Origin of the sequence: Cupriavidus sp. CuC1, assembly GCF_044627735.1 — a bacterium.
GTDB lineage: Bacteria > Pseudomonadota > Gammaproteobacteria > Burkholderiales > Burkholderiaceae > Cupriavidus > Cupriavidus ulmosensis.
In genome coordinates this window covers 1-56,277 of the sequence record NZ_JBIUHC010000034.1, presented here as the reverse complement: position 1 = coordinate 56,277, position 56,277 = coordinate 1, and the positions used below count along the sequence as shown (strand labels likewise).

General features: G+C 62.1%; 60 protein-coding genes (1 of these 60 only partly in view). 31 read left to right on the top strand and 29 right to left on the bottom strand.

All coding sequences use genetic code 11. The features are described from left to right. The 14 genes from ACGLHR_RS16875 to ACGLHR_RS16810 form a co-directional block, all read right to left on the bottom strand. A protein-coding gene (locus ACGLHR_RS16875) for an ATP-dependent helicase (RefSeq protein ID WP_400095338.1) crosses the window boundary here: on the bottom strand, positions 1-1,163 show its 5' portion. 547 nt of this gene lie to the left of the window's left edge; the window shows 1,163 of its 1,710 coding nt (coding positions 1-1,163); it begins with the start codon at positions 1,161-1,163; its stop codon lies beyond the left edge, outside the window. After that, on the bottom strand, positions 1,153-1,344 hold the full coding sequence (locus tag ACGLHR_RS16870; RefSeq protein ID WP_400095336.1) for a hypothetical protein: 192 nt from the start codon (positions 1,342-1,344) through the stop codon (positions 1,153-1,155). Before ACGLHR_RS16870 ends, ACGLHR_RS16875 begins: the two co-directional genes overlap by 11 nt. 73 nt (positions 1,345-1,417) lie before the next feature. After that, the gene (locus tag ACGLHR_RS16865) at positions 1,418-2,305 is read right to left on the bottom strand and encodes an ATPase (protein ID WP_400095334.1); all 888 of its coding nucleotides are present in this window, start codon (positions 2,303-2,305) and stop codon (positions 1,418-1,420) included. A gap of 77 nt (positions 2,306-2,382) precedes the next feature. Continuing rightward, positions 2,383-3,000 carry a DUF4400 domain-containing protein gene (locus ACGLHR_RS16860; protein ID WP_400095332.1) on the bottom strand — a complete coding sequence of 206 codons (618 nt, stop codon included), beginning with the start codon at positions 2,998-3,000 and terminating at the stop codon, positions 2,383-2,385. A gap of 1 nt (position 3,001) precedes the next feature. Then, the gene (locus ACGLHR_RS16855) at positions 3,002-3,247 is read right to left on the bottom strand and encodes a hypothetical protein (RefSeq protein WP_400095330.1); all 246 of its coding nucleotides are present in this window, start codon (positions 3,245-3,247) and stop codon (positions 3,002-3,004) included. Then, on the bottom strand, positions 3,219-3,725 hold the full coding sequence (locus tag ACGLHR_RS16850) for a hypothetical protein (protein WP_400095329.1): 507 nt from the start codon (positions 3,723-3,725) through the stop codon (positions 3,219-3,221). The genes ACGLHR_RS16855 and ACGLHR_RS16850 overlap by 29 nt, the downstream gene beginning before the upstream one ends. 8 nt (positions 3,726-3,733) lie before the next feature. Then, positions 3,734-5,590: a conjugative transfer system coupling protein TraD gene (gene traD / locus ACGLHR_RS16845; protein WP_400095327.1), complete on the bottom strand. Its 1,857-nt coding sequence runs from the start codon at positions 5,588-5,590 to the stop codon at positions 3,734-3,736. A gap of 4 nt (positions 5,591-5,594) precedes the next feature. Continuing rightward, positions 5,595-6,878, bottom strand: a complete 1,284-nt coding sequence (locus ACGLHR_RS16840) for a TraI domain-containing protein (RefSeq protein WP_400095326.1) — start codon at positions 6,876-6,878, stop codon at positions 5,595-5,597. Beyond that, positions 6,875-7,936, bottom strand: a complete 1,062-nt coding sequence (locus tag ACGLHR_RS16835) for a type IV secretion system protein (protein WP_400095324.1) — start codon at positions 7,934-7,936, stop codon at positions 6,875-6,877. The genes ACGLHR_RS16840 and ACGLHR_RS16835 overlap by 4 nt, the downstream gene beginning before the upstream one ends. Positions 7,937-7,943: 7 nt before the next feature. Beyond that, on the bottom strand, positions 7,944-8,708 hold the full coding sequence (locus ACGLHR_RS16830; protein WP_400095322.1) for a conjugal transfer protein TrbJ: 765 nt from the start codon (positions 8,706-8,708) through the stop codon (positions 7,944-7,946). A gap of 31 nt (positions 8,709-8,739) precedes the next feature. Then, the gene (locus ACGLHR_RS16825; protein WP_400095320.1) at positions 8,740-11,187 is read right to left on the bottom strand and encodes a VirB4 family type IV secretion system protein; all 2,448 of its coding nucleotides are present in this window, start codon (positions 11,185-11,187) and stop codon (positions 8,740-8,742) included. Next, a complete protein-coding gene (locus ACGLHR_RS16820) occupies positions 11,181-11,510 on the bottom strand; it encodes a conjugal transfer protein (RefSeq protein ID WP_267601183.1) in 330 nt (109 codons plus the stop codon). Before ACGLHR_RS16820 ends, ACGLHR_RS16825 begins: the two co-directional genes overlap by 7 nt. Positions 11,511-11,512: 2 nt before the next feature. Further along, positions 11,513-11,863 carry a TrbC/VirB2 family protein gene (locus tag ACGLHR_RS16815; RefSeq protein ID WP_400095318.1) on the bottom strand — a complete coding sequence of 117 codons (351 nt, stop codon included), beginning with the start codon at positions 11,861-11,863 and terminating at the stop codon, positions 11,513-11,515. 18 nt (positions 11,864-11,881) lie between these two features. Beyond that, positions 11,882-12,931, bottom strand: a complete 1,050-nt coding sequence (locus tag ACGLHR_RS16810; protein ID WP_400095355.1) for a CpaF family protein — start codon at positions 12,929-12,931, stop codon at positions 11,882-11,884. A gap of 383 nt (positions 12,932-13,314) precedes the next feature. On the opposite strand from ACGLHR_RS16810, the gene ACGLHR_RS16805 reads away from it, so the two are divergent. From ACGLHR_RS16805 to ACGLHR_RS16740, 14 genes are all read left to right on the top strand, one after another. Further along, positions 13,315-14,022 (top strand): type IV secretion system protein, encoded by a 708-nt coding sequence (locus ACGLHR_RS16805; protein WP_400095317.1) that lies wholly within the window; start codon positions 13,315-13,317, stop codon positions 14,020-14,022. A gap of 3 nt (positions 14,023-14,025) precedes the next feature. Further along, positions 14,026-14,916, top strand: coding sequence for a TrbG/VirB9 family P-type conjugative transfer protein (locus tag ACGLHR_RS16800; RefSeq protein ID WP_400095316.1), 891 nt, complete (start codon positions 14,026-14,028; stop codon positions 14,914-14,916). Between the two features lie 26 nt (positions 14,917-14,942). After that, positions 14,943-16,163, top strand: coding sequence for a TrbI/VirB10 family protein (locus ACGLHR_RS16795; RefSeq protein ID WP_400095315.1), 1,221 nt, complete (start codon positions 14,943-14,945; stop codon positions 16,161-16,163). Beyond that, a complete protein-coding gene (locus tag ACGLHR_RS16790; RefSeq protein ID WP_400095313.1) occupies positions 16,156-16,953 on the top strand; it encodes a lytic transglycosylase in 798 nt (265 codons plus the stop codon). Before ACGLHR_RS16795 ends, ACGLHR_RS16790 begins: the two co-directional genes overlap by 8 nt. Next, positions 16,950-18,212, top strand: a complete 1,263-nt coding sequence (locus ACGLHR_RS16785; RefSeq protein WP_400095311.1) for a TrbG/VirB9 family P-type conjugative transfer protein — start codon at positions 16,950-16,952, stop codon at positions 18,210-18,212. The genes ACGLHR_RS16790 and ACGLHR_RS16785 overlap by 4 nt, the downstream gene beginning before the upstream one ends. A gap of 68 nt (positions 18,213-18,280) precedes the next feature. After that, entirely contained in the window at positions 18,281-18,667 is a 387-nt protein-coding gene (locus ACGLHR_RS16780) for a lytic transglycosylase domain-containing protein (protein ID WP_400095309.1), read from the top strand. Positions 18,668-18,683: 16 nt separating this feature from the next. Next, a complete protein-coding gene (locus tag ACGLHR_RS16775) occupies positions 18,684-19,289 on the top strand; it encodes a toxin co-regulated pilus biosynthesis Q family protein (protein WP_400095308.1) in 606 nt (201 codons plus the stop codon). A gap of 8 nt (positions 19,290-19,297) precedes the next feature. Then, complete coding sequence (locus ACGLHR_RS16770) at positions 19,298-21,097, top strand: protein PilN (protein ID WP_400095306.1); 1,800 nt, start codon at positions 19,298-19,300, stop codon at positions 21,095-21,097. Further along, positions 21,094-22,437 (top strand): ATPase, encoded by a 1,344-nt coding sequence (locus ACGLHR_RS16765; protein WP_400095305.1) that lies wholly within the window; start codon positions 21,094-21,096, stop codon positions 22,435-22,437. The genes ACGLHR_RS16770 and ACGLHR_RS16765 overlap by 4 nt, the downstream gene beginning before the upstream one ends. Positions 22,438-22,493: 56 nt before the next feature. Beyond that, positions 22,494-23,090 (top strand): hypothetical protein, encoded by a 597-nt coding sequence (locus ACGLHR_RS16760; protein WP_400095353.1) that lies wholly within the window; start codon positions 22,494-22,496, stop codon positions 23,088-23,090. Positions 23,091-23,158: 68 nt separating this feature from the next. Next, complete coding sequence (locus ACGLHR_RS16755) at positions 23,159-24,913, top strand: ATPase, T2SS/T4P/T4SS family (protein ID WP_400095304.1); 1,755 nt, start codon at positions 23,159-23,161, stop codon at positions 24,911-24,913. Then, positions 24,879-26,147, top strand: coding sequence for a pilus assembly protein TadE (locus ACGLHR_RS16750; RefSeq protein WP_400095303.1), 1,269 nt, complete (start codon positions 24,879-24,881; stop codon positions 26,145-26,147). Before ACGLHR_RS16755 ends, ACGLHR_RS16750 begins: the two co-directional genes overlap by 35 nt. Positions 26,148-26,166: 19 nt before the next feature. After that, on the top strand, positions 26,167-26,802 hold the full coding sequence (locus ACGLHR_RS16745) for a type 4 pilus major pilin (protein ID WP_400095301.1): 636 nt from the start codon (positions 26,167-26,169) through the stop codon (positions 26,800-26,802). A gap of 126 nt (positions 26,803-26,928) precedes the next feature. Beyond that, positions 26,929-28,206, top strand: a complete 1,278-nt coding sequence (locus ACGLHR_RS16740) for an adhesin (RefSeq protein ID WP_400095300.1) — start codon at positions 26,929-26,931, stop codon at positions 28,204-28,206. 51 nt (positions 28,207-28,257) lie between these two features. Here the strand turns inward: ACGLHR_RS16740 and ACGLHR_RS16735 are convergent, their stop codons facing one another. The 4 genes from ACGLHR_RS16735 to ACGLHR_RS16720 form a co-directional block, all read right to left on the bottom strand. Further along, positions 28,258-29,091 carry a hypothetical protein gene (locus ACGLHR_RS16735; protein ID WP_400095299.1) on the bottom strand — a complete coding sequence of 278 codons (834 nt, stop codon included), beginning with the start codon at positions 29,089-29,091 and terminating at the stop codon, positions 28,258-28,260. 97 nt (positions 29,092-29,188) lie between these two features. Then, entirely contained in the window at positions 29,189-29,383 is a 195-nt protein-coding gene (locus ACGLHR_RS16730; RefSeq protein WP_400095297.1) for a YqaE/Pmp3 family membrane protein, read from the bottom strand. Between the two features lie 590 nt (positions 29,384-29,973). Then, positions 29,974-31,158, bottom strand: a complete 1,185-nt coding sequence (locus ACGLHR_RS16725; RefSeq protein ID WP_400095295.1) for a FlhC family transcriptional regulator — start codon at positions 31,156-31,158, stop codon at positions 29,974-29,976. Between the two features lie 13 nt (positions 31,159-31,171). Next, on the bottom strand, positions 31,172-32,341 hold the full coding sequence (locus tag ACGLHR_RS16720) for a hypothetical protein (RefSeq protein ID WP_400095293.1): 1,170 nt from the start codon (positions 32,339-32,341) through the stop codon (positions 31,172-31,174). Positions 32,342-33,076: 735 nt separating this feature from the next. Between ACGLHR_RS16720 and ACGLHR_RS16715 the strand changes: the two genes are divergently transcribed. From ACGLHR_RS16715 to ACGLHR_RS16690, 6 genes are all read left to right on the top strand, one after another. Beyond that, positions 33,077-33,382 carry a hypothetical protein gene (locus tag ACGLHR_RS16715; RefSeq protein WP_400095291.1) on the top strand — a complete coding sequence of 102 codons (306 nt, stop codon included), beginning with the start codon at positions 33,077-33,079 and terminating at the stop codon, positions 33,380-33,382. 98 nt (positions 33,383-33,480) lie between these two features. Further along, positions 33,481-33,909 (top strand): hypothetical protein, encoded by a 429-nt coding sequence (locus tag ACGLHR_RS16710; protein ID WP_400095289.1) that lies wholly within the window; start codon positions 33,481-33,483, stop codon positions 33,907-33,909. Positions 33,910-33,917: 8 nt separating this feature from the next. Further along, positions 33,918-34,682 carry a hypothetical protein gene (locus ACGLHR_RS16705; RefSeq protein ID WP_400095287.1) on the top strand — a complete coding sequence of 255 codons (765 nt, stop codon included), beginning with the start codon at positions 33,918-33,920 and terminating at the stop codon, positions 34,680-34,682. A gap of 18 nt (positions 34,683-34,700) precedes the next feature. Next, positions 34,701-35,276, top strand: coding sequence for a single-stranded DNA-binding protein (gene ssb, locus ACGLHR_RS16700; RefSeq protein WP_400095286.1), 576 nt, complete (start codon positions 34,701-34,703; stop codon positions 35,274-35,276). A gap of 238 nt (positions 35,277-35,514) precedes the next feature. Further along, entirely contained in the window at positions 35,515-36,567 is a 1,053-nt protein-coding gene (locus ACGLHR_RS16695) for a primase-helicase zinc-binding domain-containing protein (protein WP_400095284.1), read from the top strand. Positions 36,568-36,677: 110 nt separating this feature from the next. Then, positions 36,678-36,896 carry a hypothetical protein gene (locus tag ACGLHR_RS16690; protein ID WP_400095283.1) on the top strand — a complete coding sequence of 73 codons (219 nt, stop codon included), beginning with the start codon at positions 36,678-36,680 and terminating at the stop codon, positions 36,894-36,896. A 314-nt stretch (positions 36,897-37,210) separates the two neighbouring features. On the opposite strand, the gene ACGLHR_RS16685 is transcribed toward ACGLHR_RS16690, so the two are convergent. Together ACGLHR_RS16685 and ACGLHR_RS16680 are read right to left on the bottom strand one after the other, a co-directional pair. Continuing rightward, positions 37,211-37,612, bottom strand: coding sequence for a hypothetical protein (locus ACGLHR_RS16685; RefSeq protein ID WP_400095281.1), 402 nt, complete (start codon positions 37,610-37,612; stop codon positions 37,211-37,213). A gap of 11 nt (positions 37,613-37,623) precedes the next feature. Beyond that, positions 37,624-38,625, bottom strand: a complete 1,002-nt coding sequence (locus ACGLHR_RS16680; RefSeq protein WP_400095279.1) for a PRTRC system protein D — start codon at positions 38,623-38,625, stop codon at positions 37,624-37,626. Between the two features lie 1,080 nt (positions 38,626-39,705). Between ACGLHR_RS16680 and ACGLHR_RS16675 the strand changes: the two genes are divergently transcribed. Then, positions 39,706-40,893, top strand: coding sequence for an integrase domain-containing protein (locus ACGLHR_RS16675; protein ID WP_400095278.1), 1,188 nt, complete (start codon positions 39,706-39,708; stop codon positions 40,891-40,893). Between the two features lie 5 nt (positions 40,894-40,898). Here ACGLHR_RS16675 and ACGLHR_RS16670 read toward each other — a convergent pair whose 3' ends face one another. From ACGLHR_RS16670 to ACGLHR_RS16635, 8 genes are all read right to left on the bottom strand, one after another. Continuing rightward, the gene (locus tag ACGLHR_RS16670; protein ID WP_400095277.1) at positions 40,899-42,881 is read right to left on the bottom strand and encodes a Helicase associated domain protein; all 1,983 of its coding nucleotides are present in this window, start codon (positions 42,879-42,881) and stop codon (positions 40,899-40,901) included. Then, positions 42,866-43,507 (bottom strand): DEAD/DEAH box helicase family protein, encoded by a 642-nt coding sequence (locus ACGLHR_RS16665; RefSeq protein WP_400095275.1) that lies wholly within the window; start codon positions 43,505-43,507, stop codon positions 42,866-42,868. Before ACGLHR_RS16665 ends, ACGLHR_RS16670 begins: the two co-directional genes overlap by 16 nt. A 382-nt stretch (positions 43,508-43,889) precedes the next feature. After that, positions 43,890-44,045 carry a hypothetical protein gene (locus ACGLHR_RS16660; RefSeq protein ID WP_400095273.1) on the bottom strand — a complete coding sequence of 52 codons (156 nt, stop codon included), beginning with the start codon at positions 44,043-44,045 and terminating at the stop codon, positions 43,890-43,892. 17 nt (positions 44,046-44,062) lie between these two features. After that, complete coding sequence (locus ACGLHR_RS16655; protein WP_400095272.1) at positions 44,063-44,986, bottom strand: DNA/RNA non-specific endonuclease; 924 nt, start codon at positions 44,984-44,986, stop codon at positions 44,063-44,065. A gap of 51 nt (positions 44,987-45,037) precedes the next feature. Continuing rightward, a complete protein-coding gene (locus ACGLHR_RS16650; protein ID WP_400095270.1) occupies positions 45,038-45,703 on the bottom strand; it encodes a hypothetical protein in 666 nt (221 codons plus the stop codon). A gap of 14 nt (positions 45,704-45,717) precedes the next feature. Next, a complete protein-coding gene (locus tag ACGLHR_RS16645; RefSeq protein ID WP_400095269.1) occupies positions 45,718-45,840 on the bottom strand; it encodes a hypothetical protein in 123 nt (40 codons plus the stop codon). Then, complete coding sequence (locus ACGLHR_RS16640) at positions 45,833-46,156, bottom strand: hypothetical protein (protein ID WP_400095267.1); 324 nt, start codon at positions 46,154-46,156, stop codon at positions 45,833-45,835. The genes ACGLHR_RS16645 and ACGLHR_RS16640 overlap by 8 nt, the downstream gene beginning before the upstream one ends. 302 nt (positions 46,157-46,458) lie before the next feature. Continuing rightward, complete coding sequence (locus tag ACGLHR_RS16635; RefSeq protein ID WP_400095265.1) at positions 46,459-46,857, bottom strand: DNA translocase FtsK; 399 nt, start codon at positions 46,855-46,857, stop codon at positions 46,459-46,461. Between the two features lie 105 nt (positions 46,858-46,962). On the opposite strand from ACGLHR_RS16635, the gene ACGLHR_RS16630 reads away from it, so the two are divergent. From ACGLHR_RS16630 to ACGLHR_RS16585, 10 genes are all read left to right on the top strand, one after another. Then, entirely contained in the window at positions 46,963-47,094 is a 132-nt protein-coding gene (locus tag ACGLHR_RS16630; RefSeq protein WP_400095357.1) for a hypothetical protein, read from the top strand. A 220-nt stretch (positions 47,095-47,314) separates the two neighbouring features. Then, on the top strand, positions 47,315-47,794 hold the full coding sequence (locus tag ACGLHR_RS16625) for a hypothetical protein (RefSeq protein WP_400095263.1): 480 nt from the start codon (positions 47,315-47,317) through the stop codon (positions 47,792-47,794). A gap of 653 nt (positions 47,795-48,447) precedes the next feature. Next, entirely contained in the window at positions 48,448-48,690 is a 243-nt protein-coding gene (locus ACGLHR_RS16620) for a hypothetical protein (protein WP_400095262.1), read from the top strand. Between the two features lie 606 nt (positions 48,691-49,296). Then, the gene (locus ACGLHR_RS16615; RefSeq protein ID WP_400095260.1) at positions 49,297-50,964 is read left to right on the top strand and encodes a PRTRC system ParB family protein; all 1,668 of its coding nucleotides are present in this window, start codon (positions 49,297-49,299) and stop codon (positions 50,962-50,964) included. Between the two features lie 56 nt (positions 50,965-51,020). After that, positions 51,021-51,488, top strand: a complete 468-nt coding sequence (locus ACGLHR_RS16610) for a PRTRC system protein E (protein ID WP_400095258.1) — start codon at positions 51,021-51,023, stop codon at positions 51,486-51,488. Between the two features lie 17 nt (positions 51,489-51,505). Further along, positions 51,506-51,724: a PRTRC system protein C gene (locus tag ACGLHR_RS16605; protein ID WP_400095256.1), complete on the top strand. Its 219-nt coding sequence runs from the start codon at positions 51,506-51,508 to the stop codon at positions 51,722-51,724. Positions 51,725-51,823: 99 nt separating this feature from the next. Beyond that, entirely contained in the window at positions 51,824-52,954 is a 1,131-nt protein-coding gene (locus ACGLHR_RS16600) for a PRTRC system protein F (RefSeq protein WP_400095254.1), read from the top strand. Between the two features lie 8 nt (positions 52,955-52,962). After that, entirely contained in the window at positions 52,963-53,685 is a 723-nt protein-coding gene (locus ACGLHR_RS16595) for a PRTRC system protein B (protein WP_400095253.1), read from the top strand. A gap of 2 nt (positions 53,686-53,687) precedes the next feature. After that, the gene (locus ACGLHR_RS16590) at positions 53,688-54,329 is read left to right on the top strand and encodes a PRTRC system protein A (protein WP_400095252.1); all 642 of its coding nucleotides are present in this window, start codon (positions 53,688-53,690) and stop codon (positions 54,327-54,329) included. Continuing rightward, a complete protein-coding gene (locus tag ACGLHR_RS16585; protein ID WP_400095250.1) occupies positions 54,329-55,123 on the top strand; it encodes a PRTRC system ThiF family protein in 795 nt (264 codons plus the stop codon). The genes ACGLHR_RS16590 and ACGLHR_RS16585 overlap by 1 nt, the downstream gene beginning before the upstream one ends. 859 nt (positions 55,124-55,982) lie before the next feature. On the opposite strand, the gene ACGLHR_RS16580 is transcribed toward ACGLHR_RS16585, so the two are convergent. Next, positions 55,983-56,277 (bottom strand): hypothetical protein (locus tag ACGLHR_RS16580; RefSeq protein WP_400095248.1); only part of this gene is annotated, 295 nt, incomplete at its 5' end.

Here is a 56,277-nt window from a genome sequence, read left to right as displayed (position 1 = left end):
TCCTGGGCACCTACGCCAGCGAAGCCCAGCAACGCATCCAGCCCGTTGGCCTTCACCTTTTGGATGATTTCCAGCAGGTTGCCCATCAGCGCCGCCTCGGGGCGGTTCAGGATCGACTTGCCGGAGGCGCGGTAGTATTTCACGCCATGCGAGCGGCACACGGCTTCTACCGGGTCGAGGATGCGATTTGTGCGCGCCAGGATGGCGGCAGATTTCCCCTCACGCAGGGTCGGAGCGAGCGCTTCGATGGCGGCAACGGACTCGGCATACTCATCGTCGTAGCGGTTGAACTGAACGGTTCCGCCCGGACCTTTCTGTGCCACCAGTGTCTTGGGGATGCGGTCGCGATTGTTCTGGATAACCTTGTCGGCGGCGGCTAGGATCTCGGCCTTGCACCGGTAATTGCTGCCAAGCACCACGGGCTGGGCGTCGAACTGGCGGATGAACGATTCCATGCCCCTAAAGCCCAACGCGCTCCGAAATCCGTAAATCGACTGGTCGTCGTCGCCCACCACCGTCACGATCGAGCCTGCTTGTGCGTGCAGGGCGACCCATTGGTATTGCAGCGGGTCGGTGTCCTGGAACTCGTCGACCAGCAGATAGGTGAAGGGGTAGGGCTTGAGGGCGCCACGCTGCAAGCCTTCCACCGCTAGCCGCAGCATGTCCTGGAAGTCGATTTTGGCGTTGCGCTCCAAGGCGTGCTGGTAGGCCCGGTAGAGGCGCGCCTCGTGGGTGCCGTCCTGGACGTTGCCGAAATTGGTCTTGATGACCTCGATGGCGGCAATCGCATCCTCGATCTTCCAGTCCAACTCGGCTTCTTCCAGTGCGTGGGCCACCAGCACCATCCGGTCGCCGTCTGTGGCGATATCCGGGCGCTCACCGCCAGCGCCGCCCAATTGCTTGTACGACAACGAATGGAAGGTGCCGGCCACCAGGCGCCGCTTGGCTCCTGCGCCCGCGAGCGCCAGAATGCGGTCACGCAACTCCACCGCGGCATCCTTGCTGAACGTCACCGCGCCGACCGTGGCATTGGGCTCGGCCAGCAGAATCGCGGCCTTGGTCGCGATGGTCTTGGTTTTGCCGGCACCAGGGCAGGCGACGGCGACACAATGCCGGCGCAACTCCACCACTTCGCGCTGGGCTGGATTCAGTTCATCCAGCATGGGCAGATCGTTCCGAGGGGAGGTAGATCACTTCAATATGATTCTCGCCGCAGCGCCAGTGAATACCGTCGTCGTCGCGGATCACGAGCCGGCCGTTGCTGCTGTCATGTGCGATGACGACCCCTTCCCCAAACGAATTGAAGTCGGTCTGGAATTCCACCCTGGCGTTCGTCAAGTCCATATGGTTTAGCCTGTCAATCGGTCGGTGTTTCGGGAGGTTGCCGCCCGCCAAGAAGAGGGGCGGCACGTAACGTTCAGACGTCGCGCACTGTGGTCATCAGTTTCAGGTGGGTCGTGTAGCCGCGCAGGCCGAGCGGGTGGAAGCTGCGCAGGAAGCGCGCCACCTCGTCGTTGATGTCGGTCTGGTCGCGAATGCCATTCCAGACCATGAAGTCGAACTGATCCATCGTGCGGTCGAACTTGGCCAGCACGCCCAGCACGCGCATCGAGAAGCGAGAATAGGCTTCGACCGTGAGGCTCAATGATGGCAGCGTGACCGACGGCTCAAACACAATGTCGTTCTTCGCTCGCATCTCTGCTTCACGCTGCGTGCGCAGCGCTTCGGCGACGCGCAACTGCTCGTCGACGTAGTCCTCCATGCGGGACAGGGCGCGCTCGAAGTACTCTTCCACGGCGGCCAGCTCGGTCTTGGCATAGGTGGCGCTGCCAAAGCGCTGCAGGTTGATGCTCATGCGGTTCATGAACGGCCACCATTGTTCAAACAGCGGGCGCAGGCGAGTGTGGTTGAGCTTGATGGCGACCGGCACGACCGCGGCGCCGGCCAGTTGACGGGTCAGGATCTGGACGCCGATTTCGCGACGACGGCGAATGATCGCGACGCGGTCCTCCGGCTTCAGTTCGCGAAATCGCTTGCGGGTGTTGTCGACCTCAACTTTCTTCTCCGCGGCCTCCTCCAACGAGATCAAGCCCTCTTTGCGCAGCGTCTCGGCCGCCGAATCCATTTCTTGCAGCTCGCGCTCGAGCGAGCCGTCGTCCGCGCCGTCCGTGATGCCCGCGCCGGTGCCGGGAGCCATGTCGGCCAGCTCGATGGCCGGGCCGCTTGCGGCCGGGCTATCGGTTGCTGCGGCGAGTGGCGCATCGTCCAGTGCGGCGACAACGGCGGTGTCAGTGTTGGTGGTCATGCTGTTCTCTCCTGAATGGACCCCCAAGGGTGGGCGATCCGCGTTGAATGGTTGCGTTGCGGTTGATGTGAGTGCGGCTACCGGTTCGAATGGAAGCTGGCTGCAAGCCGCCAGGCGAGGGCACCGATGCAGGCGGCCGCGACCGTCCACACGACGGCGGGCAGCGACATAGGCAGAAGCAGGGCTGAGCCGCTAACGCCAAATGCGACCAGCAACCCGTGTGCCGCGAGGTGGAAGCCCACGGGACTGGCCACCCCCGCCGCAGCGGCCCGGATGCGGCGCTGCACCGCGCCGTCGTTGAGCGTGGCTGCCATGAAGAAGATCGCGCCCCACAACCAGTTGCCGGCGACCGTGGCCCGATAGATCGCGCGGTACAGTTCCATCCAGAGGTGCCGCATCCAGTTCGAGGCGATGCCGGCTGTGCCCCCGTCGCTGACAAGGGTCTGGTTGGCGGAACCGGCATAGGAGCGGCGTATCGCGCCCGAGTCGACGAACCACGCGCGGAACCGCTCGTTGGCGCGGCTGGCTAGATTGTTGGCCCGGCCTTCCCCGAACACGGATTCGACCGAAGCCTGCTCCGCGGCATCGATCTCGAAGTGCCTGTCATCGGGCAGCACGGGCGCGAGTGTCGCCAGTAATACGGGCGTGACGACCAGCCACAGGCGCATGTGCGAAGCGAAACGACTGTTGGACATATCAGCGCAGCAGGGAATGAAGTACCAGGCACGGAATCGCGATGAAAGCGAGAAGGCCACCCCAAAATTGTGCAGGGCGAGCCTGTTCGAACTTCAGCAGCGCCATCGCGAAGGCATGCCGGCCCTGGGTGAACCCTTCCGGTACCGGGGCATCGGCGTCGTTGGCGCGCACCCAAGCGCGCATGTCAGCGACCTCAGCGGGCGCGAGGCGGGCGAGCTTAGCAATGAGCGTGTTGGCTACTGACATCGTATTCCTCGAAATAGCGGCGGAAGGTCGGTCCCTTGAGGACGCGGGCGGCCAACTGAAAGGCGGCGCTGCGCGGCGTGATCGGTTCGGGGCACGGCTCATCGACCATGCGGCAGACATATCCCGGCAACTGCCGCGCTTCGAACAACGGGATCGGTTCCAGGAACGGAGCCCAGACGTTGTACTTCTCGCCCTTGAAGGCGGCATAGCGCTTCGCATACAACTCGTGCGATCGCGCAAAGAGGCCGCGCATGAAGGCGATGTTGCCGTCACCGGCCTTGCGCTCGACCTTGTAGCCGGCGAGCGCGTCCATCAGCATTTCCTTCACCAGCGGCTCGTCGCGCACGATGAAGTTCAGGCCGATGAAGTCCACGAGCCGGGTGCAGACGTCGTCCAGTTCCGGGAAACAGAGGAAGACGGGCGACAGTTTGGCCGACAGCTTGTGCTGCTTGACGATCTGGCGAAACAGGCTGGACATGTGCGAACTTATCCTTCGATGATGGGGATGCGGCCCAGGTAGACGGCGCCACCGGAGACCCGCAGGAAATACTGGAGGTTGGGCAATCGGGTAATCAGCTGGATTGGAATCAGGGGCACCTTTTCCAGTTGCCGGGAACGGGACACCGAGCCGCTGAATTCGCCCAAGTGGGCTTCACTGCCGGTGCTGGTGCTGCTGGACTGGACGATGTTGGTGATGCCGGTTTCGCCCACCTTGTCCGAGAACCACTGCGCCGTGTCGGTGTCTTCCAATCGTAAGATGATTTGGTTGTTTAAGTTCGCCAAAACCTGCAGCATTTTTGCTGCGTTACCGAGTTTCGCCTCCAAATCCGAGCGGCTTTGGAAGGCGACGAAGGCCTTGAAGCCCGCACCGCGGCCCTTGTTGAGGATTTGGATCACCTGCTCGTTGATCGCCTCGGCCACCTCGTCGATGATGAGCACGACCGCTGGCGGCTTGTCGTAGAAGTTGTAGATCGTGCCGGCTACCGATGCGATGTCCGACAGGATCATTGAGGCGATGGCCTTCGCGACGATGCTGTTGGACATGGAATCGAGCCCGACGCACAGCACGGCCTTCTGCTTGATGATCTTGTCGATGTCCCAGATCTCCCGGTCGTCCTCGAAGTCATCCGCCTTGGGCGCCAGCATCAGGCCGGTCTCGCCGGTGGCGAGCATCTGCAGCAGGGGCAGGGCGGACGCAATGATGCGCATGTAGTGCTCGCGGTCATGCGTGAAGGTCGAGACCAGGCCGTCGAGTGACTCATGGCCGCGCCCGACGTTGGCAAAGCGCTGGAGGTAGAGTTGCACCATGCCGTCGAGCAGGGTGGCGCCGCTCTTCTGGCCAAGCTTCTGCATGAAGCCGTTGACCTCGTCCTCCCAGTCGGCCATGCCGGACTCGGGGAAGAAGCGCTTGAGGCAGCGCTCCAGCAGGCTATTGATGCCGGACTGCGCGTAATTGAGGATGGAGCGCAGGTTGGGCTTGTCGCCGACGTACAGTTCCCCCTTGACCGCGCGGTCGATGAAGAGGAACGCGAAGTCGCGGAACGGGCCTTCCTCCATCAGTTGCGCGATGCGGCTGGGGATTTCGGAGGGCTGCGACCAGTTTTCCAGCGGGTTCAGGCGGATCGACTCCGACGGCGCGGCCTGTTTCCAGTACAGGAACTTGCGCCCGGTGCGCTCGCACTCTTTTTTGACGCGATCTTTCAAATCGCGATCATTTTTTGGGTCAATGATAATTAAAACATCTTCGGCATTATGTATCACTTGTGTCGAAATTATCTCATAGGTCCGGGTCTTGCCTGCGCCGGTAGTGCCTCCCACCGCCGTATGACCGCCGAGCGCCTTGTAATGCAGAGGCACGCGAACCTTCTTGGGCTCCATGCCGTGAATCCACGATTGGCCCTGCGGGGTACGATCCGGAATGCTGTTCGCGGGGGCAAACCTGGCCTCGATGGCGCGGGTAATGTCCGTGGGCAGCCAGCGTGGCAGGCCCGGGATTTCCGAAGTCGGCATGCGCAGGATGTCGTGCGCGATCTGACAATGCTTCTGCGTCCATTCGAAGCCGGTACCAAGATACATGGCATCGTCGCGCTCGCGCAGCTTCACGCTCTCATCGAGCAGCTGGTCGATGCGGATCTTGGCGAGCCACTTGGTCGAGATGGCCATCCGGAAGGCCAGCGCCCGCCATACCTGCGTGCCGCGCAGCAACAGCATGACGGCGCAGAGGACAGCGAAGTAGACCGCGTGCGGCATCCCCGAGGCGAAGATCAGCACCAGGCCGAGCGCCCAGCCGACCGCGGCGCGGGCCTCGAACATGGGGCGGAAGTGATTGATGTAGCGAACCATGGAATCAGGCAGGGTGGTTGGGGCGCGGCAGGATCAGCGTGCCGATTCGCTCCGCGAGAACGAGGTCGGTGCCCTGCAAGGCGTACAGCAAGCTCTCCTTGCGCAGCTTCTCGATCAGCGTTTCGCTGGCGATGCCGTAGTTGCCCAGTACTTTCTTGGGAAGGACCAGACCTTTCTCGGCCCACGCGACCTTGACCTTGCCCGCGGTGACGTCCTGGGCGAGCGCCCGGAAGAACTCGCTCATCATTCGCGATCCTCCCAGCAGCACGGTGAATGGGTCCGGCGTGTCGCGGCGTGCCCGGCCGATGGCGGCGGCATCGATGGCGCCCGCTACCGGAGCGCTCGGTGGCGTGGCAGGCGGGATGGTCGGTGCTACGGGCTCTGCCGCTGCCGGCTGGCCGGTGGCCGCCGTGGGCGCAACTGGCACGGTGGCGGATGGCTGGAACAGGGAGGCGGCGCCCGCTGCCGCGCTGGGCGGCGGCGCGACCGGTTCTGCAGCCTTGGCAGCAGGGCCGACTTTACTGTTAGCAGCAGACGCTCCTGGGGTAGGCGCGGCGGCTAGCTGTTCGGCCGACGGTGGCACGGTGGTGTCCGGGGCGAAGACCGCCCGGCGTGCCTTCTGCTCATAGTCACGGGTGGCTGCGACTGCCTGGCGCACAATTTTGTGCAACTGTGCCTCGAACCCGGTCGGCATCGGGGCCGGGTTGATCGCGCCGAACAGCTCTGTCAGCACGGGGCCGTCCAGCCACGACAGCGCGTCGGCGCCAAGGATCGTGCGTGCCAACAGGGCGCTGCGCATGCGTTCCACCGGCAGCGGAGCCGCCAGACGTATCACGCGGTAGGGATTGCCCGCAAGCCACGGATGAAACGCACCGTGCGCGGCGGGCACCCACTGCTCGCCGGTGTCCTCGCGCACGAAGTGGAAGTGCCGGCAGGGTTCATCGAGCCAGGAACAGCATGCCGCCAGAAAGAGCGCATACAGGTATTGGGGTTCGAGGCGGCGGCGGCGCTCAGAGGGCTGGTCGGCGGCGAACTTCTGCCCGCCCGACAGGCGCATGGCGAAATACACCACCTCGATCGTGGCGCGGAACGCGCCGCCTGGCTCGGCATGTTGTTCCGGTTGCAGCGGCATGGTCGAAAACCAGGTAGCGCAAGAGCGGAGTACGGCCAGCCATTTGCCATCGAATACGGTGGGGTCAGCCTCGTTGGCGTACTGGCGGATCAGCGCAAGACGCCCGCCTTGCGTCGCCAGCAGCATGTCGGCATCCATGGGTGCGTGTTGCGTCATTTCAGGAGCTTTCCAAGCTTCATCGCACCTTTCGCTGCGCCCGCAACAGCACCGCCGGAGATGCCACCGCCCGTGCCGAACAGCGAGCCGGCCAACTTCGGAATCTCGAACGAGATGAGGAGTACCAGGACGGACAGGGACGCGGCCTTCCAGCCGGCGGCGGCGGTGCTTGTTCCTACGGTGGCGACCTTATTGATTGTTGCGCTGGTGGATTCTGCGACGAGATTCGCGATGATCGCCGACGTCACGATATACATGGATGCCGTGACCATGAAATCGAACCACGCCCAGAAGTACTTGCGGGTGTAGTCGGAGAAGCCCAGGGCCACCGCGATCAACCCTACCGCGAGGCCGACGGCGGCCTGGAGTTGCCCGATCATGACGTAGTAGGTGTAGACGAGCGATGAGATGGCTGAAAGAAGAAAGGCAATCAGGAGACCCAGGCCTGAAAGAATCGCGTCCAGCTTGTTGTACCAAGAGGCAACCCTGATCGCGACGACGAACGAATCAAAAAATTTCCCGGCGATACGGGCAAGGACTGCGCCAGTTTCATAGTTGCCGCCGCTCATCGCTCGCGCGATTTCATCGAACCATTGGAAGATGCCTATGCCAAAGGAGTCGAAGCTGAGATAGATCGCGGAGAAGATGCCGAGGATCGTTACTGTTTCGAGGAACTCCACCCAGGCGCCGACAGGGTGTCGATGTGCCATGAACTGGATGGCGGCGATCGTGAGTGTGATCACCGCAAGTGCCCATGCGAACTTGCCAGCCTCCGGCGCTGTGGTGCGGCTCAGCGCAATGCCGCCGCTGAGCAAGCCATCCCGCAGTGCCATCAACTCTTTGACGGTATCCGACAACGCCTCGCCGGTTGAGCCAACGGCGGGCATGGGGACAGCCGAACCCCCAGACGGCGCTGACGACGGCGACGGTACTGGTTGCGCCAAGGGAGGAATCGAGACCTCCGATTGCGCTCTTGCCGGCAAGGAGACGAGGGAGAGCAACGCCAGTAGCGCCAGTAGCGCGGCAACGGCGGCGCGGAGGATCGTGGTTCGTTTCATGTCAGCCTTACTTTCCGGACGATGTTCCGCGATTGAAGACGGTCTGTCGGAGCTGCTGCAGTTCAGCTGCCTGCTGACGGGAAAGCGCCTCGGCTGCGGTGGTCTTCTCGGCGGTGTCCGAGTTGGCCTTCTGGTCTTTGATCGCGTCGGATTGGGTCTTCGCCCCCATCAGCTGCAGCAGGTCTGCATTTTGACTGGCCAATACATCGAGCATCTGGTTCGTGAGCTGGGCGGTAGCTTCGCTCGTCTGATTCATCTCGAGGTCTGACTGAAGCTGCTTTCGGCGTTGCGCCATCTTTTGATTGCTTGCCGTGATGTCATTGCCGAGACTGAACAGGCGCTTAGCCGTCTTGTCGCCCGTCTCGAGCAGCGTGCGTTGATCCTGGAACCATTGGTCTGGGGTCTTGCCGGACTGCACGACCATGCTCTGCACGCGGGAGAGATAATCGGCGTTGTTGGCAAGGCCACCGTAGAGGTCCTGCAGCGTCTGGCCGTACTGCTCGTGCTTCTTGATATCGTCCTTGATCGAGCTCGCCTGGGCCAGCATGGAGGTCGAGTCTAGCCCGACCGCCTGCTGCAGCTGGTTGAGCATCATCTTGTACTGGTAGGTGATATTGGTGTTTTCGTACACTTCGGTCTTCAGCGCCTGCGCCGCCGTCATCGTGTTCTTGATGAAGTTGGCCGCGTCAAACACAGGCCATCCGCTGGCGTGTGCCAGCGACGAAGCGCTCAGGGCCGCGGTGACAAGCAGTTTTGTAGCGATCTTTTTCATAGGGTTCTCCAGTGTTTGAGCAGGATCCGCGTTAGCCGCGGGCAAGGACTTCTCGGACGTAGCGGTCTTGCCATTCGGGGTGCCCGGACGCGTAGTGCCGGTCCAGCACTTCCTGGGCATAGCCGTCGGAGCGCAGCATCGCGATCATTTCCTTGCTGAACGCGGTCTGCAGCATCCGGGTCTGTGCCTTCGTGGTCCAGAGGTAATCCCGGTTGGGCACCGCCTCGGCAATCATCTTCACCTGATCGTTGGTGAGGCCGAATACGTCGCAATACAGGTCCTTGCTGGTACTAGCCTGGCTGTTGGGCAGGTAGAGGATGTTGGCGATGTTGTCCTTGAGGATCTCGAAGTCCGCGACACGTGCGATCTGCTGCAACGATTGCGTCGCCATCCAGATTGCGCCGTTGAGCTTGCGGATCGTCACAATCCAGGTCTCCAGCCGCGCATAGAAGCGTGGATTGGTGAAGAAGAAGCCGGCTTCCTCCACCTCGATGATGGTGTAGCGCGTGCCGCCCATCGACTGGCTGATGCGGTAGAACGCATAGTCCATGAAGAGAGCCGCAGCGCGTGGGAACGTCATGAACAGGTCGCCCATCTCGATCGACAGGTCGTCGCTCACCTCGAAGGCGTCCTCCACGTGGTCGAAGAAGTGACCGTACTGGCCGCCCTTCACCCAGATCTGCAGGCGCTCGCGCAGCGAGGCGTGCAGTTGCGTGCAGAGATTCGAGAGCGTCCAGTGCTCACGCGAGAAGCGCGAGAGGATCTGCACGGCCTGATACAGGTCAGTGCGTTGCTGCGGCGTGACCCGGAACTCGTCGTCCTCGATGGCGAGCACCAGCCAGTCGGTGACATAGGCATGGTTGTCCGGATTACCCAGCAACGCCAGGGGATTGGTCTGCGTAGCGGCCTGAAAGCGGCCGGTCACGTCGACGAACTTGCCACCGGCCAGCAGCGTCGGAATGCGCGTCGATCGGTCCTTGTCGAAGCGGATGCGTCGGGCTCCCTGGCGGCCCGCCTGCGTGACGAGGAAGTTGAGCATCACGGACTTGCCGGCGCCGATGGGGCCGAGTACGAGCAAGTGGCCGTTGCCGCCCGGCTGGTGCATGTCCACCCGTTGCGCGGTGCGATGACGGGTCGGCAGGCAGGTGAGAGGGGGCGTCTCCACCCCAGACATGTTGGTGAGCCAGTTGTTACGGGTCGGACCGGGGCGCACGGAGCGCAGCGGGGCGATGTCGGAGACGGCCGGCGTTTCCACGAATTGCAGCCGACGCTGCTTATCCCAACGGCCGGGCAGCGTGCTGTTCCAGGCGGGTAGCAGGTTGGCCTTCTCGCGGATCGGACCGAAGCCGGCGTTGGTGATGGCACCCACGACGTCGCTGACGGCATCCTCGCACTCGGCTTCTGAGTCCCCGTAGACGATGACCGAGATATTGACGAAGCCGTGCTGCTGGCCTTCGGCGGTCAGGCGGCGCAGCGCGTCGCCCGCCTCGGCGGCCAGTTGCTCGCGGCCCTCGTCGTTCTCGGCTTCTTCCTTGGCCGCCGCCTGTTTGACGATCGACCAGAGGTTGAAGCTCGCCATTTTGTAGAAGCGGCGAATCTCCTCGATGTAGTTCGTGGCCTTATGGGTGTCGAGGAACCGATAGAGAATGCAAATATCCAGTTCGACGTCGAGTTGCGTGAGGGCGTCGAGCGCCGCTTCCTGGAAGCCCATCCATTCCTTGACCGCCACGACAGCGGCGTAGCGCTTGCCGTGTGCCGATTCAAAAAGCAGCTTGTCGGAACCGCTGGTCACTTCCGACTCGGTCAGATGGGTGTCCAGCAGCGTCACGGGGAAGCGAATCCGGCGCGGTGGCACGGTCGGGTTGGCGGTTTGGTGCAAGGCCGCGAGGCTGTCCTGCAGGGACAGGCGCGTGAGGCCGAGCTTGGTGACGCCGCCTGCGAAGGCGTCGAGCATCGATTCGAAGCGCTTGGCGTCGGCCTCGGTGCGTTGCAGGTCGAAGGCGAAGGCGTTGCGGGCCAGTAGCACGTCCTTGGCGGTCTCGAAGGCTGCCACGACGAAGTTCTTGCTGCCGACTGTCATGTGGTGCGCCATACGCTCGAACACCTTGTCGATGCCGTTTTCAGGCGTATAGGCAAGGGCCAGCGAGTGCGTGTTGTGGAAGTACTTGCCGCTCGCCATATGCTTGCGGTTGAGGGCGTCGATCCGGGCGTCGGACGCGGCGGGGAAGGTGCCGCCGATGTAGTCGCGGGTGCGCCGGTGGCGTAGCCGCCACCACGCCGTCACACGGCTGTCGAAGCTGCGGCAGGCCTGGTCGAGCTGGTCGCGGGCGGCCGACACGTCGTGCGTGTTGGGGCTGTCCGCGTCAATGCCGTTGAAGTCATAGGTCGCCAGCAGCGAGCCGTCCTTGTTCAGCACCAGGTCGGGGGTGACGAGTGTCATCCATGGCGCAATCTCTTGCATCGGGCGGCGTTTCAGCATGGCAGGTCGCTGTCGAAGCCATAGGGGCGGCGGAAGCGCGGGCTGAGCTTGCCGTGCCACGGGGTGGGTTCGTACACGTCACCGTAATGGTTGTAGACGTTCAGCACGAGGTTCCACCACGGGTCGCTTGTGGTGAGCCAGCGCAGGAAGAGGTGCACGCACAGGCCGACCAGGAAGAAGCCGGCCACAGTCCAGATGCCGCCCGAGTAGGTGGCATAGCACAGCAGGGCCGTGATGGTCCCGTTGGCAATCGCAAGACCACGGACAGCACCCCCCATCATGCGTGGCAGGGACAGTGACCGGCTGACGGTGTGCTGGCGCATGATCAGCAGTACTGGGTGAGACCGAGGTTCTTGGCGATCGGAATCGCGGCGGCTGCCAGACCAATGCCGACGATGGCCGTCATGACGACCTTGACGATGGTCGATTCGGAGTTGGCAATGCCGATCGCACCCAGAATAATAACCACTACGCCGATCACAAAGAGGATGGGACCGCTGACCAGCGCCTGGATCGAGCAGATCATGTTCGTGAGGCCACTGAAGATACCGAGGTCGGCGGCGAAGGCACTCTGGGCGCACAGGAGCAGCGTTGCGCCCAGCACGAGGGCGGTCTGCTGCGAACGGGTCCGGGCGGCGTTGAGCTGCATCCCCGCTGGTCGATTGGAACGGAACATGGTTTGTTGAACTCCCAGTTAGAAAACGCGATTGACGACGTAGTCGCCTTGTTTGAATCCCTGAATTTCCAGGATTTCCGACACATGCCGCATCTCGCCGGTGCGGCGCAGATGCAGGACGTAGTGGAAGCATTCGGCGATGAGCTTGCGCATGTCGTCCAACTCCCAGCGGGAGCCGGTCGGGATGCCGAGCATCGCCAGACTTTCCAGCCGCGACAGGGCGGATCGGGCGTTGTTGGCGTGCAGCGACGCCATGCCGCCGTCGTGGCCGGTGTTGAGCGCCTGCAACAGGTCGAAGGCTTCGCCACCGCGCACCTCGCCAACGAGGATGCGGTCGGGTCGGAAGCGCAGTGACAGTGCGACCAGTTGCTGCGTGGTCACGCGGGTGTCGGCATTGGATAGCAGGCGCACCTTGTTGGGCACCGTCAACTTGAGTTCCATCGTGTCTTCGATGGAGAGCACCCGTTCGCTGTCCGGAATCTCCGCGACCAGTGCATTGAGCAGCGTGGTCTTGCCCGAGGACGTACCGCCGGCGACCAGGATGTTCTTGCGCTGCACGACCAGTTGGGTAAGGGCTGCCTTCAGCGCCTCGTCTTCGACAAGGCCGTCGAAGATCGGCTTGTCGTCGGTGGTGTTGCGCGCGACACGCGAAGAGAACGCGCCCATCTGGACATAGTCGGTCAGAGACAGGTTGGTTTCCCGGTGACGGCGGATGCTGAGCGCGTTGCCGTCGATAGCGGTCGGCTGCATCACCGCGGCAATCCGCATGCCCTTGTAACCGGCGTTGATGATGCCCTGATCGGTGCCGCGGACCGCGGATTTCTGCACCGAGGCCGCCAGCGCCCGCACGGCGCCTTCGAGCATGGCCGGTTCGATCCGGATATCGAGTTGACGCAGTTCGCCATGTCGTTCGATCCAGATGCTCTCGGGATGGTTGATCATGACTTCGGCAATGTCCGAGGCCTCGACGTAAGCCTTAATGGGGCTCAGCGCCTCGAAGAACATGGCGACCGCGCTCGCTTCGAGCTGATCGAATTGCAGGGTGGGGTGAGCGGCTGGTGCAGACATGCCGCTATTGTTCTCGTTCGGCGTGCTCGTGTGCGATTGAAAGGTATGTGATTTTCGTGAGCTTTTCGCGGATACGGGACGATCGCTACGACACGCCTTTGCGCGGGGGAGGGGGGCGAGCACATGAGTCTCCCCTACTTGCAGTAAAGCGTATGAAAACAGCGTCATATCGCAAGTAGGGCGGACACATGTGCTCGGGGGCGGGGGCCACCGCGCTAGTGTGAGCGCACAGTAGTGCAGTACGTCGGCGTCCTCCACGCGACCGCTAAGAAAGTGGTCTCCGATGTAAGAGAAATTGAAAGCTGTCGAAAATCGTATAGCTTTCGCCGCGCTGTGGGGGGCGTTTCGCTGGTCAAATTGGCGACATCCAAACAGGTGCCCCAATGCCACTGTTCTCCCGCCGCAACGATTCCAAGAAAGTCCTCTCCCCCGCCCCCGGCATGTATGCGGGTGAGGACGTTACGCAGTTCCTGTTCGACCGCACCGCACGTGTGGTGGTCGAGCGCAACCACTGGAAGCTGGCCGCACTGGCGGCCGCCTTGGTGGCGGTGGCGGCAGTGATGACCCGCCAACCGCCAGAGCCGGTCGTGCGCGTGGTCGGCGTGTCGGGCGACGCCAACGGCAAAGCGGTGGCGCGGGAGCTGGACGCCTACCAGCCTAAGGCGCTGGAAATCCAGGTCGCTTTCCGCGACGTGGTTACACGCATGTTCACGATCGAGCCGGTGCTGACGGCCGAGATCGAGGACTCACGCATCTTCCAAAATATCAACGCCGTGAAGAAGCAAATGGTGGGCGCCGCGCGCAAGCAGTTCGAGGACTGGCTGGCGGAAGACGCGCCGTTTCGCGTCATCGCGCAAAGCCCCTCGCTGGTACGCGAGGTGCAGGTCACCAACATTGCCTTGCTGCCGGACAACACCGTCGCGGTGGAGTTTGTCACGTCGACCCGGGACGAGGGCACGAAGCCGCGCAAGCAGCGTTATGCGATGACCTTCCGCTACCAGATTGATCCCCCGAAGAGCGATGCGGCCCTCTCAGCCAATCCATTTGGCATCTATCCCGTGTTCTTCAGCATTCAAAAATCCGCCGCCTGAGCCATGACCCACTCCTTGTGTTCCCGTTTCTCCGTCGTTGGCCTGACAGCGGCCATCTGCCTGATGCTGTCGGCAGCCCCCGGCTTCTCGGCCGACAAGCCCTCGCGAAGGGCGCCGCCGCCGCTGCCTGCACTGGGTATTGGCGACATGGCCGACGCCATGAACCCGATGAATCCGTTTAATGGCGGGGTCGAGCCGGTAGCCTTGCCTGGTGACTCCCGCCTGGTGGTGTTCCCCTACAGCGCGGATCAGATCTTCCGCGTGCTCACCGCCCCGTTGAAGACGACGACGATCGAGTTCGGCCCCGACGAGCAGATCGTGGGCGATCCGGCCTGGGGCGAGAACATCCGCTGGAGCTTCGACACGGACGGCGCGAACCATCTGTATGTGAAGCCGAACGGGCCCGGTCTGGTCAACACGCTGTCGGTCAATACCAACAAGCGCAGCTACGAATTCACGCTGGTGTCCTCGCCGCTGGGCGGGATCTTCTACCAGAAGGTGCGCTTCCGCGTTCAGGCCCCATTCGGCGCCAAGTCAAAGGCGCGCGCCGATCAGTCGGGGGCGCCGGAAGAGCGCGATGGCGGCGCGGCGCTGCCCGATGCGGTTGCGGTGTCCCCCGACAAGCTGAACTTCGACTATGGCGTGTCGGGCAGCGCGAGTTTCAAGCCAGAGACGGTGTTTGACGACGGCAAGGCAATCTGGATGCGCATGCCCAAGGCCGCCGATTGGCCGGTGGCGCTGGTCAAGGACGGCAGCGACTACGTGGTGGCGAACTTCATCCGGCGCGGCGACTTCCTTGTGCTGCAGCGTCTGGCCGACGAGGTCGCGCTGCGCTCGGGCGATACCGAAGTGACGGTGCAGCGCGGCAAGCGCCGCATCCTTGGCCTGTTCTGAGCGAGGCGCGCACCGTGAAGCAGCCCGTGACTGACGTTTCTGACGCGAAGACGCGCCTGACCAGCGGCAAGGTGCCGCGCAACATCGTCACCACCCTCGGCGTGGTGGCGGCGGTGGCGGTGGGTACGCTCGGCTATTTCTACCAGAGCGGCATGGAGTCGGACCAGGCCAAAGAGGCCGAAGCGAAAAAGGCCAAGAAGCTGCAGGAGCGCACCAGCAGCCCCGACAGTGGCGGACTGGACCAACTCATCCGCCAGCAGCAGGACGAAGCGCGCAGGCAGGCGGCACTGCAAGCGGCGTCGGCCACCAAGGCCGAGCCGGCCAGCAAGGCCCCGGTCATGACGGCAAAGGATTTCGTGCAGCCGCCCTCGACGCCGGCCACCGGTGAGCTGGGCAAGGCGAATGACACGGATACCGTCATGTCCTCGCCGATCTTCAAGCAGGACGGTGGCCGCATGCGCCGCGACGCGGGCAAGCGCCAGCCTGATCTTGCGGGCGTTGTCGACCCGGCCCAGATGCGAAGCCAGCAGGTCGCCGCGGCGGGCATGGACGGCCTGGGTGGTATCGGCGCGGGTGCACCGGGCGGCGGTGATGCCGCACCCATGTCGAGCGACAAGCAGTTCCTGCGGGGGGCGGCGGCCACCAGCTTCACCCGCACCGGGTTCGCCGGCAAGCTAGCACCATGCACGGTGAGCCAGGGTTTTGTGATTCCCGCTACCTTCGTCGGCGGCCTCAATTCGGACAAGCCCGGCGAATTCCGCGCCACCGTCACGAACGACGTCTACGACACAGTCAACGGCACTTGCAAAGCCATTCCGGCAGGCTCAACGCTGGTGGGTACATACAGCAGCGATATCGGCATCGGGCAGGAGCGCATTCTTGCGGCATTCATCCGGATGCAACTGCCTAATGGCAAGTGGGTACCGCTGCTTGGCATGGGTGGGGCCGATCCAAACGGCTATGCGGGCATCAGTGGCGACGTCAACAATCACTTCTTCAAGATCTTCTCGGGGGCCCTGATCATCGGCGTGCTGGAGCAGCGCTTCAACAATACCGCAACGGCGACGACGGCCACTCCGGGAGGTATCACCACCTACGGCAACACCGCAGGGCAGGTGGCGGCACAAACGGCGCAGACGATGCTCAACCGCAACCAGAACATCCGCCCGACGATTACTACGAAGCCGGGCCAGAAGATGATGGTGCAGGTCAAGCACGACATCGTGCTGGAGCCCTACCGTGATTAAGGGTGCGGCCGCGCTCCTGTTGTTGCTGGCCGCGACGGGCGTGGGCGCGCAGACCGTCGAGGCGATGGTGAGCCCGACGACGCTGATCGTGCGCGACAGCGGTGGGGCGCGCATCGTCTCTCTGCCAGGCAAGCCTGTGCTCTTTTGCGGGCTGGATCCGTTCGTCGGCTGGTCGGCGCGGTTGATTGGGGCGACCCTGCGGATGGAACCCGGCCAGGCGCCGGCGGTCGAGTCGCACGGGCGGACCATGGCACTCACGGCGCTGCTTGCACGCGACGGCTGGCTTCGCCCGGAGACCCTGGATGAGCGCACCCAGGTTGCGCTGGTTGAGCGCCGTGGCGGTTGGGCCTGTGCGCCGATGATGGAAGCCTTTTCGCAGATGAGCGCGCGCGTCGATCCGCAGATCCTGGCCAGCATCGCCATGAATGAATCGGCGTATCGTGGCCGACCCTGGCCGTGGACCCTCAACGTGGCTGGTCGCGGCATGTACTTCGCCACCCGGGAGGACGCGCATGCCGCGATCAACCAGCTGCTTTCTGAGAGACGCTGCAATTTCGACGTTGGGATCATGCAGATCAACTGGTGCTACCACGGCCAGCGGTTCGCCTCGTCATGGGATGCGCTGGCTCCGGCGACCAACATCCGCGTGGCCGAAGCCATCCTAACGGAAAACCTGCAACGCAGCGGGTCAGCGATGAAGGCGGTGGCCTGGTACCACAGCGCCGACCCGAGCCGCGGCGGGCCATATCTGGCTCGATTCATGAACCACTTCAAGCAAATGGCCCAATGAGCAAGCATCTTCTTTACGCCGCCGTCGCCCTCTTGATCAGCGGGCCGTTATCCGCGGCGCCGACCGATCCGTTCGACTTCGACTATCAGGTCGTGGCCAAGGCTAGCGACCGGCCGGCGATGATCTTCAACGACGGCAGCAGCACCTACATCCAGCCTCGCGCGGGACAGCAGATTGTCGCGGGAGGTGGGCAGCAATCCGGTCCGTATATCGTGCTGGACGGCGTGCCTGATGTCGTGCGCTACACCACGAACGGGAACGAGGTGGTCGCGCGCTGGACCCGAGCGAACGGGTTCACCGGCGAGCCAGCGAATCCTGCCGGCGAGTTGCCACGCGGCTTCAGCGGCTTTAGCGGGCGCATTGCCTTGATCGGCAATCACAATGGTCTTGCGCTGGTGCGCCCGAGCGACACCACGATGCCGCTGGCGCCGTTGATCAAGACCCTCGCCCCGGCAGGCTGGACCGGATCGGCGCAGAAGGATATCGCTCTGAGCCAGGAGATGCGCTTCGCCACGCGCTCCGGCGAGAACTGGGTGCAAGCGCTTGAGCGCCTGCTGGCGCAGCGTGACCTGTACGCCGAACTCGATTTCGAGCGCCGGAACATTGCCCTGCGGGCGACGGCACCGAAGTCTCTGGCGGTCGCCGGTACGGGGGCAGCGTCCCCTTCCGGGTTGGCGCCGGTCAATGCTGCCCCACAGATGATTGCAGCCTCGACGATTGCGGCCTCGGCGGCAGAGGCCGCTGGCGGCCCGACCGAAGGAGATGGCTCCGCCCTGGGCGATGCGTTCGACGCGCAAGCCATCCGTGACACCAAGGCCGGCCGGATCGAGATCCGCTTCGAGAAGAAGCCGACCGGTCTGGTGGTACGACGTGACGGTGGCGAGGAACTGGATACGACCTGGAACGAGGACGAAAGGGTGCTGTCGTTCCGCACCGCGGATCGCTTCACGGTAAGCGGCGGCGGCAAATCGGTTGAGGTCGCCCGTGTGCCGGGGATCGCCTATCTCTTCCCCCAAGACAACCCGGCTGGGTTGGAGCGCGTCTTCGAGAAGGATGGCGCTACCTACCTGAGCTTCCGCCAGTCGTTGGTGCAGGTCTCCGTCTTCGACGAGAGCAACCGGTCCAATGGGGAGCACAAGGACCGGTATTACAAATACAACGGGATTAGCGCTCGCCTGACGGTGATGGCGGACGGTAAGGCGGTCACGGTGAGCAGGCAGCCTGAGGTCCGGTTCTACGAGCGGGCGTCGGTGCTATGAGTTTCCTGCCACGGCTGAGCATACCGCTTCTAGCTATCGGACTTGCCCTCGGGGCGACGGGTTCCGTCATGGCGGACTGCCTGGACGATGCCGCAGTCTTCCATCAGGTGAGCCCGGTTCTACTGTGGGGCATTGCGCAACACGAGTCGGGAATGCGCGCGTATGCGATCAATCGCAACACGAACGGCAGTGAAGACATTGGCCTCATGCAGATCAACACGGTGCATCTGCCCAGGCTTGCCAAGTACGGCATTACGCGGCAGTCGCTGTTCAATCCTTGCGTCAGTGCCTACGTCGGTGCGTGGATTCTGCGCGAGAACATGGACCGATACGGGCCAACCTGGGACGCGGTGGGCGCGTACAACGCGACCTCACCGGATAAGCGCCTCAGGTACATCAACCGCATCTACAGCACGCTGCAGCGCGGCGTTCCGGCCAACCAAGCAATTAGATAACCGAAGGTAACAAGTCATGCTTCACATTCATCAGATGCGCCGGTTGAGCCGGACTGTCCTTGCCATGAGCGCGCTGTGCGCGTGTGTTGCGGGCCATGCGGCGGTACCGACCGCTTCGCCCTTCGGTATCGAGTCAACCGGCAACTTCGAGCCGGCGGCGCCGCTCAAGGGCGATGGCTGGCAGCGTCTCGCCGGAAGCAAGAAGGGCAGGTCTCTCGCAGCTGTCGAGCTGCCTAAGTCTGCGGTGAGCGACATAGCGCCCGCCTCTGTGCCTCCGGCCCCGGCCGCGTCGCAACTCGCGGCAGCGCCGGCAGGCATCGCACCGGTCGTCGCGAGCGCGCCTGCTGCGCCCGCAGCCTGGACGGTGTCGCCGGCCGACGGGACGTTTCGCCAGTTGATCGAGGCCTGGGCGCCGCGGGCTGGCTGGACGGTCGCGCCGTGGGAGCTGGAGAAGGACGTGCCGATCGTTGGCAATGACTCGATCCCGGGCGATTTCAAAGCGGCAGTACGGCGCGTCCTGTCTTCAACAGAGATGACCGACTACATCATCAAGCCCTGCTTCTACTCGAACAACGTGGTGCGCGTGGTGAAGCTGACCACCAAGTGCGACCTGACCCAGTGACGACTCTTATGTTGCAAATGAACCGATTCCTTCGACCCGCCGCCGGCGCCTTGCTCGTATGCTCAACGCTGGCCGGCTGCGTCTCGCCGCGTCTTCTTGAAGACACCAGACAGGCCGTCGATGATAGTCGCGCCCAAGGTGACGCGATGACCGGTGCGCTCTATGCCCGGATGCGGCGCGACCGCGCGGCTGTCGAGGCAGAGCAGGAAGTTTCCAAGCCCTTCCTCGTCGGCAGAGCCGTGCCTACCGCGCGAAACGTCACCCTGCCGTTGGCACTGCGCAATAACGTCGACACGTGGGTGGTCTTCCCCGAGCGCGTCATGCCGCTGGCAGTAGCCGGGCAGCGCATTACCATGGCGACCGGGATCCCGGTAAAGGTCGAATCGGACGTCTATCTCCCGGCCAACATGTTGCTCCCGCGCAGCATGGCGGCGCAGGCCGGGCAGCAGTCGCGCAATCAGCAGGCTGGGGGTGCGGTGCCGCAAGGCATGCCGGCGCTGGGCCAGGCCCCAGCGCTCGGTGCGCCGCTTCCGACCAGCCTCGTCGGCGGTGCCGGCAGCATGGCGCAGGCGACCCCGCTGGTGGAAAGCGCCTTGAGCGTGGAATTCAAGAACAGCGAGAAGATGCCGCTCGCCAACATGCTCGACCTGATTGCGACGCGCCTGGGGATCAACTGGGAGTACAACGCATCGAAGGGCGTAATTCGCTTCTATCGTCTGACCACGAAGACCTGGCAGTTGCCGATGAAGGCGGGCACCAGTTCATTCACCACAGAGTTCAAGGAGAGCGCCCGGGGCTCGAACGGCAGTTCCGGCGGTGGCGCCGGGCAGACAGCGAAGATCGATGGTGCGGTGAAGTCGGAGAGCAAGGACATCAACGACATTGACGGCATCAAGAAGAGCATCGAGCCCGCCATGTCGATGGTGGGCAGCGCCGAGATCAACGCCGCGACCGGCATTCTGACGCTACGCGATACCAAGGAAGCCGTCGAAGCGGCCGATGAGATCGTACGTCGCCAGATTGCGATCTATTCCCGGATGGTCTACTTCAAGTTCCAGACGGTTGACTTCACGGTCACCGATAACGGCGAGGCCGGGATGGACTGGAATGCGGTCCTCACCAAGGCACTCGAGCACGTACCGGGCTTCACCTTCACCGCGCTGTCGCCGGCATCCCTGGTCTCGCCCAGCGCCGGCACCTTCGGCATGGGGATCACCTCCGGCGGATGGAACGGCACACAGGCGATCGTGTCTGCGCTGAAGCAGTACGGGACGGTGACGACGTCCGTTGCGGTGCCGCTGGCAATGCGTAACCGCCATGCTGCGCAGTACAACAACCGTCGCGAGTTTGCCTACGTGTCGGCCACCACACCGGCGGCGTCTACGGTCGGCGGCACGGGCGGCACCCCAGGTATCACCACGTCCACGGGCACCGTCGGCTTCAAGCTCACGGTATTCCCGGATGCGACATCGCGCGATGACGTCAACCTAACGCTGGCATTTGACCAATCGGCGCTTGATGGCCCGATCCAGACGTTCACGTCCGGTAGCGGCGCGAATCAGCAGTCCGTCCAAGTGCCCAAGACGATCGCCAAGGGCATCCCTGCGCAGGACTTGATCGTGCGCAACGGCCAGACGGTGATCGTGACGGCGTTCGACCAGACCGATACGCAGATGACCCATCGCACGCTCGGGGATCTGCTCCCGACCATTGCTGGCGGTTCCCTGACGGCCACGAAGTCCCGCACTTTCACGTTGGTACTGGCCACGGTGATGATCGAAGATCAGGGCGAGGCCGCGGCGCAATGATTCTCGACATCCACGGCAAAATGCTGGTCTTCGGCATGCAGTGGCGCACGCTGACCGGCAGCGGTGCGCCCGCGACGCTGGCGGCCAATATTGCGCGGGAGGTCAAGGCCGCGCGTATCTGGCACGAGGATCAGTCGCTGCACATGGGCTATCTGGACGCCGCTGACGGCCAGGCCAAGATCAAGGACAAGCTGTACTCAGGGGCGGCCACGCTGGCCCGCATCCCCGACGTCGTACCCAATGCCTTCTTTGTGTTCCGCCTGGACGCGCCTGGCCAGCTACCTATCTATCTGGTCTGCGGCATCGTCAAAGGCCGACCCCGCGTGGGCTTCGATCAGGTGGTGCACGACGAGAAGACGCTCGCCCAGCTTGCGGCCGATTTCCCGACGAAGTGCGACGGCGACTTCAAGCTGGTGGGCAACGCGCCGGAACTGCTGGCCTTGTTGCCGACCGACCGCCGGATCACGCATTTGCCTTTTGCGCTGGAAGCGTTGGCCGCGCAAGCCGGGCCGGGCGCGCTGCTGAAGAAGCCCGGTGCATCTTCCCAGCGCAAACGGTTGCTTGTGCTCGCGACCCTTGCGCTGGTGGGGGCGGTCGGCTGGAAGTATGGCAAGGCGGAATACGACGCCTATCAGCGCCGCCTACACCCACCGCCTCCACAGAAGACGCCCGCGGAACGCTATGCCGAGGACCTGGCCCAGCGAGCGGCAACGCCCGTCGCGCCGGTGGCCACCGCGATGGCGTCGTGGTATCGCTGGTTTGCCGATGCGGTGCCATTGCAGATCGGCGGCTGGACGCTCGCGACCATCGCCTGTCTTGACGTGTCCACGCCGGAGACGACATGCCTGTTGACCTATGAGATCCAGCAGGGCGCCAAGGGGCTGACCAACCAGACGTTTCTGGCCGCGCTGCCGGACCACTTCGGTGTGCCGACCTTCCTGGCCGGCGACACCAAGGCCGTGGTGGCCGCCCAAGTGCCGGTGGGAGCCCGGACGCCTCTCGCGACAGTGCTGGAGAGTCTGCCGACGGCGATGGACCTACGCGTTCGCTTTGGCTCCCAATTGCAGACCCTCTGGCCGGTTGCGTCCAAGGCCGAGCTCAAGGACGTCGCGATCTTTGGCACTGTCCCGTCAGAAGGGGCTGGCTCCCTGACGCATCCGGTTGTCTCCGGCGCCTGGGAAATCACCGGACCGCTGCGCAATCTGAGCGAGTTCAAGGGATTCGGTCCGCAGGTCGTGGTGAAGACCATCGAACTCGCCGTGAACCTGAACGCCGCTCCCGACCTCAAGCAATCGAAATTCATGTTGACGGTCAAGGGCGATGCCTTTGCCCGCAACTGAGAAGGAAGACTGAAATGCGTGCTTACCCGATGACAATCCGCCGCGCGAGCGTGGCGATGTTCACACTCCTTGCCTGCGGCGTGGTGCTTGCCGATGACGACATGTCGATCACACGGAAGCTGATCGAGGCCGATGGCAAGGTTGCGCTGCAGAAACTGGAACAGGATCTTGCCAAAACCGCTCCGGCTCCCACTTTGACCGCCGCACCGGCAGGCGCCACGACGGTCAAGGCGCACGAGCGCTCGCCGCAGACGATTGCCCTTTATGGCGTCGACGGCCGTGCTGCTGGCGGCGCTGTGAACCTGCGCAGCTACGTCAGGTGGGGTGATCAGGTCTATCCTGCCCGCGTTGGCGCGAAGTGGCGCGGCTTCACTGTGGCCGACATTTCGGAAGCCGGCACGACCTTTGCCCGAGGCAAGACCAAAGTGTTCGCCCCGTTGATGCAGGAGGACGCGGCCGTGCTACTGGAGTCTGGGCGTGCGGGTGGACCCGATGCGGCAACAGCCAGGCCGGCCGCGCCGCTGCCAGCACAGGTCCCAGCGATGACGCCGGGCTTCCCGACGGCGCCTCAGATGCCCATGCCGCAGCCAGCATTCCAGCCTCCGGTCCCGACGCCGCCGATGGCAGCGCCTGCGTCCGTGGCACAACGGTGAGGGCCGCTGCGATGGCACTGTTCAGCAGGCGCGACCGCGCGGACGCCAATGTTGCCGGAGTAGGGGGGGTGACGGTTCTCACCGGCGCGGCGCCGGCCTTTGCCGCGTCTGCGCCCTCGAGGCCGCCGAATACTGGCGCTGCCACAATCGCTGCGCCGGCGGATGAGATCGGCACGGTGGACGAGCTTCCCATCTTCATCAAGACGCTCTACGACGAGTTGGACATGGCGCCGTCGCTGCGGCATGGGATCTGCCCGGTGCTGGTTGAAGCTGCGGGTGGGCCGGGCGTGCGCGGAAAGTTCGCCCTGGTGGTCTCGCGGGAGATGGCCACGTCGGACGAGGCGGAGGAGATCATGCGGCAGGCTCGCCTGCCCTATGACCAGGCCGCGCCGGCCACGCACCTTGCGGCCACGCAAGTCATGGTCGCCCTCTCCCGTGGCAGCGTCGATCCGCGCGGTGGCGTCGAGACGGACTACATCATCGGCCGCCGGCGCCCGGCCAGCGCGCTTTGGAACAACTTCGAGGCTGCGGCGCGCTTTGCGTTGCGAGAGAAGGCCTCGGATATCCACTGGGAGGTGGAAGATCAGGGGACGCATTCCCAGATCCGATTCGCCATCGACGGCTATCTCGTTGCCCCGGCGGAATTCCGGATGGAAACCGGCGTGATGCTCGATACCCTGTCCCATATCTGGCAGAAGGGCAAAGGGGGATCGCAGGGGGTGTTCAGCCGGGTCCTGCCGCAGCAGACCAGCATTCGCACGCGCATCGACGGCGAGGCACTGGTGTTCCGCTGGGCATCGATGCAGAGCGCCACAGGCCATGTGACGGTCATGCGGATGCACCGCGAAGAAGCACAATCCCTGGAAGTGGACTTCGTCAACGACCTCGGTTACTTCGAGCAGCAGGCGCAGCTGCTCGACCGAAACACGATGCACCTCGGTGGCGGCACTGTTCTCGTTGGCGTCGTTGGCTCGGGCAAGACCACCACGGCGCACGCGATCATGCAGCGACAGCCGGGGTGGATGAACAAGATGGCCATCGAGGATCCGGTGGAGCTGCTTGCCAAGGGCACGCACCACTTCTCCGTGTCGCGCACGCTCGACGGTGCGAACCGGGATGATCCGTTCATCGCGGCCAAGCGCCAGATCAAGCGGATGAACCCCCATTTTGTGATGGTGGGCGAGCTTCGCGATCACGAATCGGCAGGGCTGTTCCGGGACGTGGCGGGCGCGGGGCTGCGCGCGCTGACGACTGTCCACGCGCCGAGTGCGCTGACGGCGGCGGACCGGCTCTCGGACGGTGAACTGCGCATTCCCCGCAGCGTCCTTGCCACGCCGGGCTTCATCAATCTCTACGTCTATCAGGCATTGATGCCGAAGACCTGCAGTTGTGGCCTCCAGCACACGGCGATGAAGGAAGCCCTTGGCGCGAGAAAGCTGCAGCAGATTGAGCGCCTCTTCGGTTTCGATATCGAAGGCATCCGGCTGCGGAACCCGCAAGGCTGCGAGCTTTGCCAGCGTCCCAATCTGCCGGAGCTGAACGGCGCCCGCGGCCGGACCGTGGTGGCCGAGATGTTCGAGCCCGACGAGCAGGACCTGGCCTATATCCGCGACGCCAAGAACATTGAGTTGGCGGCTTACCAGCGCAGCAAGCGCCAGGTCGGCTTCGACGTGCCGGACAGCACCGGGAAAACCGTGTTCGAGGTCGCCATGTACAAGGTCTTTGCCGGTGTGGTGGACCCGCGTGAGGCGGAGCGCCTGTGCTCGCTAGACGCCTACGAAGCCAGACTTGCCCGCCAGCGTGCGCGTGGCGAAAAGCACTGAGAGGAACGGCATGTTCAATAAACTAGCACAGTGGCTGGTTGGGCTGGCCCAACGCAAGGTCAGCGGCCCGATGCTGAAGGCAGGCGATCAGGTGTTCATGGACCGCCTGTTCTGGGCCAAGTATCGCTTCCGCAGCATGCGAGCGACGTACTACGGCGATCTGGCGAAACGGATTCTCCACATGCCGGGGGAGCCGGTGTCCAACCACTTCGCCAAGGACGCGGCGCGACGCGTCGGCGAGCCGGTAGGCGTGCTTGCGGCACACTGGCTCGCGCGGTCCGAGGGGATCGACGGGCAGATGCAGCGCTCGCGGCTGACGGAGATCTTCCGGGGCACGATTCCGGACGAGGACATTCCCATCCTCGCCGTGGCGGAAGAGGGCGGCGACATTCGGGACGGCCTGGAAACGCTGTCACGCAACCTTACCGCTCTTGGCGAGGCACGTGCTGGCATTGCCATGACGCTGGCCGGCGTGGTCATGACGGTGGTGATCCTGCATGCCTACCTCGGCGCCCTGGCGTTCCTGATCGGACCGGCCATCGACAAGTCCTTCAGCGCAATGCTGGATGTGAGCCAGTACGGTCCTATTGCATCGACCTTCCACCACACCTCGACGTTCCTGCGGCACTGGGGGTGGTTGCTCGTGATTGCCGAAGTCGCCGCCGGTGTATGGGTCGTTCGGGCCCTGACCCGCTATGTAGGGCGCTACCGCGGGTGGCTCGACCGCAAGATGCTGGCGTTCGATTTCTTCCGTCGGTTCCAAAGCGCCCAGTTTCTGGCCGGCCTCTCGGCCGTGACCAAGAAGTTCGGTGGGGATGCACGCAACCTGTTGGACGGCCTGGTGCTGATGCGTGCCAACGCCTACCCGTACCTGGCGTATCACATCGAACGCATCGAGTTGAACCTGGAATATGCGCCGAACGAGGGTGGGAAAGTGTTCGACACGGGTCTGTTTGACCGCGATACCAGCTACCGGATTCAGGATATCGCCGAGTACGAAAGCGACCTTTCGAAGATGCTTCACACCGTGTCGGAGGACCTGCTCAAGACCACCCCCCAGCTCATGCAACAGCGCGCGTCGCGCTTCAATCGTCGCGCAACGATCATCCTGATCGTGATCATCACCGCGCTTGCCTTCATGCCTGCCTTCATGGCGCAGGAAATGAAGTCCCGCTCCGCTATGGCGGCCATGGGCGGCAAGCGCCCGATTCCCACCCAGACGCAACAACCTTAACCCAACGAGGAATATCAACATGAACGCATTGCAGAAAGACACGAGCCTGGAACAGGTAGAGATGGACAATTCGGGCGCGGAATTGGGCGTGGAGCCGGTGCGCGATGTGCGCCGTATGCCGGAGGGCAGCCGCAATCGCCGCACGCGACGCCAGTGGGGCGGGGTACTGGATGAGTATGGCTTCTACCTGTTGCTGGCAGGCCTCGCGCTGGTGGCGATCCTGGTGCTGTTCTCACGCAACCAGACGGATACCCAGGTCCAGCAGTTGACCACCGAACTCAATGGCGTCATTGGGAAGGTCAAGACCAGCTACCGCGGGCAATACAGCAAGGTCAGCATCTCTGCGCTGATGAGCAACGGTGTGTTCAAGGATCTGACCACGATGACCGAAGTCGGCTCCAATGTCATTCTGCAACCAGGTGGTGGCCAGTTGACGGTGGCCGCTGCCCAGTTGCTCAGCGCGAACGACTCGCTGCAATGGTCCGTCCCGCAGCAGCCTGACGCCGCTTGCATCGCCATCGTCGCGTCATACCAAGGCAGTGCCGGCAAGATCGTCGTGAACGGGACGACCATCAAGGCAGTGGGCGGTGCGGTCGACCCGAGCAAGGTGTCCTGTTCCGGTGGTAGCAATACGATCGACCTGTACATCGCCTGACCGGTGAAAGCTATAGCGTTTTGGTGAGTTTATGCCGGTCTGCGACACCGGCTTTACTGGCATAGTTGTTGGAATTGCCGCCGCCCTGCCTCGTGCATGGCGGCGATCTACTTGGAGGTAGGCTAGATGTTTCTGACCGAAGCGGCGCTTCAACTATCCGTCGCGGCGATTGGCGCAGCTGTGATGATTCACAACACCAACAACCTCATTGACGACGCGTTGGCGACCGGTACCGGTCAGTACATGTCCAACGTGGCGAGTGCTGTCAATACCTATGTTTTCGACAACATGACGGTGCTCGCCGCCAGTCCGAACGGGCCGACGACGATCAATGCGGGCAGCGTATCGGCGACCGTCGCCAGCCCGCTTCACCCCACGGTGCAGGATCTGATCAACCTGAAGTTGCTGCCGATCGGGTTCAGCGACACTAGCCCGCTCGGGCTGTCCTTTCGTGTGGACCTGGTGCCGACTAACTGCAGCGCGGGCCTGACGAATTGCACCATCCCTGGGGCGATGTACTCGACCACGGCATACCGTGATGCCAGCGGCAACATTCGTACCGATCAGATGGCTACGGTTGTCGCGGCCGCTGGCGTCGATGCTGGCGTGTCCTACGCGGAGAGTCCTGCGGTCATTACCGGGATGGCCGCGAGCTGGTCTGCGCCCAACCCTCTGTCCGGGGGCAATGCGGGTGTCCTCATGATGCGGGTGGGGAACACATCGCTCCTGGCGCAGAGCATGAACCAGTTCTACAAGCGCGATGGCTCCCTGAACCTGACGGGTCCAATGGATGCGAACAACCAAGCGATGAATGCCGTTGGGAATTTGCAGTCGAACGGCGCGGTATCGGCGAATGGCACCGTGACCGGAGGCGCCCTACGTTCTAATGGCGATGCTTCTGTCGCAGGGAATGCGAGCGCAAACGCGGTCTACGGCAATTATGTGCAGTCGAATGGAGGTGCAAGCGTTGCGGGGAATGCGAACGTTGGGGGTACCGTGATTGCCAATGGCGTTGCGTCGAACGACGTCCAGTCTTATGGAAACGTCAGAGCAAACGGGTCCGTCCAGGCGAGTGCATATCTATATGCGGCCGGCGCGGTCGTGCCGTCCACAGGCAGCGGCCAACAGGTCTATGAGGGGTGGGGATGCGGGGATCCTCAGGGTGCAATTCGGAGCGATCCGAACGGGAGGATTCTGTCCTGCCAGTCTGGCGTTTGGCGGGCGGCGTCAGGGGGCACGGGCATAGCCGACTTTACGACTTGGTATCATCCGTGCGGCACCGGGACGTTTGGCGACCCGTGGGGGAACGGTTCGGGTTGGGTCTACACGATCACTTACGCGAACGGTTCGACCCGGAGTTTTATCGCGCCGGACATTAACGATTGCAGTAGCGGCGGAGGCTGAGGCAGGCGTTCCAATGCAAAAGAGCCGGCATTGCCGGCTCAGCTTCAAAGCTTACTGGCATTGTAGGACGACTACGCCGGTGACGTCGCCACTGGACGGCGTCGGCATGGCGTAGCCGATGGCGAGGAGCGGCTTTGCCGGATCAGCTCCCATCGTTTGAACGTGCTGCATCACGCCGGACGATTGGAAGACACCATTGATGGTCGGGAAGGGAACAGTCACCTTGGCATTGGTGTCTGAGCCAATAGCAATGTCCAGACTAAAAGTGTCGACGATGGCGAGCGTGATATCCACCGTCGCCGATGCTGAATTCACATGACCAGGGGCGAAGTTGCCGCTAACTGCAGTTGGATTGGTGCTTGCGAGAAGCGTGCATGATGCCTTAACGCTGGGTGCGCCAGCGCTAAGATTCGGCTTAAGAGTGAGCGGCCGGCCTACGGCGTAGTGCGAACCCTGCTTCACGCTCATGTTCCCGATGCTGCTCGAACCGTCCGTCCAGCGACCAATAGCGAAATCGCCATTGCCGGCCACGTCCACGATCTTGCCGGTCGTCAGCGAGATCAGGCTGTTGGCGTCGATCCCGATTTGCTTGTAGCCGCCTTCGGCTGTTGCCTTCTGCAGAGAGCCCGGGAAAGCGTTGGAGGCGATGGACTGAAGCACGGACTTGGTGGAAGTCTCGGTTTGCGGGACGAAGACGACGGCCATCGGGTCCGCGGTGACGGTAGGTGCGGAGCCTTGCACCACGATGTTCGGAGGCGGCGGTGCCGGCGTGACTGCGGCCGGGGTCGACGAGCCACCGCCGTCGCCACCGCCACCGCAGGCAGCCAGTGCGAGGAGCGAAGCGACCGAGAACGCGGAGAGAGTCAGTTTGATCTTATTTTGCATTTTTCTTCCCTTCTAAATATTGAACACTGCGGCCCGCCCTCGGATCGCATAAGTCCATCCTACTTGCGCTACCCCAAAGTCAAGGGCGCGTGCGCGTCTAGCGCCGTGCGTTCAGCGCGGCGTCGATCTTCTTGTTTGTCTTGTACTGGCTGAGCGCGTAGGTCGACCAGATTGCGGCTGGAATCCACCCGATCAGCGTGATCTGCAAAAGCAAGCAAAGGATGCCGGCAAATGGGCGACCGATGGTGAAGAAGTGGACCCAGGGCAGAAAGATGGCAAGGAATAGGCGCAATTGTAATATCCGACGATGGTGACAGAGGTACGCTGCGCTGGCGCAACGAGACATTTCGATGTATCGGCAAAAGTGCGGAGGCCTTAACCCCCGAAAAGAGGGGGGCGAAGGTTGCTGTTCGTTGGGATCGGTAGCTTAGCTGTCGTACAAGTGCGAGCCGCAATGGTTGCACAGGTGCTTGGCGCGGTTAAAGAGAACTCCGCGCTGGTGCCATAGCCGGATGCTGCCCGAATTGCAATGAGCACAGCTGATGCCCCGCCCTGTGCGGCAGTGGGGAAACTGTGCCAGGTACTTTTCGAGTGTGCGCGGACGTTCCCGTGTGACGAATGCGAGCACAAACGGCGTGAGAAGCGTGAGCAAATAGGCCAGCGCTCCCCATAGCCAGGGATTTCTGCCGCGCCTGTGGGCGAGATATGCCGTGAAGAGCATGCTTAGCGCCTGAATGAAGTGGAATTCCAAGGTCTCTCTCGTTCGGTGTCGTGGTACTCACGGTTGTTCGCCGAAAGCGGCAACGATCTGGGATGAGGCGCTATTCCGATTAATCGAAGACGGCAGAGCCTAGGGTGCCAGATCACGCCACGCTCGCAGGCCTAGCCCTTCTTCTTGCGCGCCCGTGTGCGACCGACCCGCCCAAAGTTCGGGGACGTGAGTGTACCGCTACAGCTTGGGCACAGTACAGCGTGTGCCAGATCGCCACTGGCCGTCAGGTAGGCGGTGCCACAAGTGCGGCAGCTGCGTACGGCAAGTTCATGCTCGCTTGCCATCGAGCGCGACAGATGGAATGCGCGGTCGGCCGTCAGCTTGGAGTCGTCGACGAACAATTGCTTGCTGATATCGACCGCTGCGATGAAAGCCCCAGGAATCGTGGCTTCGCTCGCGATGGCCGCACGGAACAACCAGAGATGAAACGTCGATTGCAATCGCTTGCCCGCGGAATCCAGGTACCAGGCGGACGAGGTCGGTGAATGACCGGACGGCGATGACTCGCCGTGGATCCGGATGTAATCCTTGCGAACGTTCAATACGCTCATCTTGAACAAAGAGGCTACGCTTTTGGCACGACACTTGAAATGAAGGAGGGCTTCGGCATAGGCCTCAGATAGCGGCCTAGGCATGCGCAGTCCTCCCCACGCGCCGGAGTGCGGAAGTTTGTCGGTTCTGAGCGGACAGTGTTCCATCAGGTAGTGCGCCAGGACTTCACTGGATAGGCGGCCCGAGTTGGCTTCGGTCCAGAATATCGGGCTGGCGAAGCGCCATTTGAACAACGGAATGGCCCGCGACGAAATCGCCAGTTCCACGCGGTGCTGCGGCAGTGTGCGCAGGAACTCGGCCAGTTCAATGGAAATACCCAAGAGAGGCGCGGCCAGCAACGAGATGTTGAGCACGTCGTACAGGGCACCCACATAGACCCGGTTGTGTTGCTCCAGCAGCATCTTGTCCAGCGCCGTGAGGGCTGGGGTTGAGTCTGCCAGACGATCATATGCCAGCGTCGAAGTGGTGCCGTCGGTAAAGCACGCCCAGTCCGCAGGCGTCTCCAGGGTGGGCGTGAAAGCGAGAAACGGCGAGCAAAGGATTTGGGAAGATTGCTCGACGTTGTCGCGCAGCGCCTGCAAGTCATCCTTCTTCGCGCCAAAGACCGGCTCAAAGTCGGGCTTGACGGCGAGGGTGTTGGCCATTGCCATGGACAGGCGCAGATTGGCCGACGTGGTGCGATCCCGCAGCCAAGCGGGATGGAGAAATTGTTCGTGGAATTCTCTGGTTTGGCGTCGCGTCATAGTTGTGTCTCTCTCAAGCGGACTTCGTCGCGGCGAGCAGTTCCTGATGGAAGGTGGCCACTGAGGCGGCCAGGGATGCGAGCGTGGCGCGATGTTCGCGTAGCTCGCGAGCTTGCTGGCAGGATTGGAATTTGTCGCGTAATGCTGAGAAGTCCGCGACGAGGCCATCCAGACGCAGGCCGACATGGCGTTCCGACGGCGGCGCGGTCCGCGCGGGTGCGGGGGATTCATTGGCTGCGATGGCATCGCGCGTGCTAGCGAGCTCTTCCTCGGAGAGGCGCACTTCGCTCTGCACCTGTTCCAGCCGCGCTTCTGCGGCCTTGATGGCTTCCGTCAACGACGTGTATCCCTCGGGGACTACGGGCACTTCCTTGACGTCCACGCGGATCTTTATGTCGGTGAGTTGGCGGTGCAGGTCGGCTTTCTCGCGGTTGACCTTCTCAATGGCGAACTGCAGGGCGTCGACGTTGGCGCTCTGTGAGGCAAGGGCGGCTTGCGCCTCGATCAGGGCCGCCTGTTGAGCGTCCGTGCTGCGGCCAGCGGCGGCGATCTGCTCCTTCAGATACTTCAGTTCGATCTGAGACTGGTCGTGCTGCGCCATACTGGCCGACAACTCTTCCTCGGTCCCGGCGAGCTGGTTCTCCAGCGTTTCCATTTCGGAACTCAGGGCGCGGTAGCGGTCAATGAAGGGCAGGATTTCGGCTCGGCTGAACGGCTCGTTGCTGCGCTTGGCCTTGACTACCAGCGCGATCTCGTCCGCCGTGATGTCCTGCCGCTTGAGAATGTTCAGTTCCCCGATATTCAGGAAGGTGAGCGCATCGTTGTTGTGCATGAAGCGCTCGTAGATCTGCAGATACCGTTTGGCGGACCACTTGGGGATCCTCAACGTGTGATCGGCAAATCGGTACAAGAGCGAGCGCGCTTCGTTGGCGGCCTGCGCAGGGTTCGGGCGGCGGGCCGACAGCGCCGTGCACGTGATGTGTTGAATCTGCGCAAGCTTTGAGCCGATCACGACGTGCTCGGAAAAGATGCGTTCACGGGCGATGGCGATCTCGTCGGCCGCCTGCACGATGCGCGCAATGGCGGCCGGGTCAAGATAGGGACCGAGTAGCTCACGGGTGAGATCCAGGATGGATTGCGGGCGCGGACCGTCAGTCAGTTCAAATTTTTTCTTCTTATCCATGTTCATATCGATTAGGCGGCGAGACGAAGGCGAATGGATGCGACGCTTCACCCAGCCTCGCGATTGGGTGAGGAAGTCAAGGCATCGCATTGCAGTACGGGTGGCAAAAGCTTAAAGCTACTTGCACTGCATCTCGCGGTCATAAGCTCGCGTTTTTTTATCCCTTTTGAAGGCAAGGGGCGAAACGAGGCAGACTTCACAAGTCTCTTATCGGTTCGATCTTTATTGGGGTTAATACCTATACTTCTTTGGTAGGGATCAGAAATTAAAAAGACTAATAACAGAATTCAATTTGATTGAATCTACGACGCCATTCCGGCGCTCAGGGGGCGAGCACATGAGTCCACCCTACTGGTGATGACAGGGCGGTTTCAGTTGTCTTACTGCGAATAGGGTGGACTCATGTGCTCGGGGGCTGCGGGGGCTCGATCACCGCGCTGATAGCCGCTCGACGGTGTCACTGCCCACGCTTGCTGGGGCATGGGTTTCGCGTTACTATGGTCGAACTTCTCGCGTCCCTGACGCATCGACATTGACAAGCAGTGCCGCCTCCTGGGCTTGCTTCGTCCCGTATTCTCCTTCCCGATTCCTTGCGCAGCGCCTTTGTTTGATGCCAGAGCATCCGGCAAGCGCGTTGCCGTTCCAAGGATTCCTTGCTCATCTGAGCATCGAATAATCGCCCGACCTTCTGTCGGGAAATCCCATTTAATGTTTTCAAGAGAGAGAGAGAAAACCATGGAATCCTTGGCTAACCTGATGCGCTCGCCTATCCGCCTGTTCTTCACGCTGATGGCTGTTTATGTGGCATCAAAGTCCACTGTTTGCGGTTTGTTCCTCGTGCTCGTTGCGGGGTCGTGGGTATTTCACAAGTTCATCGGTCGTTGGCACGTTGTGCCGACGCCCCGTGATGCTGCAATGCCCAAGTCGCAAACTACTTCCGCAGAACCTGAGCCATCGCCAGCGCCCCAAGCGCCTGCGTACGCGAAGTCCCCTGTCGTTGTTCCATTCAACCGTCAGGAAACGGCACGTCGCCGCGCCTGACCCTTTCCGCCCTCGCATGAGGGCGGCCCTATCCACCTGTCGTGGGAACCTCGTTCCCACCGGCAGGTGGGCAATAGGGTTTCCGCTCGGAGAACCCTATGGAAATGAAAACCGCCGCCTGGCAACTCGATTTCTTCGGGGAAGCGGCACCTGTCAAGATCGATCCCCCAAAGCGAGACCCACTGCCCGATCCGATGTATTGGAGCGAGGCGGTGCGCGAACAGATGATCGACGCCCTCATTAGTCTTGCCTGCGACAGCCGTCGCGGTGACAACCTTCCCGAGTCGCTTGCCGACTGCGCCGAGCTGCTGCGCGCGCGCATGCAGGGCAAAGCCGTTGAGAAGGACGACTTCGACATGACGCTTGGCTGGATCTTCGGCTACTGGGACGGGGCGCTGCCCTATGCCTATGTATGCGCCATCACCGGCGTAAATCCCGAAGTCCTGCAGGACATCATCCTCAATCACGACCGCCTCAAGCGCGATCTGGACGAAGTTCGCCGGATGCACTGTGGCACGCTTCTCTAGGAGTTGCCGTGGCTTTCATCCAGCGATTCCTTGGCGCGTTGCAGGACGCCCTGCTGCCTCGAGCTGCTGAACCCGATTCGCCCAACGAGCAAGCAGTTGGTACTGGCTCGGGAAACGAGGTCCACATCGAGATCGGCGGCGTGCCGAATCTCTTCCGTGACGAAGGCCAGCGCATCGTTCACTTCGTTGCTGCCTTCGAGGCGAGACCGACCGCGACACCCTTCGGCCAAAAGTTGCTGCCCGATCCGGTGCCGCATTGGAGCGTGCTGGGCGAGCATCCGGATGAGACCCTGTCCGCCGTCATCTCCGCAGCGATTCGCGCACACGCCACGCCGGCGACGCGCGCCGCAATGCCGAGCGACGACGGCGGCGCAAGCCAATCCCGCCGTGAACCATCCCGCGACTTCCAGCGCTCCGCACCAGCGGCTGCCGGGACGACAGCGCGGCGCGAGACGGGCACCGCAGTGCATCGTGGCACGATCACCTTCTGGGGCGAGGCCGAGTTCGCCGACCGCAAGCGAGTCGGACGCACCTACACGTCGTTTGCGCTGAAGCTGGAAACGGCGACCGGCATTGAGACGCTGCAAGGCGAGGGGCTGAAGGAAGCCATCGCCGAAGGCGGTTGCCAGGTTGGCGACCGCGTGGAAGTGCGGCGGCTGCAAAAGGTCAAGGTTCCGGCCTTCCACCGCAAATCGGGGAAGCCAAAGCTCGACGACAACGGTCAACAAGTCTTGTGGGACAAATGGCTGTGGTCGATTACCCGTTCACATTGATTCGAAAGGAAATGTTCTATGGCATCCATTAACAAAGTCATCCTCGTGGGCAACCTTGGGGCCGACCCTGAAGCGCGATATCTACCGAGCGGCGACGCCGTGACGAACATTCGTCTGGCCACCACCGATCGCTACAAGGACAAGACCAGCGGCGAGATTAAGGAAGCCACTGAGTGGCACCGCATCTCGTTCTTCGGCAAGCTCGCGGAGATTGCGGGCGAGTACCTGAAGAAGGGGTCTTCGGTCTATATCGAGGGTCGCATCCGCACCCGCAAATGGACCGACCAGTCCGGTGTGGAAAAGTACAGCACCGAGATCGTTGCCGATGAGATGAAGATGCTTGGCAACCGCCAGGGTGGCGGCGCCGGTGACAATGATGGCTACGGCCAGCAGGCGTCGCGTCAGTCACAAGGCCAGCAGCCTGCCCGCCAGTCGCAAGGCCAGCGGGGCGCACAGCAGCGTGAAAGTGCGCCGCCGCGTCAGCAGGCTGCCGCTTCGGGTGGCGGTTTTGACGATACAGACGATATTCCGTTCGCACGCCCGGCGGCGCTGGATGGGATTCCGTTCCGGTACGACGGTGCGCCGATGCATTAATTGGTCACAGTCGCCAGTCTCGCCTCATCCTCTTGTTTCAAAGCTACTGCTGCCGGCCTTCGCCGGCCGCAGTAGCCCCTTCCTCTCCCAGCCCGGCTCCGGGCAGACCATCCCGACTCCCTCTCGCGATTCGCCATGCTGAAAAGACCCTCTGGCTCGGCCGGGGTGTCCTTTGAGCAAGCGATTTCCCCCGCCTGTCTCAGGCATCGACCAACCATTCCGACCGGAGTGCAGCCCAATGAAAATGAGTAGCTTCACGAAGAACTGGACGCCCGACCAATGGGACGCTCTGGTCTTGCATTTCCTGCCGGAGCAGTTCTTGACCGGCAAGCCAGGCCCATGCCCGATGTGCGGAGGCAATGACCGCTTTACCTACGACAACAAGAGCGGCCGTGGCGATTGGGTATGCCGTCAGTGCGCCAATGGCAACCCGATGGCGGGCGACGCCATCCTGCTCATTTGCCGGTACACCGGCATGTCCTTCCTCGAGCTAGCCCATGTGGTGGAGGGTGGGCCGGCACCGGCGATTGTCCGACCGGCCCATGCACCTATTCGAAGTCGTGGCATGAGTGAAGCGGCCAAGGCCCAGCGTATCGAGCGCGTCTGGTCGAGCGCCAAGCCGCTTGTGCCTGGAGACGCCGCGATGCGCTACCTCGCCGCTCGCGTGCCGGGCCTCGTTGCGCCTCGCCCGAGCGCATTGCGGCTGGCAATGATGGACTACCGCCACGAGGGCGCTTTGCTGGGGCGCTATCCCACGATCGTTGCGCAGTTCACGCTGCCGGATGGTCGCATGGCGACGGTGCATCGCACTTCCCTGGATCCGGCCAAGGCGACCAAGGCGGTCATCGTGGCGGCTGACGGGGAAATCCTCCCAGCCAAGCGCAATGACGTGACGGCGCTGCCCCTTGCGGGCGGTGCGGTCCGGCTCATGCCGCCGCGTGATGGCGTACTGGGTGTTGCCGAAGGACTGGAGACGGCTTACGCCGCGCACATGCTCTACGGCGTGCCGACCTGGAACTGCCTGAACCGCGTGCTGCTGCATCGGTTCGTGGTGCCGCAAGGCATGGGCATCCATACGCTGCACATCTTCGCGGACTTCGATGAAGTCGATCCGAAGACCGGGAAGTCACCCGGTATGGCGGACGCGCTGGCTCTAGCCAAGCGAGCCCGCAGCGAAGGGCTGACCGTTCACGTGCATCGCCCAATGGTGCGGGGCACGGACTTTTGCGACCAGTGGCTGACCACCAACCGGTTGCAAGGCATTGCTGGCAGGCGTGCAGTCCACGCTTAGCCATTTTCTCTGCATACCGCCTCTCGGGGCGGTACCTCTTTCTCTCTGCCCTGCGGGTTCTGCCCGCCGGGCAGAACCCTTTGCGGCAGCTCACTACTTGGAGTTCTGATATGTCGTTCAAAGGGTTCAATGTCATCGTGGGTCGCCTGCAAATCTGCGCCATGCGCGAACTGGATTCGGGCGCTGTCCCGGCGTGCCAGTCGGACGCCGAGAGCTACCATGTCTATCTGCGCAATCCCGACGGTTCCACGCAGCTTCAACACACGGAATTAGATTTCGATTCCGCGTTCACCTATTGCACTGGTCGGCAACGACCGACGCGCCACTGAGCGGTCACTCCTAACGAAAAAGCCCGGCAATCCAGCCGGGCTTTTTTTTCGTCCATTTTTTTCAACGGCGGCGCACCGCCATGTATAGCGTCAGCGCGCATTCCCACAGGGTCCAGCAGATGCCAAACGTCAACAGAAACTTGAAGAAGCGGATAACTTCGTATTCCGTCATGGTGTGTACCTATCCTAGTTCGTTGCGGTTGATTCTACTTTACCCGCCCCCTTCGAAAGTCAAGGGGGCGGAGGCTCACTCCTATTCGTGCATTGTTCGCGCTGGAGGTTGTGCATACGTGATCGCTAATGTGTTGTTGGTTTCATCCAAACCTGGCCATCGCATCGTTCAGCGCGCCAACGTCCCGAATGGCGAAGGCATCCGTCGTATCCACTGACGACGCACCACCTTGCGGCGCCGCGATGGACGGGTTGGTCGGGACTGGCGTGACCGGAGAAATCGTTTCTAGGCTGTGTTCCTTGATATTGACATCGCTATCTGTTGGGGCGGCGCCCCCCGCTGGGAGGGGCGTTCCGGCCGGCGTGCTTTCGGGTGCTGGTAGCAATCCCACGGGACCCGCGCCGCCAAGTGCTCTCAACCCGTGCTGCGCGAGCAGTCGAAATACAAAGGCGCGCTCGCGAGCCCCGGGTATCTGTCGCAGATAGCCCAGCAGGTCGGGTGCGGCTTCGGGGGACAGCGTGATCGTAATCTGCAGCTTGTCCATGTGCAGCCGGCTCAGGAAGACTTCGACACATGTCGTGCAGAGCCGATCGTATGGAAGCCCCGAACATTGGCAAAGCAGGGCGCGTCCATCACATGAATGTCGTTGTGCGGAAATGCCGCTTGAATCGTCGGCGCGTACAAGCTCGCTCCGCCTCCGGTCAGGATGATGGCGCGAATATCCTCGGTGCGACCGACACGCGTTTGAACTTCCAAGACGGACTGTTGGGCAACCGCAATGGCTTCTTCAACGAAGGGGCGTAGATCCAGATCCTTGCGATAGAAGAGCATCGGCTTAGCCTCGCGGATTGCCTTGTCGATCCGTTCGATGCTGTCCACCGCTGCGCCCTCGGCCTGCGAGATGAGTCTCGCCACCTGCTGATAGATACGCGATGCACCGCCTGGCACGCCACCGCTGCGGGTGTCGTCCATCGTATAGCCGCGTGCGACCACCCAGTCGGTCGTGAAATAGCCGACGTCAATCACGAGATAGGCGTTGTCGGGGTCGTACTGCTTGGCGCACTGCTGGATGAATGTGACCAATGTTCCGATAGGCTGAGGCAGCGGCAGCACGTTGTGCACCCGGATCGGGCCCCAGCCGAAGTCGAGTTCACCACTGAAGCGGTCCTTCAGGTAGCCGGCGTACTTCTGGGTGTTGTGCACGGGAAGTCCCAGCACCAGGCGGTCAATCTCGGTCGCGTTGGAATAGTGCAAGGACCCGCCCAGCAGCGCAGCGTAGTTCGGGGTCGTGACAAAGTCCTCGGACAATGACCGGCCAGTGTTCCCGTATGGGGCGCTGATGGATACCTCCGGCCCGACCTCGTATCGCGCCCCATCGACGACCACGTTGACGACGTTCCGGGCACGTAGGATGGAGCCGCTGTGCGGCGTCAACGAAGAGGTCGCAGCTAGCGGCGCGAGCGACGGAAACATGCTGGTGGCGACGTCAGAGCCGAGCGGGAATGCGGACTTCGTGTTGCCATAGCCGACATCGATTGCGATGGTCGAAACTTTCATGAGCGATACTCCTTGGTCAGTGCCTATTGGGTGTTGATGGCTCGAAGTGCCACTAGGGGGGACTTGGACCGAGCAAGACAAACCAGGGCTGTTGCTAAGTCCCACTTCCCCTGATCTGATCGGACTTGCTCGGTTCAGCTTTGACCAAGTCCCTCTACGTGGCACATCGACAGACCAACTCTACCGCCAAAGAAACAAAGTCAAGTCGACGTAAAGTCGCGAATTTCACGCACGATTCGCAGTCTTTCCGGCTTGCACAGCTGCGCCTGGCCGGCTATCCTTCTCGTACTTCTCGCGTCCCCGACGCATCGACCTGCCGCCACGTTGGCGGCCATCCCAAGCACCGAAAGAGCCCGAAACGGGTTGTCGGTCGCCTCTATGTACAAGCCGGAAATTGATCCGGTTTTTTTTCAATCTAATCAGGTGGATCGTCTCGGATAGAGAGGACACCGGACACAACGCTACCAAGCCGATCAGCGGTCTGTTTTCGAAAATAGACCGTAGTGTGGACGAATCCGAAGCCGGACACTGGACAGAGTCTGTGGGTCGATCCGCCATTTCACGCGCTCCTTCAGCCGGCCGGCTGGGCATGGATCACGAAGCCCGACACACAACAGCGGTGGGGATGATCCAGCTTTGGAGCGAGGAAGCGACAGCGGGCCAGGTGACTGGTTGACGCGGCTTCCTGTAGATGATGACCCGGTAGGCGCAGCCGGCACCAGAAATGCGTAAGGAGAATCAACCACCAAGGCTCTGGGCCAGGAACCACAGGGGGATCGATCCCGGTGATGGTCCGTGCATCGAAAGATGCGGCGGGTAGGTTGGCCGCGAAGCGGTGGGAGGACGGCGATAGCCGGCCCATCGCAGAGTGGACAGTCATGACGCATTGCTTCTGTGCGTCGGCTGATCGAATTGGTACGTTAAAGGTCTAGAGGTATGACCCGGCCCGGGGCTAAGGGTAACCGACCTGGTAAGTCGGAGTGGGACGCGAGTCGGTGAAGGGGCGCCGGAGTGCGGAGGGAATCAGAAAACAGCAGGTCGGCCGCGATGGTCGAGGGCCATTCACGGAGGAAAGAAGAAATGCCAGCACAGACCATTATCAATCTGCGGCCGATTTTGGCCGTTTACTCTCTGCCCGAGCGGTTTAAATCGGAATTCGCCATCTTGGCAGCAGATAATCTCCACAAGCCGCACAGCGTGACGCGGGCGAGCGGCCGCGCGCTGTCGGCGCTGACGCAACAGCAGCGAGCGCAAGCGTTGCTGGCCATGATGGTGGAGCTTCGAAAGGGCGGAATGACTGTGATGTCGCCCTATAACGTCCGGGTGAGGCACGTTCGGTGGCTGGTACGGCATTGGATCCTGGAGAGAAAGCTGAATGTGGCGACGGTGGAGGGGCGCTTGTCGCACCTGCGCGCGATGTGTGCGGGGTGGATGGGAAAGGTCGGGATGGTCGGCAAGCCGGAGGACTACGTGGAATTGCCTGAAGGATATCGTCGCAGCTACGTTGCGACGAAAGACCGCTCGTGGGAGGGAAATGGTGTGGACGCCGAGAAGGTGGTCTTATCGATCGCTCGGACCGACAGCCATGTCTCAATGCAGGTTCGACTCGAGGCAGCGTTCGGCCTGAGGGCTAAGGAGAGCTGGAGGCTGCGTCCAGCACGGGACCTGCTGCCGACGGGCTACCTGCACGTGCAAGACGGGACGAAAGGCGGGCTGCCACGGCAGATTCCGATCGAATTTGGCTGGCAATATGACCTCTTGGTCGAAGCAGCTGAGCTGGCGGCGAAGACCAATCCGGAGCGGGGTTCACTCATACCCGCTGAGTACAGTCAGAAGAAATGGCGCCGGCGTTTCTACACTGTGCTGGAGAAGCATGGTGTGACAAAGCACGGGGAACACGGCGTGACGGCGCATGGTTTGCGACATGGCTACTTTCACCAGATGTACGAACGGTTGACAGGGGAGCGTGCGGCGATAAAGGGAGGGGATCGAATAACCGACGCGGCGGTTCGGGATGCGGCGATGCGCAGGATCGTGGCTGCGGCGGGCCATAGCCGTCTGGCCAAGGCGGGCATGTACCTAAGCAGCCACGCCAGAATGGCATCGGAGGTCAGACCGAGGGTGACCGTGGAGATGGCGGTCGAAGCCGTGAAGCAAGCCAACGGCGTCAAGCTGCATGCGGCAAAAGCGCTTGGGATCTCGCGGACATCGCTCTACCGTTTGCTGGAAACGGCGCAAGCGGCCGCTGGTGACACTGGGGATATCTGAGCGGTTTAGTTGCGGCTCCTATCCCATACCATTCCGATGGAATCCAGGCGGCGTTCACGGTCCACGGAAAGCTTGCTTGCCCTTTTCGCTTGACGTTGCGTGCTCAGCCACTTGCCAAGCGGGAACGGCTCGTCATTGCCCTTCTGCCAAGCGAAATGAACAGGGACATTGCAATGACCGTGAACGGACGCCCTGTCCGCTGCATATGCAAAAGCCTTCTCCCATTCGGCCGAGGGCTTATTCAAAACGAACCCGAGGGCTTCTAGCCTTTGTATTTGCTCAGCGGAGAGCTTTCCGGATCTCTTCTTCTTTCGCTGTTTTATGACCCACTGGCCAATGCCAAAGCCGCCGACGGCTGTGTCAGGCCACTTATAGTCTGGAGGCACGTCACAATTGTTATTTATCGCGTGCCAGCTAGACAAGAAGTCGAAGCCCTTCTCCCAAGCCTTCGATTGCCCTTTGCCTGCTGCCGGAAGCGCCTCCCATTTCATCCCTAGTGCTTCGAGCCGCTGAATTCGATCGACGTTAAGTGTCCCAGTCGTCTGTGTTTGCCGTTGCGCCCGAATCCATAAGCCAAGCCGGAAACCCTTTGGATCTTCCGGGGGCCATGTGCAATGCCCAGGAACGTTGCAGTCTCCGTACATTGCATGCCATCCGACGGCGCAGCAATAGGCTGCTTCCCAGGCTGCCTGCCGCTGCTCCCAGACTATGCCGATTGACTCAAGCCGTCGCACACGTTCTTCGGACAACATGCCGCCCTTTCTGGCTTTACGTTGCCTGTCTAGCCACTGGCCCAGGCGAAAACCGTTCCCGGCCCCTTCCGGCCATCTCGATGAAGCCGGCGCGTTGCAGTTGCCATAGTGGGCATTCCATCCTTCCGCACACAGAAATCCTTCTTCCCACGTCGCCTCCCAGGGGGCCCAGACCATTCCGAGCCTTGTCAAGCGGTCTTCTCGTTCGCGGGAGAGTTGGCCCGCTCGTCTTGTTGACCGTTGCAAGTTGAGCCAATCTCCGAGCCGAAATCCGTTCACCAAATCGCCTTCGGGCCAGACGGACCGTTTTGGAGCATTGCAGTTTCCGTACTTTTCCCACCGTGCATTGGCGGCCCCGTATCCGACCTCCCATCCGTCGGTAAGCTCCCCAACAAGCAAGGGCTCCAACGCCTCAGCCAAGCCCGGAATATGCTCGGCGCCAACCCACTGGATCTTAGCAAGGGGATCGGCGTCTCCCGGCGCGGCACCGCCCTCGACTTGTCGGCGCGCGTTCAATGCGGTCTCGAAGTCCGCATCATGGGATCGCAGCGCATTCAGGACGTCCCACACGGGCTTGAAGTTGGTCTTGTCAATCGCCTCGGCCGGGGTGTCTCCCTTGCCTAGAAATACCGGCAGGACAATGGTGCCGTATTCTTTACGCTCGTGCTTACGAATGGCACGGCCCAGGGCCTGGATGATGTCGATATCGCTGCCGCGCGGGTCGATGAAGGCGATGCCGTCGATATCGGCGACGTCCACGCCCTCGGTCAGGCACCTCGCATTCGTCAGGATTCGGTAGTCGCAGGCATATGCACCACTGAAGTCCGCCAGCTTCCGCTTTCGTTCCTGGGCGCTCATCGCTCCGGAGACGTGATCGGCTTTCGGGCGCCCAGGGTCAGATCCGTTCGCCGACAGATGCTTGGATACTGCAGGAAGCTCTCTGGCGAAAGTATGCGCACTATTCACGTACCGATGGAAGCTGATGACGCGCCGGAGATCGAACTGCCGGACCGCCTTCAGGAGGCCGACCTGTGCGGCACGCTTCCATGTGTCATTGCTCGAAGGATCCGCCTTGGACTGCTCAAGAGTCTTGAGCAACGAATGAATCTCCGTGTCGTCGATCAGCATAACCACCACGCGGTAGTCGGAGAGCAGGCCATGGCGAATGGCTTCGGAAAAGGTGAGGGTGTGAAAGCGCGGGCCGAACCAGGCCTCGTCGCTCATGTCGACCACCATGAGGTCGCCTTGCGGGCTATCTCTCCTGCGCCTGTAGATCCTCGGCGTGGCCGTGGCAAACAGGCGCTTTGTTGCGCGGATACGGCTGCCGTCCAGAATCGTTGCAAAGACGCTGCTTGGTCACCGGCGCAACGATGCGCCTCGTCGGCGATCGCGAGATCGAAAGCTGGTACCGACTCGTCGGCCTGGGCGTCGGCAATCAGATGGGAGGATTGGTAAGTGCTGAACACGACTGTGCGTCCGCCTTGTCGCAGGAAACCGCCGATACGCGCAGGATCAGATGTAACCTCAAAGCCATCGTGTGCGAGATCCTGTGTAGAGAATCGGATGATGTCGTCGTTACCTGCGCGCCGCCCCACGGTCTCATCCGAACAGACGCAAAGTGTTGCGTATGGCTGGTCAGTGGTGGAGTGCGAGCGCCATTCGGACGCGAATTGGTCGAGTAAGGCAATCGACGGAACCAGTACTAAGGTCGAGTCGGCACCCAGATCCTCCTTAGTCCACAGCGTGGCAAGCGTCTTGCCTGTGCCGCATGCCATCACTAGCTGGCCACGGTCAGCAGTGCTGAAGCCCCCGAGGACGTTAGCGATCGCCCGATTTTGGTGGGGTCGTCGGCTGTGAGCCATATCTTCCTGTTTCGTGCAGTGTTGATTGTTGGGTGCGCGTTGGCGGGCTTAGGGGTAATAACGACTGGTTGCCGTAAATCTTCACCGCCGATCATTCGCCCCGCCCATTTGGCGGTATGGCTCTGGGTTCCAACGCTAAAGAGGACACTAGAGCCGGGCAGGCCACGCGACGCAGGTGATTCCCTCACCTGTGGTATTGAAGTTGGGCGCAAGGCGGGCTCTCTCACACAGTGGGGACCCCGAGCACATGAGTCCACCCTATTGGCGGAAACGCGCTTGTTTTCCTGTCTCTTTTGATGCCCCTCTCCCTCCGCCTTGGGCTGCCGCGCTTTGCACCGAATGGGAGGGGATTCGTTCTACGGGTTCGTCATATAGCCGGCACTCACCGCAGGAAGGACGGCAGGTACGCGGAGTCGTCCCAGTGGCCTGTCGCGCCCCACCAGCAAAAGAACAAGAGGAGGGCAATGGCGAAAATGACGCCAGATCGGGCCTCCTCGTCGGTGCGGAAGGTATGGATGATCTGCTTGAGGCGTTCCATGTAATTCTCCTATCTATTTAGTGGCGGGCGAAGACGGCCCGAATGAAGGGCAGGGCTCCGGACCGGAGGACAGGATGCCGAGCGTCCTGGCCCTCAGGGGCATCGGGCAGCGCCGACCGGTCAACAGCAACGGCTGTGAGCGTGGTGAGGCTGACCTTGCGGCCCGCCTTCTCGCCCGGATGCGGCGTCGGTGCAAGCAGCGTCATCGGCGTCTCCCGGTATGCCCTGTCGAGGCGCGGGAAAGGATCGACGCCGGCGAGGTTGGCCAGCTCGGCGATGCTCACGACCGCGTACCACGGGGTCGCGTCGTTTCGAGCCACATAGGCGGCAGCGCCGACACCGGGCACGTAGACCGCCTTCCATAGATACGTGGGGATGGCGACTCGGGAGTTCAGACGTGCCGGTTGCGCGGGATCGAACGCCGGGCCGGTCACAACGAATGCCTGGCCGTAGTCGCGCACCATGCGGCGGGTTGACGTTTCGAGGTGACTCCACAGCCTTCGATTGCTGACCGAGGCCTGTGGCACGACGTTGGCGAGACTGAAGCTTTCGGCTTGCGAGGCCTGGTCGGGGAAGTCGGCCGACGGCGCGAGGTGGCCTCGATCAAGGCCGGTGCCGCGCCGGTAATCGGACAGGTGGGCACGGTCGGTCGCCGGAATCGCCGTTTCCTCGTAGAAGTCGCTGTCTCGCGGGACATCGCGAGCCGCCAGTACAGCCTGGGCCGTCAGGTTCGGCGGACCATAGGGCCGTGCGGGTGGCGGCGGATGTCTGCACGGCATATCCACGGAAGCATAGGAACTGCGGCTGGGCGCAGCGGTGGTGGCGACGTGCGGCTGGCCGTTGGTGCCGAAGATGTGCGGACAATCCGTTGGGCCTTTGGCGTAGGCGACGGTGCTGACAGTTGCGGCGATGGCCGCGGCGAGGATCAGAGGCTTGAGCATCTTATATGTTCGGAAACGATGTGGCTCTATTTTGCCAAGGCCGGCAAGAAGTCAAGCAGCCGGCTTCCTCCCAAGCGGTGAAGCAAGGGAGTCGCCATTCTCGTCCGTGCAATCGAGCACACGAGCGAGAAATTCCTCCAGAATGATCGCGCCGCCGAAGAGTTCTTCGGAGACCGTCGCGGCAAGCGCATCGATCGGTTCGATATGGATCCACGGGCGGCCATCGATCTGAATCACCTTGGCGCGGCGCATGAGTTTCCGGTAGCGGCTGGCATCCTTGAGCAGCGTCTGGGCCGGAATCAATTCCTGCAGCATAGGCTCGGGCTGCAGCAGCTTTGCGGCCATTGCTGCGAATAGCGGCCCGCGCTCCGTCCAGTCTCCCTCGTTGCGAGCGATCAGCGCGAGCACCGTACCCAGGTCCGAAGTGGTCAGTTCCTTGCGGATGATGGAGGAGAGTTCGTGCTGCTCGGTGGGGCGGGGACGCACGCGGGTGTTCCAGATGCCGCGCAGGACGGTAAAGGCCTGGTCGCGGCCGGCGTCAAGGGATTGTGGTGGAGTGGTGATGCCGCAGCCGGTGCAAGCGATAACCGCCTCAAAGCGGTTGGCGATGAATTGAGGCTGGCTGTCGCAGTGGGCGCAGTTGAGTAAGTCGTCTGACATTGTTTGGGCGGGATCGCGGGAATCTGGCGATGCATTATGCCAAGATCCGCGACCCACCCGGCCCAGCGCGGTCAGGCGCTCAGCGGTCGAAGCTGGAGATACTGCTCGGTCTTGGCGAGCAAGTCGGCGATGGCGTGTTGCATGGATGGGGGCGAGGGTAGGAAGATAGGCGTGCCGGGTGCGGCGTCAGTCATGATTATCGGCAACCATTTGTGCATCCTCAAATCGCGCCGGATAGATCCCGTTGATGCCCTGGACGGCTCGCTCTAGCGCGTTGAAGTGGTCCTGAAGATGGGCGGTTTCGTCGCCAACCATGCGCTGGAACGGAGCAATCGCCTCGCGCATCGTATCGGCGGCGTTGCGGGCAATATGGCCTATTTCCCAGAATTCGGTCAGCCATGATCCATCGGGCGGCCTGGCCCCGCCCTGACGGCCAACTGCAATGGCACCACGGATTGCCAGCACGGTGTCGGGTTGGGGGAATTCTGCGTCGTGGTTTGCTTCGTTCATCGGGTAGAAGAAATTTGGTGCTTCAGTACATAGATAGGGATTGGGCCGATCAGTTCGATTGTCCAGAGGCGGCCTGTGTGCTTCGTACCGTGCCAACCCATGACGGCGTCGCGCTCAGGCATATTGCCCCTCTCGTCCGTGTGTGAGTGGTGCAGGCGATTGCGCCGTTCTGACTGATCGGTAGCGCTTTGAGTTTGAGGCGGCGCGGTGGCGTCTATCTCCCCATATCCGTAGACCATCGCCTCGAATCGGGCTTTGTCGTCTGGTTGCGGGCCACCCTCACGGTCTCCGACCTGGGCATGTCATTCGTCCGTCGGGCGCGGCTCCTTGCCGCGCTGCACGTAGTCCAGTAACGCATGCTTGAGACCGATCTGTCGCACTGCATGCGCGTCGAGGGGGCTGCGCTCGCAGCTCAAGAGGACGTCGGTGACGAACCCATGCAAGGCCTTCAGCTCACTGGCGAGTGGTTCGGGCGCATACATATAGAGGCCACCTGGCATGGTCCGCACGAACGTGGTTTCGCGAACCATGCGGGCCAGCAAAGCGCGCGCGGGCTCGCAGCCGATGCGCAGATAGCGCTGCACCAGCGAAATCGAGGCGGCGCGGTGGGTGTGCACCAGACGGATTGCTTCGGCGTAGGCGGCATCGGACGCCTCGGGAGTCGTAAGGTGCAGGTCACGCGGTATGACGGTAGCGGTCATGCTTGGGTCCGGCTCCCGTTGGGACGGGTTGGATCTGATGTAGCGCACTAACATCGCGGCGCACCCAGCGTATCGCTCTGCTAGCGCGCCGTAGGTTCCGGTCAGTTGCATCTGGCGCGCACCATCGACTTCAATGTTCGCCGCCAGGCCGCCTTTGCCCGCAAGCAGGCACGCGAGCGCGAGCGCTATCCGCTCTTCGGCGACCACATTGCCGCGGAACAGCTGTGGCGTTTGTAGCGGGTGAAGCGCATGGTCTGGATCGGCTGAGTACTCTTTGAATCCAGCATACGGGTCCCCGCGCAAAGTCAAGGTGGCGGCCGGGCCCATTGCGGCAGACAATATTGTCGGCGCGAATCCGGGCGAATGAGCCGGCGAATGACGTATCATTTTGCGTGTCTTATGCCGGATCGCCGGCCAGCCACCCCTCCCGACGACCAGACAACGACAACAGGCTTTGATGGAAATCTGCCTTGGCACCCGGCCCCGCGATGAGCGGGCATGCGCCGCTCCCGGCGAGCCGTACTACCGTGAGCTGGCCACCATCGATGCGCTGGCCTATCGCCGGATGCTGGATCGGGTGTTCTGGCATCCCCCGGCTGATCTCTTGCGCTTCGAAGTGCAGGCAACGCCGTCGGACAAAGGGAGCGAATACACGGTCGTTGCGTACATGCAGGGTGCGGGTATGAATTGGTTCGATGCCGATGCTATCCCTGGTCGTTGGGACACCATTGCCACGTTTGAGCTCTCGTGGTCTGTCTCGCAGCTACACGCTGCACATCACGGCCTGGACCCCGTTGGCCTTGAGCAGCCCGGGGGCAAGCCGGGGCAGGAACGCATGCCGGACTACGCTTCCATGCAGGACCCAGCCGAGACGGCGCGCTATCGGGCGAGCGTCGTGAACCGCTTGCGTAAGGCTGGCGTGCCCCGGGAAGTATAGGGCTTTATTAGCGGCACGCTTTGCGACATCCTGCCGCCTACTTCAGCGTCTCCGACGCATCGACACCGCCGAATTCTCGGCACACGTTTTTCTTCCAATGGGCAGGCGCAGCCTCACCGCCCGGTTGTGCACACCTGCAGGGCCTAGGCGATCGGATGCACGGTGAGCCTAAGCTCAACCACCAGCTGCTCGGCGACGACGGGTCCGCAATTACCCGCCCCGTGACCACGCAGAAACGGGTACGCATCGTGGCGACGGTCGCCGCATTGTCCTCGGATTCGATTGCGGCTTCACAGAACCGATGGTGCTCAACCGGATTCTGGCTCACCGGATTGTGCCTTTGGAGGGGCAGCGGTTGCCGGAAGGGTTCCGCCACGCCGGCCAGGGTCGCCTCGACATTGAGGCCTATCTTGCCCAGTCGAATCCAATCGCCGCACTCGACGGGCTGCCGCAAATGATTCGCCGCCGGCGGGGAGCCGGAGCTTGCACCGGGATTCCTCGCGCATCTTGGCAACAGGACACGGCGCAGCGCCCGCCAGCCGATGCCGCCCCGGCGCGATGCCTGGGTAACTGGCGCAGCCTCCGCTGAGAAGTTGGAGGGTACTGCTCGCAAGGCCTTCTGTGTAGACCGGACCCGCTGGGGCAGCCCTGTGGTGAAAGCTGGCGAGACGGTGGAGTTTCAACGTGATGCCGGCGCCCGCTATACGTATGAGCGCGGCGGCAATCAGTACACGGTGTCGCTCGATGAGCTCAACAGCCTGGTGTTGGTGGCGAATGATGCCGAAGGCTGGGAGACGGTGCATGCAGGTCTTGCCCGCCGGTATCCGGGGCAGGCAGCGACTTTGCGGGCACGCATCAAGGCGCTCGAGATTGATCGTTGGTTGGACTGGGAATAACCAGCAAGATGATCTCGTGGAACTGCTCCTCAAGCCGAATGGCGCGGTTGTGGCCTGGGAGCAAGGATGCGGGAAGTCACCAGGGTGCTGGGCACGGTGGACGCCGACGGCATGGAAGTGTTGTGCCTGACTGGTACACAACCATTACGAGTCGGAAATGGATGGTTGGCACGTGGCAGGTGCCGTGACGACGCTGCTGTCGCGCCCAATCGGGCCTGTTCCCGCGAAAGCTCACTAAATTCGTTGTCTTACGGGGCGCATGAGTGTCATCAGCGACCTTAAAATGAAGCCAGTAGCGTGACCCCGCTACTGCCCCAAGCCCTGTACTCAGCCCTCCATCGGAGGGCTTTTTTTTCCTTTGCGCTGTCCCCATGATTGGCTTGGCGCTGATGCCTGACGGATCTGGCGCGCGCCTTGATGTTGCGGTATCCTTTCGGCACCTACCGCGTCTCTGACGCATCGACCCCGCACCGCCAGGTGCACAGTTTTTTGCAGTATCGTGGCCTGTCCGCTTTGTCGGGCTAGCCAACGCCACCTTTCTTATCCCATCGGGAACCTGTTCCCGGTGCGGCAACGGGTTCCCTTTTCCGTTTCGGAGAACCCAAAATGCAACAACAATTCCATCCCACTGTCAAGCTTGGCAAGATCCGTCCTGGTCGCAATCCGCGGAAGTACTTCGATCCCGCCGAGATGGCAGAGATAACCGAGTCCATCCGGATTAACGGTGTCATCCAGCCGATTCTCATTCGCCCCATCGAAAACGACGAATTCGAACTCGTTGCCGGCGAACGCCGGTACCGTGGCGCTGACACAGCCCACGGCGCCGATTACGACATGCCAGTCGTCATCAAGGAATTGACTGACGATGAGGCTGATCGTTTGGCGCTCATTGAGAACGTCCAGCGCGCCGACATGGCACCCTCGGAAGAGGCAGTGGCCGCGGCGAAGATCGTCGGGCAACTCAAAGGGGATCGTGACGAGGCCGCCCGTGTACTGGGCTGGTCGCGCGGGACGCTCGACAAGCGTCTGGCCCTGATGAACTGCAGTCCGTCCGTGCTTGACGCGCTCAACACGCGTCAGATCCAGCTTGGACACGCGGAACTGCTGGCCACCCTCGCGAAAGACAAGCAGGACAAGCTCCTGCCGGTCATCATCAGCGAGAAGAAGACCGTGGCCGAACTCAAGAAGACGATCGAGGCCGCGGCATGCAGTCTCGCTACCGCTATCTTCGACAAGACCGAATGCGCCGCATGCCCGCACAACTCCTCGTTGCAAACGGAGATGTTCAGCGAAGCCATCGCCTCCGGCAATTGCACCAACCGTGGCTGCTACACCCAGAAGACCGAAAAGCAACTGGAAACAGTGGCGTATGGTCTGAAGGATGAGTGCCCGGTGGTTCGCGTTGTCAGGGTGGGCGATAACCATACCCGTGTCCAATTGCTGGTTGACGGCCCGACCGGTGTTGGCGAGGATCAGGCGAAAGCCTGCCACGCCTGCGAGAACTTCGGTGTTGCCGTTAGCGGCCTGCCGGACAGCATCGGCAAGGTGTTCCGCGGCCAGTGCTTTGACACCGGCTGTAATGCCACCAAGGTCGCGGCCCGGCTGAAGGCCGAACGCGATGCCAAGGCTCCGGCACAGAAGGGGACACCCGCTAGTAGCCAGCCGGCCGCCAAGACGGGGACTAAGGCTACGGCAGCGGAGACGGTTGTCACCAAGATCAGCGAATCCGACAAGGTGAAAGCCTACCGGTCCGCGCTCTGGCGTAAGGCGCTGCGTCGTGAGGCTGCAGCCAATCCCGAGACCGCCAACAGCTACCTGCTGGCGATCGCACTCTCCGGGCTTTCCCGCGACATTGGCGCGGTTTTCATGGGCAAGATCTACGAGAAGCTGGCAGACGACAAAGCGTCTATCACGGACCTCGAGAAGAACCTGTCCACGGTGCAAGAGCTGGCCGCCGACAAGCGCCAGCAGCTGACCATCGGCCTGACCGTCGCGGCAATCGAGGGCCTTGAAGTACGGAACCTCATGACGCTGTGCAAGTACCACAAGCTGGACCTGCGCCAGCACTGGACGCTTCAGAAGTCCAAGGATTTCCTGGAACTGCTGACCAAGTCCGAGATGAAGGTACTTGCCGATGAGCTTGGCATTCGTAAAGCACTCGGTGACAACTTCGCCAAGGTCTTCAATAAGTCCAAGCCGGAACTGATCGAGGCACTGCTCAACGTCGAAGGTTTCGACTACGCGGGCAAGCTGCCCAAAGTCCTCTGCTACTGACCGCCACGCCGCGGCCAGCTTCCCATTCTCTTATCCCATCTTCTAAGGATCTATCCATGTTTCAGGAACTCGTTCCAATCGTCGCCGCCTGCGACAAGGTTGTGCTCACGCTGTCCATGAAGGGCGACGTGATGGCAGTAGTAGTCGCGCCGGTGGTATCCAAGGCCGCAGATGCGGCGTTGGCAACGCCCCTCGCACTCACCGCCTCGCCGGCGGAGCTCGATGAGGGCTTCGCCCAGGCCATCGCTTCGGTGTCAGTGACGCACCGTTCGCTCGCCGAGCAGGTGGAGGCTACCGCTTCCATCCTGAAGGCTGCGGCTAGCGCCCAAACTGCCAAGGCACAGAAAGCGCTGACGAAGGCCAACGGCAAGGTCGCACCGACTTCGCCATCGGCGGATGACGACGGAGAGGATTCCGCTGGCAGCGCGCTGGCTGACGATGAGGGTAGTGGCCACGCTCCGGCCTCCACAACCACACAATCGTCTGCCGCGCCGGCCGGTACCAATCTGGCCGATCTGCTGTAACGGAAAGGAGACGCAACATGAGCCTGACCGTCCAGCAATTGACCCGCGAGTTCACGTACAACGGCATGACCCTGCCGGACCCCGGCTCGGCATTCACGCCGGACCAAGTGCGTGATATGTACACCGCCCAGTACCCGGAGCTGACCACCGCTACGGTGGACGGCCCCGAGCACAACGGCGATACCGCGCGCTACAAGTTCGTCCGCGCCGCCGGCGCCAAGGGCTGCCGTGCGTAAGCGTGACTTAATGAAGGCCATGTCCAGTCCGGACTTTGGCCTTTCCTCCACGAAGCCGTCCGAAAGGGCGGTTTTTTTTAACTCCCGGGAGATCGCATCGTGCTGTTCGATCCTCGCACCTTTGATGACGGCGTCCTTTCGGATGTCCCCGGGTGGACGCCATCGCGACAGCATCCCGCTGCCCGACGTCGATCTGCCAATGGTTTTCTGACACTACCAACCCTGCCAGCCGATATTCCCGCCGGCGGCAAGCTGCGACATGACGATGGCCCGGATGGTCTGGAGACCATCCAGGCCCAGTTCAAGGTCGGCATACTCGCGGCGCGTGATGTAAAGAGCGCGGTCAGCGCAGGGGATGCCTTTGCACAGGCCATGTTCGCGTGGTTGCGCAGGCGCACCCCCAGTTGCAAGCGGTTGAACTTCACATTCGCCCTGCTGGACCAAGTTGCCGCGAGGGAGCAGGTCGAACAGTTCGGATGGGAGGGCAACCTCGAAGCGCCGTTGTACCTGGCGATCGAGTTGCCCTGCGAGCAGCTGTACGAGATCGGGGAGCGTGCCGACGTCATGCGGAGGGCACACCCGTCATTGCTCTATACGGCGATGGATCTGGTCAGTACGGCCGCAAGCCGCTCGCTGTTTATTCGCACCCCGGATGAACTGGCGGAAATGTTCGCTCGGTGGCACTGGGATTACGACGCCAGAATGAGCGACGAAGAAGCGAGGGAGTTTCTCGAAGAGCGTTTCGGCGAAGGGGATAGCGACATCGAGCGCTATCTGCCGTCCAACGTTTTGCCGCTCCTAGCCCCGGACGACGTCGTTCCCAAGGGTCGGCGCCTGGATAAGCGTAGCCGCGTCAGGCGGCTGCGACGTTCGGAACTGACAGCGCTGGCTGCGCGCACTCGGGGCTTGCCCCAGCGAATTTGTCGCGAACTCGTCAATCTACAGACAGTCCTGGCGCGGTGCTCCCGCTACCGCATCCTCCAGACCTCGCAATGGGCCGAACCCGCGTACTCCGCGGCAACCATTGCGATGTGGTCTGGCCACTGGGTCGGGGAAATTCTTGACGACCACTTTGAATGCCTGAGCAATGCCGGGGACTGCACGACTTACCAAGCGCTGATCCCCGTGGCAAGCGAGCCGAAGGCCATTCGCAAGCAGTTCAAAGAGTTGGCCTGCATGTTTGAAATCATCGCGGCACTTGACCGCGTTCTCACCTTGATATCCGAATAGGAGGGCCTATGGCCGGCATTGTTGTTGGAAGTCAGTCCCATGAGGTGGCCCTGCAAGGGGCCATTTTGCTTTATGGCCGCCAGGCCGGGGAGTTCTCGTATGCCACCGCACACCAGATCGTGACGGATGAGCAGACGGGGCGCCCCGTCATTGGGGCAGGCGTGCCCCTCAACCGGCGCGCATTGATTCACGCGGTCCGCCAGGTTGCGGAAGAAGCGCTGCCGAAAGGCGAGTTTCTAACGCCGAACGTTCTTTCCATCGGGCCACATGCCATCACGTGGTGGTGCCCGCCGGCGCAGCGGCGCGTGTTCTTCTCGTGCAAGGAGCTTGGCGAGCGTAGCGCCGTGGTCCCGCACCCGGGTCTGGTTTTCCAAGCATACGCCTCTGGCTTTCGCGTGTTCGCTTTGATGCAAGACGAGCGACCCACGCCGGAGACGGTACTGTATGAGCCGCCTTACTTCAACACGTGGGATTTGGGGAAGATTTGCATCGGTTCCGCACACGTACCGAAGCAGATTGATGTGGCCTCGATCGCTGGGTGGGAAGAAGCCTTCTTCTCGTCGGCCTTCACCCATCCCAATCACGGCGGCAAGCGTGTGGACTACCGAGACGGTGTATTTGCGTTCTGGCGCGACATGCTGGACGGGAAGTTCCCTTCCTATCCGAAGCATGCGCTCATCCCTATGAAAAAGTCTCTCGGCGATCTGATTGCCGGGAAAATTGGAGAATAGTCATGCATCCTATGGATAGCACATTGCAGCAATCGTTTCCCACCGTGATGGTGCCGCGTTTCGGGGACCTTGCGCCGATGGAAGGCGCCGGCGAGCGGCTACTTGCCGCCGAAGACGGTATGTTCCTGGAAGTGTCGCGGCCGTGGCTCCGGCTCGTTCGGCAGATCGGCAAGTACCACGTTAGGACAGCCGTGCCTTATGGCCTGGTTGCCGAAACTACGTACCTGCGCTGCGGGAAGATCCCTGTTCACTTGATCGGGAAGTTTGCGGAGATGGCGAGGGAAGCGACGCCCGACGAGACCGGCGCTTGGGTTGTGTGGAACGCGGTAACGCGGGACTTCCGCCTTGCCCACGTGATCATCCGCTCGCAAGGACGAGGCCACCTTGATTACGACCGCCCGGAGCTGTCCGCCGACGAGGTGTTGGTCCTTGACTGCCACTCGCACGGCGCGCATCCGGCGTACTTCTCGTCCCAAGACGACATAGATGACGTGCATGACGTGAAGTTCGCGTTCGTGATTGGCAACTGCGGCGCGGATGTCCCATCGCTCGCCCTGCGCCTCTGTGCGAAAGGGATCTTCGAGAAGAGTGAGAGGGTCCCGAGTGACTGGTATGCGGCGACGAAGGCCGGGAGGGGCGTGTGATGACAATGACTCACCATATCCCCGATTCGATGCTCGAGTACGCCTGGCGCGTCGTAGTGGTTGGAGCCGGCGGTACCGGCAGCGCCTTGCTGCCCAATCTGGCAAGGCTGCATCACGCCATGCTCGAACTGGGGCACCCTGGCGGCATCGAGTGCATCGTGTTCGATGACGACACGGTAAGCGAGACGAACGTCGGACGGCAGGGCTTCTATCCCAACGACGTTGGCCAGTTCAAGGCAACGCTGCTGGTGAACCGCCTCAATGCGCTCATGGGTACCCGCTGGGTCGCCCAGACGCGGCGGGTCGCCAGTACAGACCGACTGGACTGCGATCTCGCGGTGGGCTGTGTGGACACTCGCGCGGCTCGCAAGGCCATTCTGGGTGCGGTCGGTCGGGGCAGCGGCGGTTACTACCTCGACTGTGGCAATGAGACCGACAAGGGCCAGGTGATCCTGGGGCAGGTGGGCAGCAAGATCGCCCAACGCCTTCCTCATGTGGGCGACCTTTTCCCCGATCTCGTGAACCCCAAGGGAGATACGGTCGACACGGCGCCGTCCTGCTCCATGGCCGACGCACTGCGCAAGCAGTCGCTGATCATCAATCAGGCGATCGGCGTGCAAGCCTTCAATTTGCTGTGGACACTCTTTCGGACCGGCACGCTGAAGTACTCCGGCGTGTTCGTAAACCTGGAAGCTGGGCGCACCAATCCTCTGCCGGTTGATCCTGCGGCCTGGGCCCGCTTTGGCTACCAGCCGAAGCAGCCAGCGGCACGTAGGCGAGCAAAAAAGAAGTGAACCGCCCCGGTCGTCCGGCCGGACGCGCGCTTGAAATCCACCCCCAGGAAGCCTCCGCTTCTAGGGGGCTTTTTTTATGGCGGATCTGGGGGGAGGACGAAGGTCCCTTATCGACCCCTAGCGGTCATAGCCGGATATGAGTGAGCACCACGATTAGCGGTTATCGGGCTGTACGGAATCCGGTCGGGCCCACCATGTATGAGCAGCGCGGAGAGGCACTGGACCCCACAGCTCCAATCTCCACTCTTCCACCCCATTTTGGGGCTTGATCGTAGTCGGGCTCCCACAAGGAGATTCCGGAGAATATGACCTGCGCCGGTATGCCGTGTCTCTTTATCAGCTCGGTGACATAGGATGCCCTAGATTCGGCCAAACGCTTGCGAGAGATTGGAGTTCCCTCCGTCTTGTCCGCATGCCCCTCTACTGCAACCGTTTCCAGGGGGCACCAGTCCTGGCCTCGTACGTACAAGATCCACTCGATGAGTCGCTGTCGCTCAAGCGCGGAAAGAGCCGATTCCCCGTAGGAAAAATTCAGATCACGGGACGCTGTCGGCTTTTCGAAGGCCAGACCGATGCGCGGAATCCCGATGCAGAGAGCTGTGCAGATGCATATCGCAACCGCGTAATTATCAAGGAAGGACAGGGTCGCTCTGGGTCTTTGGCTTGATCTCGTGTCTGGCATAGCTTGAGTGTTCCATGTTGGACGACCACTGCCAACCATGTAACCAATTTTGACCGCTTGGCGGTATCCAGATGGCCATCGGTCGCAATACTCTACGTCCGGTGTAGGTCGGTCGCCTCCCGACCCAACGCGGACATTGGGCATCCGTGCGATCACCTAATATAGAATGGTCATCGTCTACCGAGTTAGAAATCCCCAGACAGATGCATTCAGTTCGTCCTTTTCTACAAAGCGCCGAGTTGAGTCGTCGCGTCCGTCGATCAGAACGTACCGCCCTATCGCCGGGGAGAGAATCTCCCTGACTGAGCCTCTGTAGTTGCTTATCTCGATAAACCCGGCGAGAACGCCGTCGAGCAATTCAATCTCCCGAAGCAATAGATCGTGGCTGGCGAACACCCAATCCACCCAAGTTAAGCAGCGCAAAGAAGGCCGCGATTGATCAACGCAAGGTCTTGACACGTGAGGAGATTTG

Bases quoted from the DNA above. Each gene is read 5' to 3' on its own strand.
- ACGLHR_RS16595 (WP_400095253.1), top strand. From the start codon at position 52,963: ATGGCCGGCATTGTTGTTGGAAGTCAGTCCCATGAGGTGGCCCTGCAA.
- ACGLHR_RS16640 (WP_400095267.1), bottom strand. From the start codon at position 46,156: ATGAACGAAGCAAACCACGACGCAGAATTCCCCCAACCCGACACCGTG.
- ACGLHR_RS16860 (WP_400095332.1), bottom strand. From the start codon at position 3,000: ATGTCCAACAGTCGTTTCGCTTCGCACATGCGCCTGTGGCTGGTCGTC.
- ACGLHR_RS16740 (WP_400095300.1), top strand. From the start codon at position 26,929: ATGTTTCTGACCGAAGCGGCGCTTCAACTATCCGTCGCGGCGATTGGC.
- ACGLHR_RS16810 (WP_400095355.1), bottom strand. From the start codon at position 12,931: ATGTCTGCACCAGCCGCTCACCCCACCCTGCAATTCGATCAGCTCGAA.
- ACGLHR_RS16695 (WP_400095284.1), top strand. From the start codon at position 35,515: ATGAAAATGAGTAGCTTCACGAAGAACTGGACGCCCGACCAATGGGAC.
- ACGLHR_RS16675 (WP_400095278.1), top strand. From the start codon at position 39,706: ATGCCAGCACAGACCATTATCAATCTGCGGCCGATTTTGGCCGTTTAC.
- ACGLHR_RS16780 (WP_400095309.1), top strand. From the start codon at position 18,281: ATGGCGGACTGCCTGGACGATGCCGCAGTCTTCCATCAGGTGAGCCCG.
- ACGLHR_RS16710 (WP_400095289.1), top strand. From the start codon at position 33,481: ATGGAAATGAAAACCGCCGCCTGGCAACTCGATTTCTTCGGGGAAGCG.
- ACGLHR_RS16820 (WP_267601183.1), bottom strand. From the start codon at position 11,510: ATGCGCCAGCACACCGTCAGCCGGTCACTGTCCCTGCCACGCATGATG.
- ssb (WP_400095286.1), top strand. From the start codon at position 34,701: ATGGCATCCATTAACAAAGTCATCCTCGTGGGCAACCTTGGGGCCGAC.
- ACGLHR_RS16775 (WP_400095308.1), top strand. From the start codon at position 18,684: ATGCTTCACATTCATCAGATGCGCCGGTTGAGCCGGACTGTCCTTGCC.
- ACGLHR_RS16865 (WP_400095334.1), bottom strand. From the start codon at position 2,305: ATGACCACCAACACTGACACCGCCGTTGTCGCCGCACTGGACGATGCG.
- ACGLHR_RS16840 (WP_400095326.1), bottom strand. From the start codon at position 6,878: ATGACGCAACACGCACCCATGGATGCCGACATGCTGCTGGCGACGCAA.
- ACGLHR_RS16765 (WP_400095305.1), top strand. From the start codon at position 21,094: ATGATTCTCGACATCCACGGCAAAATGCTGGTCTTCGGCATGCAGTGG.
- ACGLHR_RS16690 (WP_400095283.1), top strand. From the start codon at position 36,678: ATGTCGTTCAAAGGGTTCAATGTCATCGTGGGTCGCCTGCAAATCTGC.
- ACGLHR_RS16715 (WP_400095291.1), top strand. From the start codon at position 33,077: ATGGAATCCTTGGCTAACCTGATGCGCTCGCCTATCCGCCTGTTCTTC.
- ACGLHR_RS16815 (WP_400095318.1), bottom strand. From the start codon at position 11,863: ATGTTCCGTTCCAATCGACCAGCGGGGATGCAGCTCAACGCCGCCCGG.
- ACGLHR_RS16825 (WP_400095320.1), bottom strand. From the start codon at position 11,187: ATGCTGAAACGCCGCCCGATGCAAGAGATTGCGCCATGGATGACACTC.
- ACGLHR_RS16760 (WP_400095353.1), top strand. From the start codon at position 22,494: ATGTTCACACTCCTTGCCTGCGGCGTGGTGCTTGCCGATGACGACATG.
- ACGLHR_RS16605 (WP_400095256.1), top strand. From the start codon at position 51,506: ATGAGCCTGACCGTCCAGCAATTGACCCGCGAGTTCACGTACAACGGC.
- ACGLHR_RS16870 (WP_400095336.1), bottom strand. From the start codon at position 1,344: ATGGACTTGACGAACGCCAGGGTGGAATTCCAGACCGACTTCAATTCG.
- ACGLHR_RS16720 (WP_400095293.1), bottom strand. From the start codon at position 32,341: ATGGATAAGAAGAAAAAATTTGAACTGACTGACGGTCCGCGCCCGCAA.
- ACGLHR_RS16635 (WP_400095265.1), bottom strand. From the start codon at position 46,857: ATGACCGCTACCGTCATACCGCGTGACCTGCACCTTACGACTCCCGAG.
- ACGLHR_RS16590 (WP_400095252.1), top strand. From the start codon at position 53,688: ATGCATCCTATGGATAGCACATTGCAGCAATCGTTTCCCACCGTGATG.
- ACGLHR_RS16770 (WP_400095306.1), top strand. From the start codon at position 19,298: ATGTTGCAAATGAACCGATTCCTTCGACCCGCCGCCGGCGCCTTGCTC.
- ACGLHR_RS16670 (WP_400095277.1), bottom strand. From the start codon at position 42,881: ATGGTGGTCGACATGAGCGACGAGGCCTGGTTCGGCCCGCGCTTTCAC.
- ACGLHR_RS16610 (WP_400095258.1), top strand. From the start codon at position 51,021: ATGTTTCAGGAACTCGTTCCAATCGTCGCCGCCTGCGACAAGGTTGTG.
- ACGLHR_RS16625 (WP_400095263.1), top strand. From the start codon at position 47,315: ATGGAAATCTGCCTTGGCACCCGGCCCCGCGATGAGCGGGCATGCGCC.
- ACGLHR_RS16655 (WP_400095272.1), bottom strand. From the start codon at position 44,986: ATGCTCAAGCCTCTGATCCTCGCCGCGGCCATCGCCGCAACTGTCAGC.
- ACGLHR_RS16685 (WP_400095281.1), bottom strand. From the start codon at position 37,612: ATGGACAAGCTGCAGATTACGATCACGCTGTCCCCCGAAGCCGCACCC.
- ACGLHR_RS16665 (WP_400095275.1), bottom strand. From the start codon at position 43,507: ATGGCTCACAGCCGACGACCCCACCAAAATCGGGCGATCGCTAACGTC.
- ACGLHR_RS16680 (WP_400095279.1), bottom strand. From the start codon at position 38,625: ATGAAAGTTTCGACCATCGCAATCGATGTCGGCTATGGCAACACGAAG.
- ACGLHR_RS16855 (WP_400095330.1), bottom strand. From the start codon at position 3,247: ATGTCAGTAGCCAACACGCTCATTGCTAAGCTCGCCCGCCTCGCGCCC.
- ACGLHR_RS16660 (WP_400095273.1), bottom strand. From the start codon at position 44,045: ATGGAACGCCTCAAGCAGATCATCCATACCTTCCGCACCGACGAGGAG.
- ACGLHR_RS16645 (WP_400095269.1), bottom strand. From the start codon at position 45,840: ATGACTGACGCCGCACCCGGCACGCCTATCTTCCTACCCTCGCCCCCA.
- ACGLHR_RS16745 (WP_400095301.1), top strand. From the start codon at position 26,167: ATGAACGCATTGCAGAAAGACACGAGCCTGGAACAGGTAGAGATGGAC.
- ACGLHR_RS16835 (WP_400095324.1), bottom strand. From the start codon at position 7,936: ATGAAACGAACCACGATCCTCCGCGCCGCCGTTGCCGCGCTACTGGCG.
- ACGLHR_RS16805 (WP_400095317.1), top strand. From the start codon at position 13,315: ATGCCACTGTTCTCCCGCCGCAACGATTCCAAGAAAGTCCTCTCCCCC.
- ACGLHR_RS16615 (WP_400095260.1), top strand. From the start codon at position 49,297: ATGCAACAACAATTCCATCCCACTGTCAAGCTTGGCAAGATCCGTCCT.
- ACGLHR_RS16735 (WP_400095299.1), bottom strand. From the start codon at position 29,091: ATGCAAAATAAGATCAAACTGACTCTCTCCGCGTTCTCGGTCGCTTCG.
- ACGLHR_RS16785 (WP_400095311.1), top strand. From the start codon at position 16,950: ATGAGCAAGCATCTTCTTTACGCCGCCGTCGCCCTCTTGATCAGCGGG.
- ACGLHR_RS16800 (WP_400095316.1), top strand. From the start codon at position 14,026: ATGACCCACTCCTTGTGTTCCCGTTTCTCCGTCGTTGGCCTGACAGCG.
- ACGLHR_RS16585 (WP_400095250.1), top strand. From the start codon at position 54,329: ATGACAATGACTCACCATATCCCCGATTCGATGCTCGAGTACGCCTGG.
- ACGLHR_RS16725 (WP_400095295.1), bottom strand. From the start codon at position 31,158: ATGACGCGACGCCAAACCAGAGAATTCCACGAACAATTTCTCCATCCC.
- ACGLHR_RS16830 (WP_400095322.1), bottom strand. From the start codon at position 8,708: ATGAAAAAGATCGCTACAAAACTGCTTGTCACCGCGGCCCTGAGCGCT.
- ACGLHR_RS16850 (WP_400095329.1), bottom strand. From the start codon at position 3,725: ATGTCCAGCCTGTTTCGCCAGATCGTCAAGCAGCACAAGCTGTCGGCC.
- traD (WP_400095327.1), bottom strand. From the start codon at position 5,590: ATGGTTCGCTACATCAATCACTTCCGCCCCATGTTCGAGGCCCGCGCC.